Below are 57,671 nucleotides of genomic sequence, written 5' to 3'. Positions count from 1 at the left end.
ACTCTGTATTCGCTTATCGCCGTGTTGCTGGTCGCCTTCCTGGAATCGCTGGCGCTGGTGGGGTTGATTTTACCCGGCACGGTACTGATGGCGGGGCTGGGCGCGCTTATCGGCAGCGGCGAGCTCAATTTTTGGCATGCCTGGCTGGTGGGTATTATCGGCTGTCTGATGGGCGACTGGATTTCGTTCTGGCTGGGGTGGCGCTTTAAAAAGCCGCTACACCGCTGGTCTTTTATGAAAAAGAACAAGTCGCTGCTGGATAAAACCGAACATGCGCTGCATCAGCACAGTATGTTCACGATCCTGGTCGGACGTTTTGTCGGTCCGACGAGGCCGCTGGTGCCGATGGTGGCAGGGATGCTGGATCTTCCCGTGGCGAAATTTATTGGGCCGAACTTGATTGGCTGTTTGCTGTGGCCGCCGTTTTATTTCCTGCCGGGCATTCTGGCGGGAGCGGCAATCGATATTCCTTCCGATATGCAGAGCGGAGATTTCAAATGGCTGCTGCTGGCGACGGCGTTGCTGCTGTGGGTCGGAGGCTGGCTATGCTGGCGGCTGTGGCGCAGCGGCAAAGCGGCAGTCGATCGTTTAACCGCGTATCTCCCCCGCAGCCGTTTGCTGTATCTGGCGCCGTTGACGCTCGGGATCGGCGTGGTCGCGCTGGTGGTGCTGATTCGCCACCCGCTGATGCCGGTATATATCGATATTCTGCGCAAAGTTGTGGGTTACTAACGATTCCTTTGCCGGATGGCGGCTTCGCCTTATCCGGCCTACAAAATATAGGATTTGATGCCCAATAGCGCTGAGGCGCTGGCTTGACCGCTTAGTAGCTCGTCTGTTTTGCCTTGCCACGCAATGCGTCCGTCGGCCACGACGATTGACCGGGGCGCAATTCGCGCCGCATCTTCCACGCTGTGCGAGACCATCAACAGCGTGAGCTGTCGCTCGCGGCAGATATCGCTGACCAACGTCAGCATCTCCTGACGCAGTGCGGGATCGAGCGCGGAGAACGGTTCATCCAGCAGCAGTACTGGCTGTTCACGTACCAGGCAGCGCGCCAGCGCTACCCGCTGACGCTGGCCGCCGGACAGCTCGCCCGGCAAACGCGCCATCAGACTCTCAATGCCCATCTGACGTGCGATAGCGTCCCGTTTTTCCCGCTGGCTGGCGTTGAGCGTTAACCCGGGGTTTAGCCCCAGACCGATATTTTGCTGTACATTCAGGTGGCTGAATAAATTATTCTCCTGAAACAGCATTGAGACCGGACGGCGTGAGGGCGGCGTAAGCGTATGATCGTCGCCGGCAATCAGTAGCGTACCGCTGGCAGGCGCAAGAAAACCGGCAATTAAATTCAACAACGTGCTTTTCCCCGCGCCGCTGGGGCCAAGAATCGCCACCTGCTCGCCGCGTTCTACCGCCAGCGTAAAACGCATCGGCAAATGATGGTAAAGCCAGGTGATATCAATCAGTTTTAGCATGTCGGCCCGGTAGTTTCTCTATGAGGGTAAATAATGTAAAGCAGAGCAGCAGCAGTATCAGTGCGGTCACCGCGCCGTCCTGGCTGCGGTAGGAGCCGATCTGCTGATACAGATAAAACGGCAGCGTGCGGAAATTGTCATTGCCGAAAAGCGCGACGACGCCAAAATCACCGATAGAAAGTACGCAGGCAAACGCCAGCGCCTGCGCCAGCGGACGTTTCAGCGCCCGCAGTTCCACGACCTTTAACCGCGACCAGCCTTCAATTCCTAATGACTGGCACAGCATTCCATAACGGGCGGTAATATCGCGCATTGGGTTTTCCAGGACTTTTAGCGCGTAGGGGATTGCCATCAGCGCATTGGTGAAAATCACGATGCCGTCGGCGGATTCCGGTAAGCCAACGCTGCTATTGAGCAGTAAAAAGAAGCCTGTCGCCAGCACGATCCCCGGCATCGCGAGGATCAACATCCCGCTGAGTTCCAGCGTTTGTCCGGCGAATAGTTGCTGGCGTTGGCGTAGCTCGCGGCTACTCCACAGCAGCATCATGGTCAGCACCACACACAGAACGCCCGCCGCCAGCGCAATGCGTAGCGATGTCCAGACAGCCTGCCACAGAATGGGTTGCGCCAGCACCTCCGGCAGGCTGCGGTTGACGCCATCGACCACCACGGCGACCAGCGGCGGAAGCAGCAGCAGCAGCGCCAGCACGATTAATAAGGCGTCCGTCAGACGGCTGTGGAGACGATCGTCAGGATCGCGCCAACCCTGCGTCAGCGTCATCCCCGGCGCAATCGCTTTGCTCAGCCGTTGGCTTAGCAGTACCAGCGCCAGGCAGCAGACCATCTGGATTAATGCCAGCATCGCCGCGCGGGCGGGATCGTAGTCATAACTAAGCGCCTGAAAGATAGCCAGTTCGATAGTGGTGGCCTGCGGGCCGCCGCCGAGCGACAGAACCGTTGCGAAACTGGCGAAGCAGAGCATAAAAATCAGCGCCGCGACGGGCGGAATTTGGCGGCGCAGCCACGGCCATTCGACAAAACGGAAAAAATGCCAGCCGCGCATACCGAGCTGGGCGGCGAGCTGGCGCTGCTCGCCGGGAATGCTTTCCAACGATTGCAGCAACAAACGGCTCGCCATTGGCAGGTTAAAAAAGACGTGCGCCAGTAAAATGCCCTGCAAGCCGTAGGGGGAGAATGTCCACTGAAGCCCCAGCATCTGCCACAGCGAGGCCAGCCAGCCCTGACGGCCATACACGCTAAGAATGCCGAACACGGCAACCAGTACCGGCAGAATCAGCGTCATGGCGCACAGACGCAGCAGCGCCAGACGTCCAGGAAAACGGCGTCGATAAAGCGCGCGGGCGAGAAAAACCGCCGGGACCACAGACAGCACTGCGGACAGAAACGCCTGCCAGAATGAGAAGCGCACCACATGCCACAGGTAGCTATCCCGCCAGATTGTCGACCACGCGCCCGACGGCGCGTTCAGCCAAAGCGCCAGAAAGGCCGCCAGCGAGACGGTTATCATCAGCGCGGCGGCGCACAGCCCCGGAATCAGCCAGCCGGGAATTAACGGCTGACGGCGCGTTGCCATTCGCTAATCCATGCCTGGCGTTGTGATGCCACTTGTTGCGGCGTGAATTCCAGCGTTGTGGCGGGTTTGGCCAATGATTCAAACCCTGCGGGTAAGGCGACGTCCGCTACCGGGTACATCCAGTTGCCGGTGGGTATGGCGTTCTGAAACGCCGGAGAAACCATAAATTTGAGGAATTTCTCCGCCAGTTCCGGCTGCTTACTGGCGACGGTACGCGCCGCGACTTCTACCTGTAAGTAATGGCCTTCGCTGAAGTTCGCGGCGGCGTAATTGTCCTTCTTCTCTTCAATAATGTGATACGCCGGAGAGGTGGTGTAACTGAGCACCAAATCGCTTTCACCTTTCAGAAATAAACCGTAGGCCTCGCTCCAGCCTTTCGTCACCGTCACCGTTTTGGCCGTCAGTTTTTGCCAGGCCTGCGGCGCGTTATCGCCATAGACTTTGCGCATCCACAGTAACAGCCCCAGCCCTGGCGTACTGGTACGCGGGTCCTGATAAATCACCCGCCATTTTTGATCGCTCTCGACCAGTTCTTTCAGGCTTTTCGGCGGATTTTTCAGTTTGCTTTTATCGTAGACAAAGGCGAAATAGCCGTAATCGAACGGCACAAATGTGTCGTTTTTCCAGCCGCCGGGCACCTTGACCGCCTCATTCGCCACGCCGCTTTTGGCAAAAAGTTTAGTTTGCGTGGCCGCTTCCAGCAGATTATTGTCCAGCCCCAACACCACATCGGCTTTGCTGTTCTTCCCCTCCATCCGCAGGCGGTTGAGCAGCGAAACGCCATCCTCCAGCGCCACCAGTTTCAGCTCGCAGTTGCAATCGGCTTCAAACGCTTTTTTCACCGCCGGGCCTGGCCCCCAGTCGGCGGCGAACGAGTCGTAGGTATAGACGGTGAGAACGGATTTGGCGAAAGCAGGCGCCGCGCACAGGAGTAAAAGCGGAAGATATTTTTTTAACACTTTGCACCTCAGTTAAAGAGTGGCAAAGGACTTGAGAGGTAGCCTCAAATCCCTTCGCCGGCATTATCCGGATCAGGTTCGACGGGTATTTTCTCAGCGCGCGCATGAGCGCGGCACCCCGTTGAGTTCGGCGTTAGTGTAGTGATTTTGTTGCCGGGCAGCAATCAAGAGCTGGCGTTAAGGATCTGGCGGCGCAAACCACGCCGATTTAAAATCAAACCAGCCGAGGGTATTCATGCGCAGCCCGCGCATACTGCGCTGTCCCTGGATAATCAGCCAGTGGTGGATCAGCGGCACAATCGCTTTGTTGGCCAGCAGTTGCTGGCACCAGTTCGCCAGGTTCATCTCGCCAGCGCGCCACTGTGCGGCGTCGTCCTGCCAGTCGCGCGGAATGCAGTTCTGCAAGAGCGGTACTTCGCACAGGTGCGCGAACAGCGAGAAATCCAGCGGCAGCGTAAAGTTAGCGCTATTGAGCCAGATATCGCTTTCGATCTCGCCGGCGTGCCATTGATCGTAGTCGATCTCCTGAATATGCAAATGCACCTGATGTTCAGCCAGAAGCGCGCTCATGATACGGGCGATAACCCGGTGCTCAATGTGTTCGCGATAGAAGGTCAGCGTGAGGGTTTCCAGACCGGCGGGTTTTTCGCCCGGGCCTGGACGGGCGTGATGCCAGCGCGGTAAAAGCCCATAGGCCGGGAACCAGAGCTGCTGTAGCGGTTCATCGGCATGATAGAGTAAATTGGTGGGGGAGAGGACGTGGCTTACCCATTCTCTGACCTGCGGATGCGCGCCGCGCGGCGTTCTGGCGTCGAATAGCAGGTAATAGCACCCCTCTTCCAGTCGGCTTTCTATCGCTTTTTCACCGCCTTGTATCGGCCCTTCCAGCATCAAGCCGCAGGCCGGTTCTTCACTGATATCCGGCAGTACCCAGACGTTCACTTCGTCTATTAACGCTCGATAGCCGAAGTAGTCATCAAAGGCGAGTATCTTGAGTTGGTTCGGCGTATTACGCCGCACGGCATAAGGCCCGGTGCCGATAGGGTGGCTGGCGAAATTAGCCAGCGTTTCCCACTCCCGCGGCAAAATCATCGCCGGGACCTGGCCCAGCAGCCACGGCAACCAACGATCCGGCTGGGAAAGATGAATATCCAGCGTCCACGCGGTAGGGGAGTCTATCTTTGTGATGTGCGAGTAAAGTGGAAGCGTATTGATACGCGTCAGCGAGGCGATGACATCTTCCATCTCCAGCTCGCGGCCATGATGAAAATGAATGCCGGGGCGCAGGTAGAAGCGCCACAGTAAAGGGGAAATTTGCTGCCAGTGGTGCGCAATGTCCGCTTCCAGTTCCCCGTTTTCCTCATTTACCCGCGTGAGCGAACTGAAAATTTGCCGGGCAATATGGGTTTCCGAGCGACGTAATGCGGTTCCCGGCAGGAGATTGTGCATCGGACGATAGTAAAGAACCCGCAGAATATGCCGCCCCTGGCGGAAGCTGCGTCCCAGATGGGAAATCAGCATTTGCCTGACAGCGCTTTTATCGCCGACCAGTTGTACCAGTTGATCGATTCGATCTTGTTCCAGCAGGTCTTCCGCCCGCTGCTGTTGCAGCGCCAGTCCGGTATACAGGAACGTCAGACGCGAACGCTTTCCGCGTCCAACCTCGGCTTCCCATGTTAGCCAACCGCGCGCCTGCATCGTATTTAGCAGCGTACGCATATGGCGACGCGAACAGTTCAGCAGATCCGCCAGCTCATTAAGCGTGGTGTCTTGCGTTTTACCGTCACAACATTGCCAGAGACGGATAAATTGTTGTTGCAGGCGACCTGAGGGCATAAAAGGGGAACTCCGATGAAAAACTCAGCAATTTTATTATCCCTATATTAGGCCAATAATATCTTTCGATGAAGCAAGAGGAAGAGGTCACTATGCACCAGTTCTGGTTGAGATATTTTGCCGCGACGGAAAAAACGTCCTGGCTGGCTTGCCTGAGCGCGCCGCAGCGCTTAAAAATGCTCGCGGAACTGATGCAGTGGGAGGCGACCGATTGAAGCCAATTGCAGACATCATGTGTGACTGAGTATTGGTGTAGGCGATAGCCTAAAATCACCCGCCAGCAGATAATACCTGCTGGCTTTTTTTATTTCGGCGGTTTCTGTGGTCACGCAGGTGGTGACCGGGCGAGTAAAAATCGTATAAAAAATGCCGGAATATCCCCGGCATGAGCGACTGATGAGTAACCCGGAGCTTGATGGCGCTACGCTTATCAGGCCTACAGAATATAATGGCAACCGGGTGATATTGCATAACCTGTAGGCCCGGTAAGGCGTGAAGGGTTACCGCATAAATGCCGGTTGTTTATTTTCGTAGGCGGCAATCGCGTCTTCGTGCTGCAGCGTCAGCCCAATGCTGTCCAGACCGTTCAACATGCAGTGGCGGCGGAAGTCGTCGATTTTAAAGCTGTAGGTCTTATCGCCTGCTTTCACCACCTGTGCTTCCAGATCCACTTCAAATTTAATGCCCGGATTGGCTTTCACCAGGGCAAACAGCTCATCGACCTGTGCGTCGCTCAGGGTTACCGGCAGCAGTTGATTATTGAAACTGTTGCCGTAGAAAATGTCGGCGAAGCTTGGCGCGATCACCACTTTAAAGCCGTAATCGGTCAGCGCCCACGGCGCGTGTTCGCGCGACGAGCCGCAGCCAAAGTTTTCTCGCGCCAACAGAATCGACGCGCCTTGATATTCCGGAAAGTTCAACACGAATTCCGGATTTGGCTGTTGGCCCTTTTCGTCCAGGAAGCGCCAGTCGTTAAACAGATGGGCGCCAAAACCGGTGCGCGTAACCTTCTGCAAAAACTGTTTAGGGATAATTGCATCGGTATCGATGTTGGCGGCATCCAGTGGGACAACCAGGCCGGTATGCTGGGTAAATTTCTCTGCCATGGTAGTTTCCTTATTTGATGCTGCGAATGTCGGCGAAGTGGCCGGTAACGGCGGCAGCGGCGGCCATCGCCGGGCTGACTAAATGCGTGCGACCCCCGCGGCCCTGACGGCCTTCAAAGTTACGGTTGCTGGTGGATGCGCAGCGCTCGCCCGGGTTCAGGCGGTCATTATTCATGGCCAGGCACATGGAACAGCCCGGTAAGCGCCATTCAAATCCTGCTTCGATAAAGATCTTGTCCAGACCTTCCGCTTCCGCCTGCGCTTTCACCGGACCTGAACCCGGCACCACCAGCGCCTGCACGCCAGGCGCGACTTTGCGCCCTTTGGCGACTTCCGCCGCCGCGCGCAAATCTTCAATACGCGAATTGGTACAAGAGCCGATAAAGACTTTATCAATAGCAACGTCCGTTAACGGTACGCCCGGCTGTAAGCCCATATAAGCCAGCGCTTTTTCGGCGCTGGCGCGCTCAACCGGATCGCTAAAAGAGGCGGGATCGGGGATGATGTCGGTGACGGAAATCACCTGGCCCGGATTCGTGCCCCAGGTCACCTGCGGCGCGATCTCTTCTGCTCGCAGGGTGACGACAGTATCAAAGGTCGCGCCGTCATCGGTTTTCAGCGTTTTCCAGTACTCGACGGCTTCGTCAAAATCGCGGCCCTTCGGCGCGTGCAAACGCCCTTTTACGTAGTTGAAAGTGGTTTCATCCGGGGCGACCAGACCGGCTTTGGCACCCATCTCAATCGCCATATTGCACAGCGTCATGCGGCCTTCCATACTCAGCGCGCGGATCGCGTCGCCGCAAAATTCAACCACGTGTCCGGTGCCGCCGGCGCTACCGGTTTTACCGATGATCGCCAGCACGATGTCTTTGGCGGTAATGCCCGGTGCGGCGTTGCCCGTGACTTCAATCTTCATGGTTTTAGCGCGCCCCTGTTTCAGAGTTTGCGTCGCCAGTACATGTTCTACCTCAGAAGTGCCGATGCCGAAGGCCAGCGCGCCAAACGCGCCGTGGGTGGCGGTGTGGGAGTCGCCGCAGACGATGGTCATGCCCGGCAGGGTGACGCCCTGTTCCGGCCCCATCACATGGACGATGCCCTGATATGGGTGATTCAGGTCATACAGCTCGACGCCGAACTCGTTACAGTTCTTAATCAGCTCCTGCATCTGGATACGCGCCATTTCACCGGAAGCATTAATGTCTTTAGTCTGCGTCGAGACGTTGTGATCCATCGTGGCGAAGGTTTTCCCTGGCTGACGTACCGGACGATGGTGCGCGCGCAGACCGTCAAACGCCTGCGGAGAGGTGACTTCATGCACCAGGTGGCGGTCGATGTACAGCAGCGGCGTTTCGTTTGGCGCCTCAAAGACCACGTGGGCATCAAATAATTTTTCGTATAACGTTTTGGCCATGATTACACCCCTTCTGCGACATAGCGGGCGATAATATCGCCCATCTCATCGGTACTGACTGCGGCAGCGCCCCTGGCTAAATCGCCGGTGCGAACGCCCTCTTCTAATGCGCGATTGATCGCCTGTTCAATGGCCGTTGCCGCATCGTTGGCATCCAGGCTGTAGCGCAGCAGCAGCGCCAGCGACAGGATCTGCGCAATTGGATTGGCGATATTTTTCCCGGCGATATCCGGCGCGGAGCCGCCAGCCGGTTCATACAGGCCAAACCCTTGCTCGTTCAGGCTGGCGGAGGGCAACATCCCCATTGAGCCGGTGATCATGGCGCATTCGTCGGACAGAATGTCGCCGAACAGGTTAGAACACAGCAGTACGTCAAACTGCGACGGGTCTTTAATCAACTGCATGGTGGCGTTATCGATATACATGTGCGCGAGTTCCACATCGGGATACGTTTTCGCGACATCATTGACGATCTCACGCCACAGGATAGAGCTTTGCAGTACGTTGGCTTTATCAATAGAGGTGACTTTACGGCGGCGTTTACGCGCCGATTCAAAGGCGATACGGGCAATGCGCTCGATCTCAAAGCGGTGATAAACTTCGGTATCAAAGGCTTTTTCGTACTGACCGCTGCCTTCACGGCCTTTTGGCTGTCCGAAATAGATCCCGCCGGTCAGCTCGCGCACGCACAGGATATCGAAACCGTTAGCGGCGATATCGGCGCGCAACGGGCAAAATGCTTCCAGTCCCTGATACAGTTTCGCCGGACGCAGATTACTGAATAATTTGAAATGTTTGCGCAGCGGCAGCAGGGCGCCGCGCTCCGGCTGGCTTTCCGGGGGCAAATTTTCCCATTTCGGGCCGCCGACGGAGCCAAACAGAATGGCATCCGCCTGCTCGCACCCTTCAACGGTGGCTTTCGGCAGTGGATGACCATGATTGTCGATAGCAATACCGCCGACGTCATAGTGGCTGGTGGTGATACGCATATCAAAACGGCTGCGTACCGCATCCATAACTTTCAGGGCTTGCGCCATGACTTCCGGGCCGATACCGTCGCCCGGCAGTACGGCAATATGATAGTTCTTCGACATTACACGGTTTCCTTGTTGTTCTCTTTATTTTGAGCTTTGCGTTGCAATTCTTTTTCAACTTCGGCTGCGCGCCAGATATTGTTCAGTACGTGCACCATCGCTTTGGCGGAGGATTCGACGATATCCGTCGCCAGCCCGACGCCGTGGAAGCGGCGACCATGATGGTTCACGACGATATCGACCTGACCCAGCGCGTCTTTGCCCTGGCCTTTGGCGTTCAGGTCGTATTTAACCAACTCAACGTCGTAGCCAGTGATACGGTTAATCGCCTGATAGATGGCGTCGACCGGGCCGTTGCCGTTCGCCGCCTCGGCCTTGATCTCTTCACCACAGGCCAGCTTCACGGAAGCAGTGGCGATATCGCTGGAGCCGGACTGCACGCTGAAGTAATCCAGACGGAAATGCTCTGGTTCTTCTTGCTGTTTATTAATAAACGCCAGCGCTTCCAGGTCATAGTCGAACACCTGGCCTTTTTTGTCTGCCAGCTTCAGGAACGCGTCGTACAGGTGGTCCATGTTGTAGTCTGTGTCTTTGTAACCCATCTCTTCCATGCGATGTTTCACGGCGGCACGGCCAGAGCGGGAGGTCAGGTTCAGCTGTATCTGGTTCAGACCGATGGACTCAGGCGTCATGATTTCATAGTTTTCGCGGTTCTTGAGGACGCCATCCTGGTGGATGCCGGAAGAGTGGGCGAAAGCGCCGCTGCCGACAATTGCTTTGTTGGCCGGGATCGGCATGTTACAGATCTGGCTGACGGTCTGGCTGGTGCGCCAGATTTCGTGGTGATTGATATTGGTGTGTACGTTCATGATGTCTTTGCGCACTTTAATCGCCATGATTACTTCTTCCAGCGCGCAGTTACCGGCACGTTCTCCGATACCGTTCATCGCGCCTTCAACCTGACGCGCGCCCGCATGTACTGCCGCCAGCGAGTTGCCTACTGCTATCCCTAAATCGTCGTGGGTATGAACGGAGATGATAGCTTTGTCAATATTGGGGACACGTTCATACAGGCCGGAAATGATTCCCGCGAACTCAAACGGCATGGTATAGCCCACGGTATCGGGAATATTAATGGTTCTCGCGCCGGCGTTTATAGCGGCTTCCACCACGCGCGCCAGATCGTCAACAGGCGTCCGGCCAGCATCTTCGCAGGAGAACTCCACGTCATCAGTGTAATTACGCGCCCGCTTAACCATGTATACCGCGCGTTCGATGACCTCATCCAGCGTGCTGCGCAGCTTGGTGGCGATGTGCATTGGCGAGGTGGCGATAAAAGTATGAATACGAAACGCGTCGGCGACCTTCAGCGCCTGTGCCGCGACGTCGATGTCTTTTTCTACACAACGCGCCAGGGCGCAAACGCGGCTGTTTTTGATGGTGCGGGCGATGGTTTGGACAGATTCAAAATCACCCGGAGAAGAGACCGGGAAGCCTACTTCCATGACATCAACCCCCATGCGCTCAAGGGCCAGGGCAATCTGCAGCTTCTCTTTCGCGCTCAGGCTGGCCTGTAACGCTTGTTCGCCGTCGCGTAAGGTCGTATCAAAAATAATGACTTGCTGGCTCATGATGTGGTCCTTGTCTCCAGGGGCGCCTTGCGTCAGGCATAAAAAAACCCGCGCAACGGCGCGGGTTTTTGTTTGACTTCGAGCTGACTTAATGTTGAATGCCGCCCACCGGTCTACCGCGCACAATAAATGCGTTGAGTAGTAGTAGCCCAGTGAAACGAACGATATGTGACATTAATTCAGCTCCAGCGAATGCGTTATGCTTTTAGTGGTACTGGATATGCCGTTTAATGTCAACTCTGATTTCTGTCGCCAGTGCATTTTGTTGACCATATCCGGATACGTACTTTAGCTAATTGTGCTGGGCTGCGCGTCCAATAAAGGATAAAAGAACGAGTGGACATTCATACTTTTCATTGTTTGAAATATTTAGGCATTTTTGTTTGCAAATTGGTTAGGGGAATGGCCTGTTAAAGGTATGCTAAAGGTTTGGTTTATCTTTTTGATTTGTTTTGTATTTTAACAAATAACCTTGTTTACTTAATGGATAAGGATAAAGTTATTGATAAATTAATGTTAACTTTTTAGCTATTAATAATATAAACATTTAATTGAAACTTAAATGATCATTCACTTGGTGTATGATTGTATATTCGCCATGGTTATGGTTATATTGCTTGCGTAATTTAAACATTATGAATCGCAATGGTGTGACTCAGGACACATTACGCTTGCACTGGCATTCTATTTGTCTCTGTCAGCGTCTTTATGTTTTCCGAATTTTAACGCTTTCCCTTTTTCTTATTTTATATGCATGGTAAATCATATTTTCAGGAATTATTTCTGCCTTCAGCCAGAAAAAGGGAGTTAAGCGTGACAGTGGAGTTAAATATGCCAGAGGTCAAAACCGAAAAGCCGCATCTTTTAGATATGGGCAAACCACAGCTTCGCATGGTTGATTTGAACCTATTGACCGTGTTCGATGCGGTAATGCAAGAGCAGAATATTACGCGCGCCGCCCACACGCTGGGAATGTCGCAGCCTGCGGTTAGTAACGCCGTAGCGCGTCTGAAGGTTATGTTTAATGACGAACTTTTTGTTCGATATGGACGAGGAATTCAGCCGACTGCCCGTGCATTTCAGTTATTTGGTTCAGTCCGTCAGGCGTTGCAATTGGTGCAAAATGAATTGCCGGGATCGGGGTTTGAGCCGACCAGCAGCGAACGTGTATTCAATCTTTGCGTGTGCAGTCCGCTGGATAATATCCTGACGTCACAGATTTATAATCGTGTAGAAAAAATTGCGCCAAATATTCATGTCGTTTTTAAAGCGTCGTTGAATCAGAATACTGAGCATCAGTTACGCTATCAGGAAACCGAGTTCGTTATTAGTTATGAAGAATTCCGTCGCCCTGAGTTTACCAGCGTACCGCTATTTAAAGATGAAATGGTTTTAGTCGCCAGCCGTAAACACCCGCGTATTAGCGGCCCGCTACTGGAAGGCGATGTTTATAATGAACAACATGCGGTTGTTTCTCTCGATCGTTATGCGTCATTTAGTCAGCCGTGGTATGACACGCCGGATAAACAGTCGAGCGTGGCTTATCAGGGCATGGCGCTTATCAGCGTTCTGAACGTGGTTTCGCAGACGCATTTGGTCGCTATTGCCCCGCGCTGGCTGGCGGAAGAGTTTGCGGAGTCGCTGGAGCTGCAAATATTGCCGTTACCTTTAAAACTGAATAGCCGGACATGCTACCTTTCCTGGCATGAAGCGGCTGGGCGTGATAAAGGGCACCAATGGATGGAAGATTTATTAGTTTCTGTTTGTAAGCGATAAAACCGGGCAGAATAAATCAGAAACAAATTCTGGTTTATTCTGCTTTTTATCGTATATCAAAAATTTTATGCTGAATTAACGGTGAGCGATTCTTTTCGTCGCTGTGAAAAATAGATGAATTGCTGTAAGTCTGCATTTATAAGCGATTATTTATTACCTGGTGTGATTCAGACGGAGTATTTCTCCATTTCTTCTCTTCTTGCCTCCTGATTATTCTAACCTTCCCCATCTTTACGTCATTCCACCCAATTGCCAGGCGTGATAGCGAGCGGTTAAGGTGTCCGTCAAACCGTGATGACAGGTATAAAGTGGAGGCAAGCCGTGGAGATGTTGTCTGGAGCCGAGATGATCGTCCGATCGCTTATCGATCAAGGCGTAAAGCAGGTGTTCGGCTATCCTGGAGGCGCAGTGCTTGATATTTATGATGCGCTACATACCGTTGGAGGGATCGATCATGTGCTGGTGCGTCATGAGCAGGCCGCGGTGCATATGGCGGATGGCCTGGCGCGAGCTACTGGCGAGGTTGGCGTGGTGCTGGTGACTTCCGGACCGGGAGCGACCAATGCGATTACCGGGATTGCTACGGCCTATATGGATTCTATTCCGCTGGTGATTCTTTCCGGCCAGGTCGCCACCTCATTGATTGGCTATGATGCCTTTCAGGAGTGCGACATGGTGGGGATTTCCCGACCGGTGGTCAAACATAGCTTCCTGGTCAAACAGACGGAAGATATTCCCCAGGTGCTTAAAAAGGCCTTCTGGCTGGCGGCAAGCGGACGTCCTGGGCCGGTGGTCGTGGATTTGCCAAAAGATATTTTGAATCCGGCGAAAAAAATGCCGTATGCCTGGCCGGAAACGGTCAGTATGCGCTCTTACAATCCCACAACATCAGGTCATAAAGGACAAATTAAGCGTGCCTTGCAAACGCTGGCGTCGGCAAAAAAGCCGGTGGTCTATGTTGGGGGAGGGGCGATAAGCGCGGCCTGCTATACGCCGCTGCGCCACATCATTGAAACCTTTAACCTGCCGGTGGTCTCTTCATTAATGGGACTGGGCGCGTTTCCTGCTACTCATCGCCAGTCGTTAGGAATGCTGGGAATGCATGGCACTTATGAAGCCAATATGACCATGCATAACGCCGACGTGATTTTCGCTGTTGGCGTACGATTTGACGACCGCACGACGAATAATCTCGCTAAATATTGTCCGAACGCGACGGTATTACACATCGACATTGACCCGACGTCCATATCCAAAACGGTTAACGCTGATATCCCGGTGGTGGGCGATGCCCGCCTGGTACTGGAACAAATGCTGGAGCTACTGGCGCAGGATGCGCCGTCTCAGCCGCAGGATGATATTCGTGACTGGTGGCAGCAGATAGAGATCTGGCGCGCCCGTCAGTGCCTGAAATATGACGCGGAAAGCGAAAGCATTAAACCCCAGGCGGTGATTGAAACCCTCTGGCGTCTGACGAAGGGCGACGCTTACGTGACGTCCGATGTAGGACAACACCAGATGTTTGCCGCCCTCTACTACCCGTTCGATAAGCCACGTCGCTGGATTAATTCCGGCGGGCTCGGCACGATGGGTTTTGGCCTACCGGCTGCGCTGGGCGTTAAAATGGCCCTGCCGAAAGAAATGGTGGTCTGCGTGACCGGCGATGGCAGCATACAGATGAACATTCAGGAGCTGTCGACAGCCTTACAGTATGAACTGCCGGTACTGGTTCTGAACCTGAACAACCGTTATCTGGGGATGGTGAAACAGTGGCAGGATATGATCTATTCTGGTCGCCATTCTCAGTCTTATATGCAGTCGTTACCGGATTTTGTGCGCCTGGCGGAAGCATATGGCCATGTCGGGCTGCAGATTAACCGTCCGGATGAGCTGGAAAGTAAACTCAGCGAAGCCCTTGAGCATGTGCGTAATAACCGACTGGTGTTCGTCGATGTCACCGTTGATGGCAGCGAGCATGTCTATCCAATGCAGATTCGCGGGGGCGGGATGGACGAAATGTGGTTAAGCAAAACGGAGAGGACCTGATGATGCGCCGGATTTTATCGGTATTACTGGAAAACGAATCTGGGGCGTTATCGCGGGTTATCGGCCTCTTTTCGCAACGCGGATATAATATTGAAAGCCTGACCGTCGCGCCGACGGACGATCCGACGTTGTCGCGCATGACTATCCAGACGGTAGGCGATGAAAAAGTGCTTGAGCAAATTGAAAAGCAACTGCACAAGCTGGTTGATGTGCTGCGCGTCAGCGAGCTGGGACAGGGAGCGCACGTTGAGCGGGAAATCATGCTGGTGAAAATCCAGGCCAGCGGCTACGGACGGGAAGAGGTGAAGCGTAATACGGAAATTTTCCGTGGTCAGATTATTGACGTTACGCCAACGCTGTATACCGTTCAACTGGCGGGCACCAGCGATAAACTGGATGCTTTTCTGGCCTCGCTGCGCGACGTGGCGAAAATTGTTGAAGTGGCGCGTTCAGGCGTCGTCGGGCTTTCGCGCGGCGATAAGATTATGCTGAGCAGATTCGCCGGATGACGACGTGGTTGCGTTTTATCCGGCCTGCAGGTTGATATCTGGCCCAGGTCTGATAAGCATAGCGCCATCAGGCAGGTTTGCCGGATATCAGCCAACAGGAATTATCGCCCAACCCAATATCACCGGTTGGGCTTTTTTTTGCGAAATCCGTGGTAACCCGGAATAAAAGCGGTTGCCGGAGTGATCAAACTGCGCTTAGATGTTAACGATTTTAACCCATGCCGACATAAAGGTTATGGTTTGTACAATTTACACAAGGGGCAATTGTGAAACTGGATGAAATCGCTCGGCTGGCCGGTGTCTCGCGCACAACTGCAAGCTACGTTATAAACGGTAAAGCAAAGCAATACCGCGTGAGCGACAAAACCGTAGAAAAAGTCATGGCGGTAGTGCGTGAGCACAATTACCATCCTAACGCTGTGGCTGCCGGGCTGCGTGCTGGACGCACACGTTCCATTGGTCTGGTGATCCCGGACCTTGAAAACACGAGCTACACCCGTATCGCAAACTATCTTGAGCGCCAGGCACGCCAGCGTGGCTACCAACTGCTGATCGCCTGTTCTGAAGATCAGCCGGATAACGAAATGCGCTGCATTGAGCACCTTTTGCAACGCCAGGTGGATGCAATCATTGTTTCAACTTCGTTACCGCCGGAGCATCCCTTCTATCAGCGCTGGGCCAACGATCCGTTCCCCATCGTCGCGCTCGACCGCGCGCTGGATCGCGAACATTTCACCAGCGTGGTCGGCGCCGATCAGGATGATGCCGAGATGTTGGCGGAAGAGCTGCGTAAATTCCCGGCGGAAACGGTGCTTTATTTGGGCGCGCTGCCGGAGTTGTCCGTCAGTTTCCTGCGCGAGCAGGGGTTCCGCACCGCATGGAAAGACGATCCGCGGGAGGTGAATTTCTTATATGCCAACAGCTATGAGCGCGAAGCCGCCGCGCAGTTGTTTGAGAAATGGCTAGAAACGCATCCTATGCCGCAGGCGCTCTTTACGACATCGTTCGCGCTATTACAGGGCGTGATGGACGTTACGCTGCGGCGCGATGGAAAACTGCCCTCGGATTTAGCGATTGCGACCTTCGGCGATCATGAGCTGCTGGATTTTCTGCAATGCCCGGTACTGGCGGTGGCGCAGCGTCATCGTGATGTCGCGGAACGCGTGCTGGAGATTGTGCTGGCAAGTCTTGATGAACCGCGTAAACCGAAACCCGGCTTAACGCGTATTCGGCGAAACCTGTATCGTCGCGGCATTCTGAGCCGTAGCTAAAGGACCGGCGGTAAAAAGACTCTCTCTTCTGCCGCCGTCAAACAAATGCGTATCAGTAAAAATATCCCTCAAATAATTAAGATTATTCCTTAAAATTATCCGAAAATTCTTTTTTATTACCTTTCTTTTGTCCGAAATCGTCCATATTCCACTAATTAAGACGTAACGAGTCTTTTCCTTTGTCTTGTTTTGTTACAAGCAGGCAAGAAATCGTCGAATTAACAGCCACTTTTTGTCTTTGGCGCGACAGTCGCTCGTAGGCGCTGGTATAGCAGGCGTTGCACACGTTAAACAGGCACTGTTAACACGGTGCAATATGTCCTAAAATGCCGCTCGCGTCGCAAACTGACACTTTATATTTTTCTCGGATTATATTGAGTCCGTTTTAAACGGCGGTGGGTCTTTGGTTTTTTTCTTACAAATATTCATAACGTTAATTTGGCTTGCGCGCTGGACGGAAATTAATCAACGCAGATATTCGCCGTAAACATTGGCTTTTTTACTTCGGTAAGCGTTGTGACTTGCTTGACAAGCTTTTCCTCCGCTCCGTAAACTCCTTCGAGTGGGAATTTGTGGGATAAAGTGGTAAGAAGGGGTGAGACTGGCATGTTCCGGGGGGCAACGTTAGTCAATCTCGACAGTAAAGGGCGCCTGACCGTGCCGACCCGTTATCGGGAGCAACTGATCGAGAGCGCTACCGGTCAAATGGTATGTACCATTGACATCCATCACCCATGCCTGCTGCTTTACCCCCTGCCTGAATGGGAAATTATTGAGCAAAAGTTATCTCGTCTGTCGAGCATGAACCCGGTAGAACGTCGCGTACAGCGTTTACTGTTGGGCCATGCCAGCGAATGTCAGATGGATGGTGCAGGTCGATTACTGATCGCGCCAGTTCTGCGGCAACATGCCGGACTGACGAAAGAAGTGATGCTGGTTGGACAGTTCAACAAATTTGAGCTGTGGGATGAAACGACCTGGTATCAACAGGTCAAGGAAGATATCGACGCTGAACAGTCAGCTACCGAAACGTTATCGGAGCGGCTGCAGGACTTGTCTCTATAAGATGATGGAAAATTTTAAACACACTACGGTACTGTTGGATGAAGCCGTTAATGGGCTGAATATTCGTCCGGATGGTATCTATATTGATGGCACATTTGGTCGCGGCGGCCACTCGCGCCTGATCCTCTCGCAACTGGGCGAAGAGGGGCGCTTGCTGGCGATCGATCGCGATCCGCAGGCGATCGCTGTTGCGCAGACCATTAATGATCCTCGCTTCTCCATCATTCATGGACCTTTTTCCGCGTTGGCTGATTATGTAGCCGAGCGCGAGCTTACCGGCAAGATTGACGGGATCCTTCTCGATCTTGGCGTCTCTTCTCCGCAGCTTGACGATGCGGAGCGCGGTTTTTCATTCATGCGCGACGGTCCGCTGGATATGCGAATGGACCCCACGCGCGGCCAGTCTGCCGCCGAGTGGTTACAAACGGCGGAGGAGGCGGATATCGCCTGGGTGCTGAAAACATTCGGCGAGGAGCGTTTTGCCAAACGTATTGCTCGCGCCATTGTTGAGCGCAATCGCGAACAGCCGATGACCCGCACCAAAGAGCTGGCGGAAGTGGTTGCGGCGGCGACCCCGGTAAAAGACAAATTCAAACATCCCGCGACCCGTACCTTCCAGGCGGTGCGCATCTGGGTAAACAGTGAACTGGAGGAGATAGAGCAGGCGCTAAAAAGCTCGCTCAGCGTACTGGCCCCAGGCGGGCGGCTTTCAATCATCAGTTTCCACTCGCTGGAAGACCGTATTGTGAAACGCTTTATGCGTGAGCAAAGCCGCGGTCCGCAGGTACCGGCGGGATTACCGATGACGGAAGCGCAGCTCAAAAAACTGGGCGGTCGTGAGTTACGAGCGTTAGGCAAGTTGATGCCGGGTGAAAAAGAGGTAGCTGAAAATCCTCGGGCCCGTAGTTCAGTTCTGCGTATCGCAGAGAGGACGAACGCATGATCAGCAGAGTGACAGAAGCCCTAAGCAAAGTTAAGGGATCGATAGGAAGCAACGAGCGCCATGCCTTGCCTGGCGTGATCGGTGACGATCTTTTGCGGTTCGGGAAGCTGCCACTCTGCTTGTTCATTTGCATCATTTTAACGGCGGTGACGGTGGTCACGACGGCGCACCATACTCGTTTACTCACCGCGCAGCGTGAACAACTGGTTCTGGAGCGCGATGCATTGGACATTGAATGGCGCAACCTGATCCTTGAAGAAAATGCGCTCGGCGATCACAGCCGGGTAGAGCGGATCGCAACGGAAAAGCTGCAAATGCAGCATGTTGATCCGTCCCAAGAAAATATCGTAGTGCAAAAATAAGGATAAACGCGACGCATGAAAGCAGCGGCAAAAACGCAAAAATCGAAACGCCAAGAAGAACAGACCAACTTCATCAGTTGGCGTTTTGCGTTGCTGTGCGGCTGTATTTTACTGGCGCTGGTTTTTTTACTTGGACGCGCGGCGTGGCTACAGATTATCGCCCCGGATATGCTGGTGCGTCAGGGCGATATGCGTTCGCTGCGTGTTCAGGAAGTCTCCACCTCACGCGGTATGATTACCGACCGTTCCGGGCGTCCACTGGCGGTCAGCGTACCGGTTAAGGCGATTTGGGCCGACCCGAAAGAAGTTCATGACGCTGGCGGCATCAGCGTCGGCGATCGCTGGAAAGCGCTTTCTACTGCGCTAAATATCCCGCTCGATCAGCTCTCCGCCCGTATCAACGCCAACCCGAAAGGGCGTTTTATTTATCTGGCGCGCCAGGTAAATCCTGACATGGCGGACTACATCAAAAAACTCAAACTGCCGGGGATTCATTTGCGTGAAGAGTCCCGCCGCTACTACCCGTCAGGAGAAGTAACCGCTCACCTCATCGGTTTTACCAACGTCGACAGCCAGGGGATTGAAGGCGTTGAAAAGAGTTTTGATAAGTGGCTTACCGGTCAGCCTGGCGAGCGAATCGTGCGTAAAGACCGCTATGGTCGCGTGATTGAGGATATCTCCTCCACTGACAGTCAGGCAGCGCACAACCTGGCGTTAAGCATTGATGAACGCTTACAGGCGCTGGTTTACCGCGAACTGAACAACGCGGTGGCGTTTAACAAGGCGGAATCCGGTAGCGCGGTGCTGGTCGATGTCAATACCGGTGAAGTACTGGCGATGGCGAATAGCCCTTCCTATAACCCCAACAACCTTGCCGGTACGCCGAAAGACGCGATGCGTAACCGTACCATCACCGACGTGTTTGAACCGGGTTCTACGGTTAAGCCGATGGTGGTGATGACTGCGCTTCAGCGCGGTATCGTCAACGAAAATACGGTGTTGAATACCGTTCCATACCGAATTAACGGCCACGAAATTAAAGACGTGGCGCGCTACAGCGAATTAACCCTGACCGGGGTTCTGCAGAAGTCGAGTAACGTCGGTGTATCCAAACTGGCGTTAGCGATGCCGTCCTCAGCGTTAGTAGATACTTACTCACGTTTTGGGCTAGGAAAGGCGACCAATTTGGGGTTGGTCGGAGAACGCAGTGGCTTATATCCTCAAAAACAACGGTGGTCCGACATAGAGAGGGCCACCTTCTCTTTCGGCTACGGGCTAATGGTAACGCCGTTACAGTTAGCGCGAGTCTATGCAACGATCGGCAGCTATGGCATTTATCGCCCGCTGTCGATTACCAAAGTTGATCCGCCTGTACCCGGCGAACGCATCTTCCCTGAATCCACCGTACGCACCGTGGTGCATATGATGGAAAGCGTGGCGCTGCCGGGCGGCGGCGGCGTGAAGGCGGCAATTAAAGGCTACCGTATCGCGATTAAAACCGGTACGGCGAAAAAAGTGGGGCCGGACGGTCGCTACATCAACAAATACATTGCTTACACCGCAGGCGTCGCGCCTGCGAGTCAGCCGCGCTTCGCGCTGGTGGTTGTCATCAACGATCCGCAGGCGGGTAAATACTACGGCGGCGCCGTTTCCGCGCCGGTATTTGGTGCCATCATGGGCGGCGTTCTGCGCACCATGAACATCGAACCGGACGCGCTGGCAACGGGCGAAAAAAATGAATTCGTAATTAATCAAGGCGAGGGAACAGGTGGCAGATCGTAATTTGCGCGACCTTCTTGCTCCGTGGGTGGCTGGACTACCCGCGCGAGAACTGCGAGAGATGACGCTCGACAGCCGTGTGGCTGCGGCGGGCGATCTCTTTGTGGCAGTGGTGGGTCATCAGGCGGACGGGCGTCGATATATCCCGCAGGCGATAGCGCAAGGCGTAGCTGCCATTATTGCAGAGGCGAAAGACGAGGCGAGCGACGGTGAGATTCGCGAAATGCACGGCGTACCGGTCGTCTATCTCAGCCAGCTCAATGAGCGTTTATCTGCGCTGGCGGGCCGCTTTTACCATGAGCCATCTGAAAACATGCGTCTGGTGGCGGTGACCGGCACCAATGGCAAGACCACCACCACCCAACTACTGGCGCAGTGGAGCCAGTTGCTCGGCGAAACCAGCGCAGTGATGGGGACGGTAGGTAACGGACTGTTGGGTAAAGTGATCCCGACGGAGAACACAACCGGTTCCGCAGTGGATGTTCAGCATGTGCTGGCCAGTCTGGTTGCGCAGGGCGCGACCTTCGGCGCGATGGAAGTCTCTTCTCACGGCCTGGTGCAGCATCGCGTGGCAGCGCTGAAATTTGCCGCCTCCGTGTTTACTAATTTGAGCCGCGACCATCTCGACTATCATGGCGATATGGCGCATTACGAGGCGGCAAAATGGATGCTTTATTCCACCCACCATCACGGTCAGGCAATCGTCAACGCCGATGATGAAGTTGGACGCCGCTGGCTGGCGTCGCTACCCGATGCGGTCGCGGTATCAATGGAAGGGCATATCAACCCTAACTGTCACGGTCGTTGGCTGAAAGCGGAGGCGGTGGAGTACCACGACCGCGGAGCGACGATTCGTTTTGCTTCAAGCTGGGGTGAAGGCGAAATCGAAAGCCGCCTGATGGGCGCGTTTAACGTCAGCAACTTACTGCTGGCATTGGCGACGCTGCTGGCGCTGGGCTATCCGTTAACGGATTTGCTGAAAACCGCCGCGCGTTTGCAGCCGGTTTGCGGGCGTATGGAAGTGTTCACTGCGCCTGGTAAACCGACGGTGGTGGTGGATTACGCGCACACGCCGGATGCGCTGGAAAAAGCGTTGCAGGCGGCGCGCCTGCACTGCGCCGGAAAATTGTGGTGCGTCTTTGGCTGTGGCGGGGATCGTGACAAAGGTAAGCGCCCACTCATGGGGGCCATTGCCGAAGAATTCGCGGATATCGTCGTGGTGACTGACGATAACCCGCGTACCGAGGAGCCGCGCGCCATTATCAACGATATTCTGGCCGGAATGCTGGACGCCGGGCAGGTCAGGGTAATGGAAGGCCGCGCTGAGGCGGTAACCAATGCCATTATGCAGGCAAAAGACAATGACGTCGTGCTGATTGCAGGTAAAGGGCACGAGGATTACCAGATTGTCGGCACGCAGCGTCTTGATTATTCAGACCGCGTGACCGCAGCGCGTTTGCTGGGGGTGATCGCATGATTAGCGTAACGCTCAGCAAAATTGCCGATGTCCTTGGCGCCGAACACCGCGGGGCGGATCTCACGCTCGATACGGTCATTACCGACACACGGAAAGTGACGCCGGGATGCCTGTTCGTGGCGCTGAAAGGGGAACGCTTTGATGCGCATGATTTTGCTGATAAAGCAAAAGCGAACGGCGCTGGCGCCCTGCTGGTCAGTCGTCCTCTGGATATCGATCTCCCGCAGGTGATTGTAAAAGACACGCGTCAGGCATTTGGCCAACTGGCCGCCTGGGTACGTATGCAGGTACCGGCGCGGGTGGTGGCGTTAACCGGTTCGTCCGGCAAAACCTCGGTCAAAGAGATGACCGCCGCGATTCTTAGCCAGTGCGGAAATACTCTGTATACCGCAGGCAATTTTAACAACGACATCGGCGTTCCGATAACGCTGCTGCGCTTAAACCATGATTATGACTATGCGGTAATCGAGTTAGGCGCTAACCACCAGGGAGAAATCGCCTGGACCGTTAGCCTGACGCGCCCGGAAGCGGCGCTGGTCAATAACCTGGCGGCGGCGCATCTGGAAGGTTTCGGCTCGTTGGCCGGCGTGGCGAAAGCGAAAGGCGAAATCTATACCGGTTTGCCTGAGAACGGTATCGCGATTATGAATGCCGATAATAATGACTGGCTGAACTGGCAAAGCATTATTGGCGATCGTCAGGTGTGGCGCTTTTCGCCGAATGCGGCAAACAGCGACTTTACCGCTGCGAATATCCACGTGACGTCACACGGTACCGAATTTACCCTGCAAACGCCGATGGGCAGCATTGATGTGCTGCTGCCGTTGCCGGGGCGGCACAATATTGCCAACGCGCTGGCGGCCGCTGCTTTATCAATGGCGGTGGGGGCGACGCTGACGGCGGTTAAAGCAGGGCTGGCGGCGTTAAAAGCTGTACCCGGGCGTCTGTTCCCGATTCAGCTAAGTGAAAACCAACTGGTACTGGATGACGCTTATAACGCCAACGTCGGTTCGATGACCGCCGCAGTGCAGGTCCTTTCTGAAATGCCCGGCTACCGCGTGCTGGTGGTAGGCGATATGGCCGAGCTGGGCGCAGAAAGCGAAGCGTGCCACATCCAGGTTGGCGAGGCCGCAAAAGCGGCGGGTATTGATCGCGTGTTAAGCACCGGAAAACTCAGTCAGGCTATCAGCCACGCCAGCGGCGTCGGCGAACATTTTGCCGATAAAGCCGCGCTCATTGCGCGTTTACACGCTCTGCTTCAGGAGCAACCAATGATGACTATTTTAGTGAAAGGATCACGCAGCGCCGCGATGGAAGATGTGGTTCATGCGTTACAGGAGAAAGGTTCATGTTAGTTTGGCTGGCCGAGCATTTGGTCAAATATTATTCCGGCTTTAACGTCTTTTCTTATCTGACGTTTCGCGCCATCGTCAGCCTGTTGACCGCGCTGTTCATCTCTTTATGGATGGGCCCGCGTATGATCGCTCGTCTGCAAAAACTCTCTTTTGGCCAGGTGGTACGTAACGATGGCCCGGAATCGCACTTCAGTAAACGCGGTACGCCGACGATGGGCGGCATCATGATCCTGACGGCGATTGTGATTTCCGTTCTGTTATGGGCTTACCCGTCTAACCCGTACGTCTGGTGCGTGCTGGTGGTATTGATCGGCTACGGCATTATCGGTTTTGTCGATGACTATCGCAAAGTGGTGCGGAAAGATACCAAAGGGCTGATTGCGCGCTGGAAATATTTCTGGATGTCGGTTATCGCGCTCGGCGTGGCCTTTGCGCTTTATCTCGTCGGGAAAGACACGCCCGCGACCCAACTGGTGGTGCCGTTCTTTAAAGATGTTATGCCGCAATTGGGGCTGTTTTACATTTTGCTGTCCTACTTTGTCATCGTCGGTACGGGTAACGCCGTAAACCTGACCGACGGGCTTGATGGTCTGGCGATTATGCCGACTGTTTTCGTTGCCGCCGGCTTTGCGCTGGTGGCCTGGGCTACCGGGAACATGAACTTCGCCAATTACCTGCATATTCCGTATTTACGCCATGCGGGCGAGCTGGTGATTGTCTGTACGGCGATTGTCGGCGCGGGATTAGGATTCTTGTGGTTTAACACCTATCCGGCGCAGGTTTTTATGGGCGATGTCGGATCGCTGGCGTTGGGCGGCGCGTTGGGCATTATCGCCGTGCTGCTGCGTCAGGAGTTCCTGCTGGTGATTATGGGCGGCGTCTTTGTGGTGGAAACTCTGTCGGTCATTCTGCAGGTGGGTTCCTTTAAACTACGCGGACAGCGTATTTTCCGTATGGCGCCTATCCATCACCACTATGAACTGAAAGGCTGGCCGGAACCGCGCGTGATTGTGCGCTTCTGGATTATTTCGCTGATGCTGGTGCTGATTGGCCTGGCAACGCTGAAGGTACGTTAATCATGGCTGATTACCAGGACAAAAACGTCGTCATTATCGGTCTGGGCTTAACCGGACTCTCTTGCGTGGACTTTTTTCTCGCCCGCGGCGTGACGCCGCGGGTGATGGATACTCGCGTGACGCCGCCGGGTCTGGATAAGCTGCCGCAAGAGGTTGAGCGTCACGTTGGCGGCCTGAACGACGAGTGGCTCTTAGCGGCGGATTTAATCGTCGCCAGCCCTGGCATCGCCCTGGCGCATCCCTCTCTTAGCGCTGCCGCCAGCGCTGGAGTGGAAATTGTCGGCGATATCGAACTGTTTTGCCGCGAAGCGCAAGCGCCGATTGTGGCCATCACCGGCTCGAACGGCAAAAGCACCGTGACCACCTTAGTGGGCGAGATGGCGAAAGCGGCGGGCGTCAATGTCGGCGTTGGCGGCAATATCGGTCTTCCGGCGCTGATGCTGCTGGATGCCGATCGCGAATTGTACGTGCTGGAATTATCCAGTTTCCAACTGGAAACCACCTCAAGTTTGCAAGCGGCGGCGGCAACGGTGCTCAACGTCACTGAAGATCATATGGACCGGTATCCGTTTGGTTTGCAACAGTACCGGGCGGCGAAACTGCGCGTCTACGAGAAGGCGAAAGTGTGCGTAGTGAATGCCGATGACGCGTTGACGATGCCGGTTCGCGGGGCCGATGAGCGCTGCGTCAGCTTTGGCGTCAATATGGGTGATTATCACCTTAATCGTCAGCAGGGCGAAACCTGGCTACGAGTCAAAGGCGAGAAGGTGCTGAACGTGAAAGAGATGAAGCTTTCCGGTCAGCATAACTATACCAATGCGTTAGCGGCGCTGGCGCTGGCGGATGCCGTAGGTCTGCCGCGCGCCAGCAGTTTGAAGGCGTTGACGACATTTACCGGTCTGGCGCATCGCTTCCAGCTGGCGTTGGAGCATAACGGCGTACGTTGGATCAATGACTCGAAAGCGACCAACGTCGGCAGTACCGAAGCGGCGCTAAACGGTTTGCATGTGGACGGTACGCTACATCTGCTGCTGGGCGGCGACGGTAAGTCGGCAGACTTTTCTCCGCTGGCGCGCTATCTGACCGGCGATCGTATCCGCCTGTATTGCTTTGGGCGCGATGGCGCGCAGCTTGCCGCACTGCGTCCGGAAATCGCCCAACAGACTGAGACGATGGAAGAGGCGATGCGTTTGCTGGCGCCGCGCGTTCAGCCGGGTGATATGGTGCTGTTGTCGCCCGCCTGCGCCAGCCTCGATCAGTTTAAAAATTTTGAGCAACGGGGCGATGTCTTTACCCGTCTGGCGAAGGAGTTAGGTTGATGCGTTTATCTCTCCCCCGTCTGAGAATGCCGCGCGTACCAGGCTTTGGCCTCCTGGCCTGGCTGTTTGCGGCGCTTAAAGGCTGGGTGATGGCTTCGCGCGATAAAGACGCCGACAGTCTGATCATGTATGACCGCACGCTGCTATGGCTGACCTTCGGGCTGGCGGCGATTGGTTTTGTCATGGTGACGTCGGCCTCCATGCCAGTCGGGCAGCGCCTGGCGAACGATCCGTTTTTGTTTGCCAAACGTGATGCGCTCTATATCTTCCTGGCATTTTGTCTGGCGATGGTCACGCTACGTTTGCCCATGACCTTCTGGCAAAAATACAGCACGACGATGCTGATAGCGTCGATCATTATGCTGCTTATCGTGCTGGTCGTCGGGAGCTCGGTCAACGGGGCGTCGCGCTGGATTGCGCTGGGGCCGCTGCGTATTCAGCCTGCGGAGTTTACCAAGCTGTCGCTGTTCTGCTACCTCGCGAACTATCTGGTGCGTAAGGTTGATGAGGTGCGAAATAACCTGCGCGGCTTTTTAAAACCAATGGGCGTGATTCTGGTGCTGGCGGTGTTACTGCTGGCGCAACCTGACCTCGGGACGGTGGTCGTACTGTTTGTCACCACGCTGGCGATGCTGTTTCTCGCCGGGGCGAAATTATGGCAGTTCATCGCCATTATCGGGATGGGCATCTCGGCGGTGATTCTGTTAATCCTCGCCGAACCGTATCGTATTCGCCGCGTTACCTCGTTCTGGAATCCCTGGGAAGATCCGTTCGGCAGCGGTTATCAGCTGACGCAGTCGCTGATGGCTTTTGGTCGCGGTGAGATATGGGGGCAAGGGCTGGGGAATTCGGTGCAGAAACTGGAGTATTTGCCGGAGGCGCACACCGATTTCATCTTCGCCATTATTGGGGAAGAACTGGGTTATATCGGTGTGGTATTGGCGCTTTTAATGGTATTCTTCGTCGCTTTTCGCGCGATGTCGATTGGCCGTAAGGCATTGGAGATTGACCACCGTTTTTCCGGATTTTTAGCGTGTTCTATCGGTATTTGGTTTAGTTTCCAGGCGCTGGTAAACGTTGGCGCGGCCGCGGGGATGCTGCCGACCAAAGGTCTTACGCTGCCGCTGATCAGTTATGGCGGGTCGAGTCTGTTGATTATGTCGACGGCCATTATGTTTTTATTACGTATTGATTATGAAACGCGTCTGGAAAAAGCGCAGGCGTTTACACGAGGTTCTCGATGAGTGGTCAACCGAAGCGGTTAATGGTGATGGCGGGCGGTACCGGCGGGCACGTGTTCCCGGGACTGGCCGTTGCGCATCATTTAATGGCCCAGGGCTGGCAGGTTCGCTGGCTGGGTACCGCCGATCGTATGGAAGCGGATTTAGTGCCGAAGCATGGCATCGACATTGACTTTATTCGGATCTCCGGTCTGCGCGGTAAAGGCGTAAAAGCGCTTCTGGCGGCGCCGCTGCGGATTTTTAACGCCTGGCGGCAGGCGAGGGCGATCATGAAGCGGTTTAAGCCGGATGTCGTACTGGGAATGGGCGGTTATGTTTCCGGCCCCGGCGGTCTTGCTGCTTGGTCATTGGGTATTCCGGTCGTTTTGCATGAGCAAAACGGTATCGCCGGACTAACCAATCAGTGGCTGGCCAAAATCGCGACCACGGTGATGCAGGCGTTTCCCGGTGCGTTCCCGAACGCGGAAGTGGTGGGTAACCCGGTGCGTACCGACGTACTGGCGTTGCCGTTGCCGCAGGTGCGTCTGGCCGGTCGTGACGGCCCGATTCGCGTGTTGGTGGTCGGCGGTTCTCAGGGGGCGCGAGTCCTGAACCAGACGATGCCGCAGGTTGCCGCCAGACTGGGCGATACGGTTACAATCTGGCATCAAAGCGGAAAAGGCGCGCAGCTCACGGTAGAGCAGGCATATGCCGGGGCGGGACAACCGCAGCATAAGGTAACGGAATTTATCGATGACATGGCCGCCGCCTATGCGTGGGCGGATGTGGTGGTATGTCGTTCCGGCGCTTTAACGGTGAGCGAGATCGCCGCCGCCGGATTACCGGCGATATTTGTGCCGTTTCAGCATAAAGACAGGCAGCAGTACTGGAATGCGCTGCCGTTAGAAAACGCCGGCGCAGCTAAGATTTTTGAGCAGCCGCAGTTTACTGTAGAGGCTGTCGCCGACACCCTGGCGGGGTGGTCGCGCGAGGCGTTGTTAACCATGGCGGAGCGTGCCCGCGCGGTATCCATTCCGGATGCTACCGAACGCGTCGCCAGTGAAGTCAGCCGGGTTGCCCGGACATAATTTGTGGCGGTGCCTTTTGCATCGCAGGGTTTTTCTACCCTCAATAATTTGGGTTGCAGGCAAGCCAACGCATCTGCAATTTGAAGTATGGCGGGTATTGGAGTTAATGGCGTAAAGAATGAATACACAACAACTGGCAAAACTGCGTTCCATCGTGCCCGAAATGCGTCGCGTTCGGCACATTCACTTTGTCGGCATCGGTGGTGCTGGTATGGGCGGTATTGCCGAAGTTCTGGCCAATGAAGGGTATCAGATCAGTGGTTCCGATTTAGCGCCGAATCCGGTGACCCAGCAGTTGACGAGCCTGGGGGCGACGATTTTCTTTAATCATCGTCCGGAAAATGTGCGTGATGCCAGCGTGGTCGTCGTTTCCAGCGCAATTTCCGCGGATAACCCGGAAATTGTCGCGGCGCATGAAGCGCGTATTCCGGTTATTCGCCGTGCGGAAATGCTGGCGGAACTGATGCGTTTTCGCCACGGCATCGCCATTGCCGGGACGCACGGAAAAACCACAACGACCGCGATGGTGTCCAGTATTTATGCCGAAGCGGGGCTGGACCCGACTTTCGTGAATGGCGGACTGGTGAAAGCCGCAGGCGTTCATGCGCGTCTGGGCCATAGTCGTTACCTGATTGCCGAGGCAGATGAGAGCGACGCATCCTTCCTGCATTTGCAGCCGATGGTCGCGATCGTCACCAACATCGAAGCCGACCATATGGATACCTATCATGGCGACTTTGAAAATTTAAAGCAGACGTTTATTAACTTCCTGCATAACCTGCCGTTCTACGGTCGCGCGGTAATGTGCGTCGACGATCCGGTCATCCGCGAGTTGCTGCCGCGGGTGGGGCGTCAGACCACGACGTATGGCTTTAGCGAGGATGCTGACGTCCGCGTAGAAGATTATCAGCAGATAGGGCCGCAGGGGCACTTTACGCTGTTGCGCCAGGGAATGCCGGATCTGCATGTCACGTTGAATGCGCCGGGTCGCCACAATGCCCTGAATGCCGCTGCGGCAGTGGCGGTAGCGACCGAAGAAGGCATCGCCGATGACGCTATCCTGCGCGCGCTGGAAAGCTTCCAGGGGACCGGGCGTCGTTTTGACTTCCTCGGCGAGTTCCCGCTTGAGCCGGTGAATGGTAAAGCCGGGACGGCGATGCTGGTGGATGACTATGGCCATCATCCGACTGAAGTAGACGCCACCATTAAAGCTGCGCGAGCAGGGTGGCCGGATAAAAACCTGGTGATGCTGTTTCAGCCGCACCGTTACACGCGCACGCGCGATCTGTATGACGATTTCGCCAATGTGCTGACCCAGGTTGATGCGCTGCTGATGCTGGACGTTTACCCGGCGGGCGAAGCGCCGATTCCGGGCGCGGATAGCCGCTCTTTATGTCGCACGATTCGTAATCGGGGAAAAATTGACCCAATTCTGGTTTCCGATCCGGCTCAGGTTGCGACAATGTTAGCGCCGGTGCTGACGGGTAACGACTTGATATTAGTGCAAGGCGCAGGAAATGTTGGCAAAATTGCGCGTTACTTATCTGAAATCAAGCTGAAGCCGCAAATCCAGGAGGAAGAGCAACATGGCTGATAAAATCGCGGTCCTGTTGGGCGGAACCTCTGCGGAGCGGGACGTTTCGTTAAATTCCGGCGCGGCAGTGTTGGCCGGGTTACGTGAAGGCGGCATTGATGCGCATCCCGTCGATCCGCAAGAGGTCGATGTCGCGCAGCTTAAAGCAATGGGCTTTCAGAAGGCCTTTATTGCGTTGCATGGCCGCGGCGGTGAAGATGGCACCTTACAGGGAATGCTTGAACTGCTCGGCCTGCCTTATACCGGCAGCGGTGTGATGGCCTCGGCGCTTTCCATGGATAAACTGCGCAGTAAATTGCTGTGGCAGGGCGCAGGCTTACCGGTTGCGCCGTGGGTCGCGCTGACGCGCGCTGAGTTTGAAAAAGGCCTTAGCGAAGAACAAAAAGCGCGAATTTCGGCGCTGGGTTTACCGCTAATTGTCAAACCCAGCCGTGAAGGCTCCAGCGTCGGTATGACGAAAGTAGTAGAAGAAAATGCTTTACAGGGTGCGTTATCATTGGCTTTTCAGCATGATGACGAAATACTGATTGAGAAATGGCTGTGCGGTCCGGAATTTACGGTGGCGATAGTTGGCGAAGAAATTTTACCGTCAATTCGTATCCAACCGGCAGGAACCTTCTATGATTATGAGGCGAAGTATCTCTCTGATGAGACTCAGTATTTCTGCCCTGCCGGTTTAGAAGCGTCCCAGGAAGCCGCGCTACAGTCTCTCGTCCTGCAGGCATGGAAAGCTTTAGGCTGCACGGGATGGGGGCGTATTGACGTCATGCTGGACAGCGATGGTCAGTTTTATCTGCTGGAAGCCAATACATCTCCAGGGATGACCAGCCATAGTCTGGTGCCGATGGCGGCGCGTCAGGCGGGAATGAGCTTCTCGCAGTTAGTGGTACGAATTCTGGAGTTGGCGGACTGATATGTCGCAGGCTGCGCTGAACACGCGAAACAGTGATGAAGAGACACCTTCTTCACGCCGCAATAATGGAACGCGTCTTGCAGGTATTTTATTTCTGCTGACGGTACTGTGCACCGTGTTTGTTAGCGGGTGGGTCGTGTTAGGGTGGATGGAAGATGCGCAGCGTTTACCGTTATCAAAGCTGGTATTAACCGGCGAGCGTCACTACACGCGTAACGATGATATCCGTCAGGCGATACTGGCTCTGGGCGCGCCGGGAACCTTCATGACGCAGGATGTGAACATTATCCAGAGCCAGATTGAGCGTTTGCCGTGGATTAAACAGGCCAGCGTCAGAAAACAGTGGCCTGATGAATTGAAGATTCATCTGGTTGAATATGTGCCGATTGCGCGTTGGAATGATCAACATATGGTCGATGCTGAAGGGAACACCTTCAGCGTGCCGTCAGACCGCATCGGCAAACAGGTTTTACCCATGTTGTACGGCCCGGAAGGCAGCGCGAGTGAAGTGTTGCAGGGATACCGCGAGATGGGGCAGGTGCTGGCTAAGGATAAATTCACTCTAAAGGAAGCGGCGATGACCGCACGTCGCTCCTGGCAATTGACGCTTAATAACGGCATTAAGCTCAATCTCGGCAGGGGCGATACGATGAAAAGGTTGGCTCGCTTTGTAGAACTCTATCCGGTTTTACAGCAGCAGGCGCAAACCGATGGCAAACGGATTAGCTACGTTGATTTGCGTTATGACTCAGGTGCGGCAGTTGGCTGGGCGCCGCTCCCCCCTGAGGAATCTAATCAGCAACAGAATCAGGCACAGGCAGAACAACAATGATCAAGGCGACGGACAGAAAACTGGTAGTAGGACTGGAGATTGGCACCGCGAAGGTTGCCGCTTTAGTAGGGGAAGTTCTGCCCGACGGTATGGTCAATATCATTGGCGTGGGCAGTTGCCCATCGCGGGGTATGGATAAAGGCGGGGTGAATGACCTTGAGTCAGTGGTGAAATGCGTTCAGCGCGCCATTGACCAGGCGGAATTGATGGCCGATTGCCAGATCTCCTCGGTATATCTGGCGCTTTCCGGCAAACATATTAGCTGTCAGAATGAAATTGGTATGGTGCCCATTTCCGAAGAGGAAGTGACGCAGGAAGATGTGGAAAACGTCGTGCATACTGCGAAGTCAGTGCGCGTGCGCGATGAACATCGCGTGCTGCATGTGATTCCTCAGGAGTACGCCATTGACTACCAGGAAGGCATTAAAAATCCGGTCGGTCTTTCCGGCGTGCGTATGCAGGCGAAAGTACATTTGATTACCTGCCACAACGATATGGCAAAAAACATTGTCAAAGCTGTTGAACGTTGTGGTCTGAAAGTTGACCAACTGATATTTGCCGGACTGGCGGCCAGTTATTCCGTGTTAACGGAAGATGAACGTGAACTGGGCGTCTGTGTCGTGGATATCGGCGGTGGTACAATGGATATCGCCGTTTATACTGGCGGCGCGCTGCGTCATACCAAAGTGATCCCTTACGCGGGGAACGTGGTGACCAGCGATATCGCTTATGCCTTTGGTACGCCGCCGAGCGATGCTGAAGCCATTAAAGTCCGCCACGGTTGCGCGTTGGGTTCCATCGTCGGTAAAGACGAGAGCGTTGAAGTACCGAGCGTAGGCGGGCGTCCGCCGCGCAGCCTGCAACGTCAGACGCTGGCGGAAGTGATTGAGCCGCGTTACACCGAGCTGCTCAATCTGGTCAACGAAGAGATATTGCAATTACAGGAACAGCTTCGCCAACAAGGGGTAAAACATCACCTGGCGGCGGGGATTGTGTTAACCGGCGGAGCGGCGCAAATCGAAGGGCTTGCTGCTTGCGCTCAGCGCGTGTTTCATACGCAGGTGCGTATCGGCGCGCCGCTGAATATCACCGGTCTGACGGATTATGCCCAGGAGCCGTATTACTCAACGGCGGTGGGATTGCTTCACTACGGGAAAGAGTCCCACTTAAACGGTGAAGCAGAAGTGGAAAAACGTGTTACGGCATCAGTTGGCTCGTGGATCAAGCGACTTAATAGCTGGCTGCGAAAAGAGTTTTAATTTTTTATGAGGCCGCCAGATATTACGGCCTCAGGCGACAGGCACATGACGGAGAGAGATTATGTTTGAACCTATGGAACTAACCAACGACGCGGTGATTAAAGTCATCGGCGTCGGTGGTGGCGGCGGTAACGCTGTTGAACACATGGTGCGCGAGCGCATCGAAGGTGTTGAATTCTTCGCGGTGAATACCGACGCTCAGGCGTTGCGTAAAACGGCGGTTGGCCAGACCATTCAAATTGGTAGCGGCATTACCAAAGGTCTGGGCGCCGGCGCTAACCCGGAAGTCGGTCGTAACGCGGCGGACGAAGACCGTGAAGCGCTGCGTGCGGCGCTTGAAGGCGCAGACATGGTATTTATCGCGGCAGGCATGGGCGGCGGTACCGGAACCGGCGCGGCGCCAGTGGTTGCTGAAGTGGCAAAAGATTTAGGTATTCTGACCGTTGCCGTGGTGACTAAGCCTTTCAATTTTGAAGGCAAAAAGCGCATGGCATTTGCGGAGCAGGGTATCACCGAGCTGTCCAAGCATGTGGACTCGTTGATCACCATCCCGAACGACAAGCTGCTGAAAGTGCTGGGCCGTGGTATCTCCCTACTCGACGCGTTCGGCGCGGCTAACGACGTGCTGAAAGGCGCGGTTCAGGGTATCGCAGAGCTGATCACCCGCCCGGGCCTGATGAACGTCGATTTTGCTGACGTGCGTACCGTGATGTCTGAAATGGGCTACGCAATGATGGGCTCCGGCGTGGCGAGCGGTGAAGACCGTGCGGAAGAAGCGGCTGAAATGGCTATTTCCTCTCCGCTGCTGGAAGATATCGACTTGTCCGGCGCGCGCGGCGTGTTGGTCAACATTACGGCGGGCTTCGACCTGCGTCTGGACGAGTTTGAAACCGTCGGTAACACCATTCGCGCGTTTGCGTCGGATAACGCCACCGTGGTTATCGGTACTTCTCTGGACCCGGATATGAATGATGAACTGCGCGTGACGGTAGTGGCGACCGGTATTGGTATGGACAAACGTCCGGAAATCACTCTGGTCACCAATAAACAGGTGCAGCAGCCGGTGTTGGATCGTTATCAGCAGCACGGTATGGCGCCGCTGACGCAGGAGCAAAAAACGGTCGCGAAAGTGGTTAACGACAATACGCCACAGGCGGCGAAAGAGCCGGATTATCTGGATATCCCCGCATTCCTGCGTAAGCAAGCTGATTAAGAATTAGCTGGAATTTGGGATTCTGGGCTCTTTGTGCTAAACTGGCCCGCCGAATGTATAGTACACTTCGGTTGGATAGGTAATTTGGCGAGATTATACGATGATCAAACAAAGGACACTTAAACGTATCGTTCAGGCGACTGGCGTCGGTTTACACACCGGCAAAAAAGTCACCCTGACATTACGCCCTGCGCCGGCCAATACCGGGGTCATCTATCGTCGCACCGACTTGAATCCACCGGTAGATTTCCCGGCCGATGCCAAATCTGTGCGTGATACCATGCTCTGTACGTGTCTGGTGAATGAGCATGATGTACGGATTTCAACCGTTGAGCACCTGAACGCTGCTCTGGCGGGCTTAGGTATCGATAACATCGTTATTGAGGTTAATGCCCCGGAAATCCCGATCATGGATGGCAGTGCCGCTCCGTTTGTCTACCTGCTGCTTGATGCCGGTATTGATGAACTGAACTGCGCCAAAAAATTCGTACGCATCAAAGAGACTGTTCGGGTTGAAGATGGCGATAAATGGGCTGAATTCAGACCGTACAATGGTTTTACGTTGGATTTCACCATCGACTTTAACCATCCGGCGATCGATTCCAGCAGCCAGCGCTACGCGATGAACTTCTCTGCGGATGCGTTCATGCGCCAGATCAGCCGTGCGCGTACCTTCGGTTTTATGCGCGATATCGAATATCTGCAGTCCCGCGGCCTGTGCCTGGGCGGCAGCTTCGATTGTGCCATCGTTGTTGACGATTATCGCGTATTGAACGAAGACGGCCTGCGTTTTGAAGATGAATTCGTTCGTCACAAAATGCTTGACGCGATCGGTGACTTGTTCATGTGTGGTCACAATATTATTGGTGCGTTTACCGCGTATAAATCCGGTCACGCATTGAATAACAAATTGTTACAGGCAGTCCTGGCAAAACAGGAAGCTTGGGAATTTGTGACCTTCCAGGACGACGCAGAACTGCCGTTGGCTTTCAAAGCGCCTTCGACGGTACTGGCATAACGACATACGCTGTCGTATAAAATTCGACTGGTTAACCTGGCACTCTCTCCGGCCAGGCGAGCCAGTCGTTTTTTTTACTATTCTTTATCTGCGCTTTCCTTAATACAGCCATTTTGACAGGGTTAAATGGAAACACGGCGCGTTCGCTGTTTTCTTAGCCGATTTTCACCTTAGCTTCTCGTCATTACTGCTGTAGCGCGTACGCTTTAATGATAAGATTTGTGCGCAAATTGTTTTGATTCCGTAAGCCCATGAGGGGCATATCAGGTGGCAATGACGTGAGTGGAATACTGACGCGCTGGCGACAGTTAGGCAGACGATACTTCTGGCCGCATCTCTTATTAGGGATGGTCGCGGCGAGTTTTGGTTTGCCCGCGCTCAGTAACGCCGCCGAAACCAATACACCTGCAAGGACGACCGCCAGCACCGCGTCTAAAGTTAACTTTAGCCATCTTGCGCTGTTAGAAGCCTCTAACCGTCGTCCCAATTTCACCGTAGATTACTGGCATCAGCACGCTATTCGCACGGTGATTCGCCACCTTTCTTTTGCAATGGCGCCGCAAACGCTGCCCGTTGCCGACGCGCCGTCGCCATTACAGGCGCATCATATCGCCTTACTGAATACGCTCAGCGCGATGCTCACGCAGGAGGGCACGCCGCCGGCGATTGTTCGCCGCCTCTCCCTGGCGTATTTTGCGCCACAAACCGCATTTAGCATCCCGGCCTGGATAAGTCAGGCGCAGGGTATCCGCGCCGGTCCGCAACGTCTCAGCTAACGAAAAAAGACCCTTTTACTTTATTTGTAGCTCCGCGGCGCGGGGCATTTGAGACTTTATTATGCTAATCAAATTATTAACCAAAGTATTCGGTAGCCGTAACGATCGTACGCTGCGTCGTATGCGTAAGGCCGTCAGCCTTATTAATGCGATGGAACCGGAGATGGAAAAACTCTCCGATGACGAACTGAAAGCGAAAACCAACGAATTTCGCGCCCGTATTGAAAAAGGCGAAAGCGTAGAGAGCCTGATTCCGGAAGCGTTCGCGGTGGTGCGTGAAGCCAGTAAACGCGTCTTTGGGATGCGTCACTTCGACGTTCAGCTATTGGGTGGTATGGTGCTCAACGATCGCTGTATCGCCGAAATGCGTACTGGTGAAGGTAAAACGCTGACCGCAACGCTGCCAGCCTACCTGAACGCGCTGTCCGGCAAAGGCGTTCATGTGGTAACCGTGAACGACTATCTGGCGCAGCGTGACGCCGAAAACAACCGTCCGCTATTCGAATTCCTCGGCATGTCCGTTGGTATCAACCTGCCAGGTATGCCTGCGCCAGCCAAACGTGAAGCTTACGCTGCCGACATCACTTACGGCACTAACAACGAATACGGTTTTGACTACCTGCGCGACAACATGGCGTTCAGCCCGGAAGAGCGCGTGCAGCGTAAACTGCATTATGCGCTGGTGGATGAGGTCGACTCCATCCTGATCGATGAAGCGCGTACGCCGCTGATTATTTCCGGCCCGGCGGAAGATAGCTCGGAAATGTACAAAAAAGTGAACAAAATCATTCCGCACCTGATTCGTCAGGAGAAAGAAGATTCTGACACTTTCCAGGGCGAAGGCCACTTCTCCGTTGATGAGAAAGCGCGCCAGGTTAACCTGACCGAACGCGGTCTGGTGTTGATCGAAGAGCTACTGGTGCAAGAAGGCATTATGGATGAAGGCGAGTCGCTCTACTCGCCTGGCAATATTATGCTGATGCATCACGTCACCGCCGCGCTGCGCGCGCACGCGCTGTTTACCCGTGACGTGGATTACATTGTGAAAGACGGTGAAGTCATCATTGTTGATGAACATACCGGTCGTACCATGCAGGGGCGTCGCTGGTCTGACGGTCTGCACCAGGCGGTAGAAGCGAAAGAAGGCGTTGAAATTCAGAATGAAAACCAGACGCTGGCGTCTATCACCTTCCAGAACTACTTCCGTCTGTATGAAAAGCTGGCCGGTATGACCGGTACGGCGGATACTGAAGCCTTCGAATTTAGCTCTATCTATAAGCTGGACACCGTCGTTGTTCCGACCAACCGTCCGATGATCCGTAAAGATTTGCCGGATCTGGTCTACATGACCGAAGCGGAAAAAATCCAGGCCATTATCGAAGATATTAAAGAGCGTACCGCGAACGGTCAGCCAGTGCTGGTCGGGACGATTTCTATCGAGAAATCTGAAGTGGTCTCCAGAGAGCTGACCAAAGCGGGCATCAAACATAACGTACTGAACGCAAAATTCCACGCCAACGAAGCAGGCATCGTTGCGCAGGCTGGTTATCCAGCGGCGGTCACTATCGCTACCAACATGGCGGGTCGTGGTACCGATATTATGCTGGGCGGTAGCTGGCAGGCGGAAGTCGCCGCGCTGGAAGCGCCGACGGAAGAACAGATTGCGCAGATTAAAGCGGACTGGCAGGTACGCCATGACGCGGTTCTGGCTGCCGGCGGTCTGCATATCATTGGCACCGAGCGCCATGAATCCCGCCGTATCGACAACCAGCTGCGTGGCCGTTCCGGTCGCCAGGGCGATCCGGGTTCTTCCCGTTTCTACCTGTCGATGGAAGATGCGCTGATGCGTATTTTCGCCTCCGATCGTGTCTCCGGTATGATGCGTAAACTGGGGATGAAGCCGGGCGAAGCGATTGAGCACCCGTGGGTGACGAAAGCTATCGCTAACGCGCAGCGTAAAGTAGAAAGCCGTAACTTCGATATTCGTAAGCAACTGCTGGAATATGATGATGTGGCGAACGATCAGCGCCGTGCAATTTATACCCAGCGTAACGAACTGCTGGATGTGTCTGACGTGAGCGACACCATTAACAGCATTCGCGAAGATGTCTTTAAGGCGACTATCGACGCCTATATTCCGCCGCAGTCGCTGGAAGAGATGTGGGACATCCCGGGTTTGCAGGAACGCCTGAAAAACGACTTCGACCTGGAGCTGCCGATTGCCGAATGGCTGGATAAAGAGCCGGAGCTGCATGAGGAGACGCTGCGTGAGCGCATCCTGGCGCAGTCTATCGAAGTGTATCAGCGTAAAGAAGAGGTGGTTGGCGCTGAAATGATGCGTCATTTCGAAAAAGGCGTGATGCTGCAAACGCTCGATTCCCTGTGGAAAGAGCACCTGGCGGCGATGGATTACCTGCGTCAGGGTATTCATCTGCGCGGCTATGCGCAAAAAGATCCGAAGCAGGAATACAAGCGCGAATCCTTCGCTATGTTCGCCGCGATGCTGGAATCGCTGAAATATGAAGTGATCAGCACCCTGAGCAAAGTCCAGGTACGTATGCCGGAAGAGGTCGAAGCGATGGAAATGCAGCGTCGCGAAGAGGCGGAGCGCCTGGCGCAGATGCAGCAGCTAAGCCATCAGGATGACGATACCGCTGTGGCTGCCGATCTGGCCGCCCAAACAGGCGAACGTAAGATTGGACGTAACGATCCTTGCCCTTGCGGTTCCGGTAAGAAATACAAACAGTGTCACGGTCGCCTGAGCTAATGCGATAAACTTACCGGCCTGATAAGACATAATGTGTTGCCATCAGGTCGGTGCTGGCATTATTGCCGAAGGGCGCTACGCTTATTCGGCCTGGCATTGAACACAGATAAAAAGGCGCAGGCGACTGCGCCTTTTTTATGGATGCAACAAGATGAAAAGACTGCAAATCGCGGTTGGGATTATCCGCAACCCGAACGATGAAATTTTTATTACCCGACGCGCCGCGGATGCGCATATGGCGAACAAGCTGGAATTTCCCGGCGGAAAAATTGAAGCCGACGAAACACCAGAGCAGGCGTTGATCCGGGAGCTACAGGAAGAGGTGGGGATTACGCCAACACAGGTGACATTATTCGACACTCTGGAATATCAATTCCCGGACCGACACATTACGCTGTGGTTTTGGCTGGTTGAACGCTGGGAGGGCGAACCGTGGGGGAAAGAAGGACAGCCGGGACGGTGGATCGCGCAAAACGCGTTGAATACGGACGATTTTCCACCGGCCAATGAACCGATTATTCGTAAATTACGCCAATTTGCGCCTTAGTGGGGGATCGCAACACGATCCCCATCGATCTTATTAGCGATTTAATGTCGACATAATTTCCGGCCAGTAGCGGGGGCCGGCCGCGGCGTCGTGAGGAAAAACCGCCTCAATTGCCGCCAGCTCCTGCGGGCTTAGGGTCAGTGATAACGCGCCGAGGTTTTCTGGCGCAGTGGCGGCTACGTTTCTGTTATAGCCTAATCTCGCCGATTTTATTGGTATTATCCCAGCCGCGCGCATATGGCGCCAAAACTACGCGTATTTATTGATTATTTTTGTCATAAGGCGATATTGCCGTCTCAACAGAGCTATCACCGTTAGCGCTCTTCGCTCCAGTCGTCGCTATCAGACTGGTCGCCGCTGCTGGCGATTCGTTTCTCTTCGGCGGCCCATTCGCCCAAATCAATTAACTGACAGCGTTTAGAACAAAATGGGCGGAAGGGGCTAATTTCCCCCCAGACGACCGGTTTACCGCAGGTCGGACAGTTTACGACGGTCACGTCAGACATTTTTACTCCTTAGCAACAGGCCAGTTCAAAATCAAGACGCTCCGGCACCAGACCATTTTCACTATCCAGCGGCATAAAGCGAATGGCAAAACGGCTCTTATGGCCGGAAATTTGCGGATAAAGTTGTGAATCGAGCGTCAGCATAAGACGCAGCAAATCGGCGTCGTCCCCGTTATCCTGATAAAAACCGTTCAGGCTGGTTTGCTTACGGAAAGGCGCTGAATTACGGATCAGATCAAGTACCAAAGTCAGCGCCTGGGTGAGGGGATTCAGGCTGGCAAGCCAGCTTTCAATCTGGGCGTCGCGCTGCGCCTGTTGTAGGTGCAACCAGATATGCAGAGTGGGTAAATCGAAACTGCAACAGCCGCCAGGAATACTTAGGCGTTGACGCACAAGGGCAATCAAGCGATCTTCGCGTAGCTGCTGGCCAATCCTCGGGGCGGAGATCAGCACGCTGCCCGCGGATTTTAACTGCTGGCGCAGGGCTTCAATACGGTCTTGATCGACGCCGGGAACCTCAACCCAGGCCTGTAATTTACGCTGCTGGCGCTCCAGTTCTTTCAGCAGTTCGGTACGGACTTCGCCCCGTTCGAACACATCCAGTAGATCGCTGATGTTACGGAAAAAATGCAGTGCGCCAGCATGGTCTGCAATTGGCAGGTTGATGGAGAGCTGTTGGATCAAAAACTCTATGCGCAGCCACGTACGCATCTTCTCATTGAGAGGGTGTTCAAATAGGACCTGGGTGTGCATTACGGTTTTTCCTGTGAGACAAACTGCGACGCGAGCTTAAGATAACTGGCGTGCAGGCGGGCCACATCTGATGCGATAGCATCCGGTGCGCCGTTATTATCAATAACATCGTCCGCCACGGCAAGGCGCGCTTCACGCGTCGCCTGCGCAGCGAGAATGTGTTCAACATGCTCGCGCGTAACATCATCACGCTGCATTGTGCGCATAAGCTGCGTTTCGGGCGTAACGTCAACCACCAGTACGCGGTTGGCTTTTTGATACAGCCTGTTTTCAACCAGCAGAGGCACAACCCATAACACATAGGGCGACGTAGCCTGTTGAAACTGTCGTTGGGTTTCCTGCTGAATTAAGGGATGAAGCAGAGCGTTAAGCCAGGCTTTTTCTTCCGGATGCGAAAAAATACGCTCACGCAGCGCCCGGCGACGTAACGTGCCGTCGGCGGCGATAAGTTCAGAACCAAAATGTTCCGCTATTGCGTTCAGGGCGGGCTGCCCTGGCTCAACCATCTGGCGCGCGATAATATCCGCGTCGATGACGGTTATTCCGAGGTCAGCGAAGGTATCAGCGACGGTACTTTTACCGCTGCCAATACCGCCGGTTAAGGCTACGGTATACCTCATATCTCCAGCTTCCGGAATTTTAGTTTGATAATCAAAAGGTTAAATTTTAAACATACAAAGACGATGCGCTCTGAGCATTAACCTACTATTCGCCAGGTAAATTTATGGGATTGTAACGTAAAAAAAGAGAATTTCGCAGTCTTGTACGGCCATGATTAGTGCGTATGATAGCGTCACTGGAGTTGTGAGTTTCGATTTTTCGCCATTAACCCCAGGAATCCGCACATGCGTATTGAAGAAGATCTGAAGTTAGGTTTCAAAGACGTTCTTATCCGTCCTAAACGTTCTACCCTCAAAAGCCGTTCCGATGTCGAACTGGAACGTCAATTCACCTTTAAACACTCAGGTCAGACCTGGTCTGGCGTACCGATTATCGCGGCCAATATGGATACCGTCGGGACGTTTGAAATGGCGCAAGCATTGGCCGGGTTTGATATTCTGACTGCTGTACATAAACATTATACCGTTGAAGAATGGGCAGCTTTTATCAACACGGCTTCGGCTGATGTTCTGAAGCATGTGATGGTTTCCACCGGGACCTCTGATGCTGATTTCGAAAAGACCGTGCAGATTCTGGCGCTGGATCCTGCGCTGAACTTTGTCTGTATTGATGTGGCCAATGGCTATTCAGAACATTTTGTGCAGTTCGTCGCGAAAGCACGTGAAGCATGGCCGACAAAAACAATCTGCGCAGGCAATGTGGTAACGGGCGAGATGTGCGAAGAGCTTATCCTCTCCGGCGCCGATATCGTGAAAGTGGGAATTGGTCCCGGCTCCGTATGCACGACGCGTGTAAAAACCGGCGTTGGTTATCCGCAACTGTCGGCGGTTATCGAATGTGCTGACGCGGCGCATGGCCTGGGCGGCATGATCGTCAGCGATGGCGGCTGCACCATGCCAGGCGACGTAGCAAAAGCCTTCGGCGGCGGCGCGGATTTCGTTATGTTGGGCGGCATGCTGGCGGGTCACGAAGAGAGCGGCGGCAGCGTGGTAGAAGAGAACGGCGAGAAATTTATGCTGTTCTACGGCATGAGTTCGGAATCTGCGATGAACCGTCATGTCGGCGGCGTTGCGAAATACCGCGCGGCAGAAGGTAAAACGGTTAAATTGCCGCTGCGTGGGCCGGTGGGCAATACCGCCCGCGATATCCTGGGCGGTCTACGCTCAGCCTGCACTTATGTCGGCGCGTCTCGCCTGAAAGAGTTGACCAAACGCACCACCTTTATTCGGGTGCAGGAACAAGAAAACCGCATTTTCAATAGCCTCTAATATTCTGGCTGGCGTAAATGTGCGCCAGCCTTATCCCATCCCGCTCATCGCGTCTCCCAGATGAAAAATCGGCAAATACATCGCCACCACCAGCGTACCGATAATTAAGCCGGTGATGATCAATAACGCCGGTTCCAACAGCGACGCCAGATTATCGGCCAGCGCCAGCGTAGTTTCACTGTGGTGACGGGCAAGGTTATGCAGCATGATATCGAGTGAACCGGACGCTTCGCCCGTTCTGACCAGTTGCAGGCATAGCGGACTAAATTCCTGGGTATTTTTTAGCGCCAACCAGACCGGATTGCCCGCGGCGATCTCCTGATGTACCTGCGTTAAACGCTGTGACCAGTAAGGGCAGCCGAGGCTATCGATAGCGCTTTCCAGTCCCTGAAGAAAAGGAATGCCTGCGCTTTGGGTCAATGCCAGTACGGTGAATATTTGCGCTAGTTTCTGGCCTCTTATCAGGCGACCCATAACGGGAAGCCGTAGCAGAAGACGCTGCCGCTGCGCTTGCCAGGACGGCTTTTGTTTTACCCTGCGGTGAGCGATAGCAACGAGCATCGCCAGGAACAAGATGAGCCAACCCCATGCCGACCCCCATTGCGCTATCGCGATAATACCGCGCGTCAGAAGAGGGAGCGGGGTATTAAAGCTACGGTAAATGGCGGCAAATTCCGGCAGAACAAAGTGCAGCATGGCGAAAACGACCAGAGCGGCCATTGTCAGAATAATGGCGGGATAGCGCAGCGCCTTTTTCACGCTAACCGTAATCTGCCGCTGCGCTTTTTGCTGACGGGCCAGTTCAAAGCAGCATTCGGCCAGTTTGCCGGTCAGTTCTCCGGTGCGGATCATCGTCTGGTAGAGCGGCGGAAATACCTGCGGCCAGGAGACTAATGCGCTGGAAAAAGGGACGCCCTGTTCAAGCTCGTGAGCCAGCGTGCGCAACAGCGCTTGCCATTGTCGGTGGGGATGCTGTTGCGCAAGGAGTTCCAGCCCTTCAGAAAGCGTCAGTCCGGCATGAATGAGCGTGGCCAACTGATGAATAATTTCAGCGCTTTGCTCTTCTTTCCACAGTGCGGCGTTAACGCCCATGCGCTTGATGCGAAGCGGCATAATGCGCTGATGTTGCAGGGTGATGATCAGCGCCAGACGATTGTCCACCCATACAACGCCTTGTTCCAGTTGACCTTTATCGTTAACGCCTTGCCAGCGCCAGAGCTGTTTAACGCTCATGGGGCATTCCCAGAACGCGCAGTATCTCTTCAAAGGACGTCATGCCTTGCTCAACGGCGCGACAGCCATTTTCAAAAAGCGTCCCTGTACCGGTCTGTTGGAGGTGGGCTTCCAGTGCTTGTGCCGATGCGCCGCTCGCAATTAACTGACGTAATGTCGGGGTAACGGTTAACACTTCGAATAACGCGGTTCGGCCATAAAAGCCGTGGTAGCAATGCTGACAGCCGCTTGCCTGCCAGCGCGGTAGCGCGCTGGGCCAAAGATTGGGCGATAGCACCACGGGATCGCTCAGGCGCTGTTTGCAGTGCGGGCAAAGCTTCCTTACCAGGCGTTGCGCTACCACCAGCGTAAGCGCCGATGAGATCATCCAGCGTGCTACGCCCATTTGTTGTAAACGTATCAGGGTTTCGCTGGTGGAGTTCGTATGGAGCGTGGAAAGTACCAGATGGCCCGTTTGTGCCGCCTTAATGGCGATTTCTGCGGTGTCGCCGTCACGAATTTCACCTACCATGATGATGTCAGGATCCTGGCGTAAAAGCGCGCGCAGCACATTTTGAAAGGTGAGCCCGGCGCGGGGATGGATCTGCGTTTGGTTAATCCCATCCAGTGGAATTTCTATCGGATCCTCAACGCTACAGAGGTTGATACCCGGCATATTCCGGGTTTGTAGCGCGCTGTATAGCGTGACTGTTTTTCCGCTACCGGTGGGGCCAGTCACCAGTACCAGCCCCTGAGGTTGCTGTAGGGCTTGTCTAAAAGCGGTAAGTTGTGCCCCGTACATGCCCAGCGTGTCCAGATCCAGCGTTTGTTCAACCTGATGCAACAACCGTAAGACGACTTTTTCGCCTTCTTTACAGGGAAGCGTGGCGATACGAAAAGAGATGCTGTCGCCCGCCAGGTCAACGGTAAATTGCCCGTCCTGCGGCAGCCGATGTTCAGCGATGTCCAAATTTCCCAGGACTTTCAATCTGGCCGTCAGCGCAAGCCCCGTCTCTTTGGCGATGTCCTGCAGAATATGAAGAACGCCGTCGATGCGGAGTCTTATTCGGTAGCGGCTGGCGCCTGGTTCGAGATGGATATCAGAGGCGCGTTTCTCCATCGCCGAGCGTAATGTCTGATTGAGAAGCTGGGCCGCGGTTTCTCCGCCTTTCGCGGCGTTTGCCGAGGGAGCCTGATCCGGCTTATGCCGATGATTTTCCATTTGCTGGCGAGTCCAGCACACAATATCAATCTGTTTTTGCGTGGCGAAATGCAGAGCGTCCAGTAACGCATGAGAGGGCGCGTCGACCACCGCAACAGTGATACTGTTGCTGGCGCTATTGATCAGTACAGCCTGATGACGTTGACACAATGTGTTGAGCTGAGCGTCTTTCATCTTGTCTCCTTAGTTGGCGTCAAAACGGAAGACATCTTCACAAGCCTGTTGTAACGCGCTGTCGCTTTGAATATTGCAGTTACGCGTCCAGCCGGTAATGCCGTTAGCATTGTCCCAGGCGGGCGTCATGATGACGTTAAGCCCGCTCAGACTCTCCTGGCCGGTAAGCGTGATGACGCCTTTTTCCACGCTCATGCCCGAAACATAACGGGTGATGACGGGCGAGGGGATACCGTTGACGCCCGCATCGCATGTGCTCGTCCCACCATGTTCCAGAGCGCAGAGTTCGACGGCGGTACGGTAGGGGACAAACGTTTGCAACATATCCGTCAGCGCCGCTTTACGCAGATAGTTCTGGTAAGCCGGAATGCCGATGGCGCTTAAAATGGCGATGATGCCAATAACGACCATCAGTTCGATAAGCGTGAAACCGCGTTGTTTTTCCATTGTTCGCTCCTTGAGTTAGCTGGCGCTACTGTGGCAAACGCGGGAAGAGCGGGCGAGCGGCAAAAGGTAAAACGGGAAGGCGGATTCTGAAGATTTTCGCTGCGTTACATGACACGGCAACGTTATTGCGAGGCGCTACGAATATTTTACCGAATCACGACGCGGATAGCCGGACAGGTGATTTATAGACCCGACAGCGCAGCGCCATCGGGCGGAGAGGATCAGCAAAAACGCATGGAGAGATCGAGCGCGCGTACGTGCTTGGTCAGCGCGCCAACGGAGATGAAATCCACCCCGGTTTCAGCAAATTCGCGTAAGGTTTCCGCGGTGACGTTGCCGGATACTTCCAGCCGCGCCTGGCCGTTGACGCGTTTCACCGCCTCGCGCATCTGGTCGGTGTTGAAATTATCCAGCATGATAATATCCGCGCCTGCTTTCAGCGCATCGTCCAGTTCATTCAGATTTTCGACCTCGACTTCTACCGGCACGTCCGGATGTAGCCAGAACGCTTTTTCCACCGCCTGACGAACAGAACCGGAGGCGATGATATGGTTTTCTTTAATCAGGAACGCGTCAGTGAGGCCCAGACGATGATTGGCGCCGCCGCCGCATAAAACTGCATATTTGAGCGCGGTGCGCAGACCCGGCAGCGTTTTACGCGTGTCGAGCAACTGGGTTTGGGTGCCAGCCAGCAGTCCAACGTAGCGGCGTACTTCACTGGCGACGCCAGAAAGAGTCTGGACAAAGTTTAGCGCCGTGCGCTCGCCGGTCAGCAATACGCGAGCGGGGCCGTTCAGTTCAAACACTGTTTGGTTGGCGTGAATGGCGTCGCCGTCATCGACATGCCAGGTGAGGCGCACATCATCGCCCGCCAGTTGGATGAAGACCTCTTCAACCCAGCGCTTGCCGCAGAAAACGCCGTCTTCACGAGTGATCACCGTGGCATGGGCTTGCGTATCTGCCGGCAAAAGTTGCGCGGTGATATCGTTGCCAGCATCGACTTCTCCACCTAAATCTTCACGCAGCGCCTGAGCAACGGCGGCAGGGATATCGAGATTAATGCGTTCCAGTAGCGCGTCACGTCGGTCGTCTGGGTTATAACGGCGAGGCGGCATGATAAAACTCCAAATTGCTAACGAATCATAAGGTAGAAACATGCTACTCTGAAGCAGCTATAAGCACCACTCAAAAGGAGACTCTGCATGTTGCCAGATAAGGGTTGGTTGGTAGAGGCGCGACGCGTCCCTTCTCCGCATTATGATTGCCGTCCGGATGACGAAAAACCGTCCTTGCTGGTGGTGCATAATATTAGCCTGCCCCCCGGCGAGTTTGGCGGTCCGTGGATCGATGCATTATTCACCGGAACGATAGATCCAGACGCCCATCCTTTTTTTGCAGAAATCGCTCATCTTCGTGTTTCGGCCCATTGTCTGATTCGTCGCGACGGTGAAATCGTCCAGTATGTGCCTTTTGATAAGCGTGCGTGGCATGCGGGCGTATCAAACTATCAGGGGCGGGAACGTTGTAATGATTTCTCCATTGGTATTGAGCTGGAGGGGACGGATACGCTGGCTTATACCGATGCGCAGTATCAGCAGCTAGCCGCCGTGACGCGCACGCTTATCGCTTGCTATCCGGCGATCGCCGACAATATGACCGGACACTGTAACATTGCGCCTGACCGCAAAACGGACCCTGGCCCTGCCTTTGACTGGCCGCGCTTTCGCGCTTTGGTAGCCCTTTCGTCGCACAAGGAGATGACATGACGCTGTTTACGACATTACTGGTGCTGATTGTCGAGCGCCTGTTTAAGCTGGGCGAGCACTGGCAGCTCGATCATCGGCTGGAGGCGCTATTCCGTCGGATTACGCATTTTTCGATGTTGCGCACGATGGGAATGACGGCGATCGCGATGGTGGTGACTTTTCTACTGCTCCAGGCGTTAAAAGGGCTGCTATTTAACGTGCCGACGCTGGTGGTGTGGATTCTCCTGGGCGTGCTGTGTATCGGCGCGGGCAAAGTGCGAGTACATTATCACGCCTGGCTGAAAGCGGCGTCCCGTAACGATCCGCATCCTTGCGAGGCGATGGCCAGCGAGCTTACGCTGATTCACGGCGTGCCGCCGGATTGTAATGAGCGTGAATTTTTGCGTGAGTTGCAAAATGCGTTGTTATGGATAAATTTCCGTTTTTACCTCGCACCGCTATTTTGGTTTATCGTTGGCGGTCCATGGGGGCCGGTAACGCTGGTGGGCTATGCGTTTTTACGGGCCTGGCAGACGTGGCTGGCGCGCTATCAGACGCCGCACCAACGTTTGCAATCCGGCATTGACGCTATTCTTCATGTGCTGGACTGGATTCCGGTACGTCTGGCGGGCGTAGTGTATGCATTACTGGGGCATGGCGAGAAAGCGTTGCCGGCCTGGTTTGCCTCGCTGGCGGATCTGCATACTTCGCAGTATCAGGTGCTCACACGTCTGGCGCAGTTCTCACTGGCGCGCGAACCGCATACTGACAAGGTAGAAACCCCCAAAGCGGCGGTGTCGATGGCGAAGAAGGCCTCGTTTGTGGTGGTGGTGATTATTGCGTTGCTCACCATTTATGGGGCATTAGTATAGCGTTGTGCCGATGGCGCTAACGCTTATGCTGCCTACAATGGAAAAATCTGTAGGCCCGGTAAGCGTTAGCGCCACCGGGCAGTGCAACGGCTTAGATCGTATCGGCTGGCGGTACGCCAAAATCAGGCATCCCGTTTTCGTCCCAGCGCACCCGTTTCAGACGCGTATGGCGGTTGGGATCGTACAACGGATCGCCTTCAATTTCGGTGTAATTTCTCGCGTGGTACACCAGTACATCTTCACCTTCCGGCGTTTGCGTAAAGCTGTTGTGTCCCGGCCCATACTGGCGATTTTCATAGCTGGTGGTAAAGACCGGGCGCGGTGATTTATGCCAGTTGGCCGGATCGCGCGGATCGTCGTTTACGTTAATCCACAGTAACCCCATACAGTAGTTTTCATCGGTGGCGCTGGCCGAATAGCTGATAAACAGCTTGTCGCCATGCACCACGACGGCCGGACCTTCGTTAACCCAAAAACCCCGACACTCCCAGTCGTACTCTGGCTTACTGAGTCTTACCGGCTCGCCTTTAATCGTCCACGGATTTTCCAGTTCAGCCAGATAAATATTTGAGTTACCGGCAATATCCGGCGCTTTTTGCGCCCACAGATACCACTGCTTTCCCTGATGATAAAAAGTGGTGGCATCGAGGGCGAAGGTATCAAACGGCGTCTTAATTTGACCTTTCTCCGTCCACTTGCCGGTGAGTGGGTCGGCATCGGCGCACTCCAGGGCAAACATGCGGTGCTGGAACATTCCCAGTTTATCAAGCGCTTGAGTATGGGTAGCGGCAAAATAGATGTACCACTTACCGTTGATGCGGTGCATTTCCGGTGCCCAGATGAGTTGGCTCATCGGGCCTGTTTTCGGTTTGCGCCAGACGACAACGGGGTCGGCGGCGCGCAACCCTTCCAGCGAATTAGCCCGGCGGATTTCCAGCCTGTCATATTCCGGTACGGAGGCAATAAAGTAGTAATCGCTGCCGTCGCGTAAAATAAACGGATCGGCACGTTGTTCAATAAACGGGTTTGGCCAGTTTGCCATCAGGCTTTCCTTACGCTTTCAGCGGCTTTGAGCTCCTGCAACTCACTCAATTCGCGGTAATTAGTGCGACGTTTTTCCAAATCGTCCTGGATTTTTTTCATCAGTTCACGGTCAACTTTCAGCAGACGTACCATGCCTGCGGTAATCAGATAGCCAACGCCGGGGATAACGGTAAACAACAGCATAATACCGTTCATCGCCGAGGCGCTTTGCGCTTTGGCGCTGGCGTCATAACCGTACCAGGAGAGCAAAAAGCCGACCATCGCCCCGGCAATCGCCAGGCCCAGTTTCAGGAAGAACAGATTACCGGAGAAGCTAATACCGGTAATGCGTTTGCCGGTTTTCCATTCGCCGTAATCATCGACGTCCGCCATCAGCGACCAGTGCAACGGGGAAGGGATCTGATGCAGAATATTGAGCAGGAAGTAGAGCGCCACTATCATCACGGTAGCTTTCGGATCAAAGAAATAGAACGCGCAGGAGAAAATCGCCAGCGCGATATTGGTCCAGAAAAATACCTTCAATTTACACCAGCGATCGGTTAAGACTTTTGCCAGCATACTGCCGATCATCATACCGACCACGCCAAGGCTAATAAAAAGCGTAGCGAAATGGGTGCTTTGTCCCATCACCCAGGTGACGTAATACATGGTCGCCGCCATACGGATAAACCCTGGGCAGACGTTACATAAGGTCAATAGCAGAATGCGTACCCACTGATCGTTTTTCCACACGTCTTTGAAATCATTCTTCATATCATCGTGCGTCGGAACGGCAGGGCGAACGCGTTCGCGGACGCTGGCAAAGCAGAACAGAAACATACCCATGCCGATAATCGCCAGCACGGTCATCGCCAACTGATAGCCTTTGGCTTTGTCGCCGCCGCCAAACCAGTCCACCATCGGCAATAGCGTTAACGATAACAACAGCGTCGCGATGCCGACTAACACGAAGCGATAAGCCTGACAGGCCACGCGCTCTTTTGGATCGTTGGTGATCACGCCGCCCAGTGAGCAATAGGGAATATTGATGGCGGTGTAGGTCACGGAAAGCAGAAAATAGGTGACGAAAGCATAGACAACTTTGCTGTTATAGCCCCAGTCCGGCGTCGTGAACATCAGCACGCTGAACAGCGCGTAGGGAAATGCAATCCACAGTAGCCGGGGGCGGAAACGACCATATTTACTTTGGGTACGATCGGCAAGCGCGCCCATCACCGGATCGGTAACGGCATCGATAACGCGTACTGAAAGGAGTAAAACACCGACTAACGCCGGGGCAAGACCAAAAATATCCGTATAAAAATAATTAACAAACAGCATGATAGCGCCAAAAATAATGTTACATCCGGCGTCACCCATGCCATACCCGATTTTCTCTCTTACCGAAAGTCTGCCCTTATCCATTGAGACTTCTCCCCATCAGATGATGGCGGTAATTATTCGCCTGCGAGCTTTTATTTGCGTAGCAGGATCACGCCGCTGATATGGATAAAATGGTTATACGTGGGAAACTGTGAGACAGATAACACCCTCCCCGGACGGGGAGGGCGGAAAAGTAACGCCACGATCAGTGGGCTTTCACCGTTTTTGCCGTTTTTTCTTTACACAGGTAGCCGACGCCCAGGATGAGCAGCCATACCGGAATCAGCCACACGGAGATCGCCATACCTGGCGTCATCAGCATAATGATCAATACCGCCGCCATAAACAGCAGGCAGAGAACGTTGCCGAACGGATAAAACAGGGCCGGGAAGCGGGTTTTCACGCCCTGCTGCTGTTTCGCGCGACGGAACATCATATGGGCAAGGCTAATCATCGCCCAGTTAATGACCAGCGCGGAGACCACCAGCGCCATCAGCAGTCCGAATGCGGACTCTGGAGCCAGGTAGTTGAGCAGCACGCACAACGCCGTCACGACGGCGGAAACCAAAATGGAGCTCACCGGCACGCCGCGTTTGTCGACGTTCAGCAGCGCTTTCGGCGCATTTCCCTGCTGGGCCAGACCGAACAGCATACGGCTGTTGCAGTAAACGCAGCTGTTATAAACCGATAGCGCGGCGGTGAGAACCACGATATTCAGCGCATTGGCGACAAACGTATCGCCCAGCTCATGGAAGATAAGAACAAACGGGCTGGTATCGGCGGTGACGCGAGTCCATGGCAGCAGCGAAAGCAGAACCGCCAGCGAGCCGATATAAAAAATCAGGATGCGATAGATAACCTGATTGGTGGCTTTGGGAATGCTCTGTTCCGGGTTATCGGCTTCAGCGGCGGTGATCCCTACCAGCTCCAGTCCGCCGAACGAAAACATAATAATGGCCATCATCATCACCAGCCCGGTCCAGCCATGCGGCAGAAAGCCGCCCTGTTCCCACAGGTTGCGCACGGTGGCCTGCGGACCAGCGGTATCGCTGAAGAGTAACCACGCGCCGAACAGAATCATAGCGATGACTGCGATCACTTTAATAATGGCGAACCAAAACTCCATCTCACCGAACACTTTAACGTTGGTCAGGTTGATGGCGTTGATAATCACAAAGAAGGCTGCCGCAGAAGCCCAGGTGGGGATCTCCGGATACCAGAACTGGATATATTTACCCACTGCGGTCAGTTCCGCCATGGCAACTAATACGTACAGCACCCAGTAGTTCCAGCCGGAAGCGAATCCGGCAAAGCCGCCCCAGTATTTATAGGCGAAGTGGCTAAAAGAGCCGGCGACCGGTTCTTCAACCACCATCTCTCCCAGCTGGCGCATAATCAGAAAGGCAATAAAGCCTGCAATCGCATAGCCCAGGATAATTCCTGGCCCCGCAGACTGAATAACGGAGGCGCTTCCCAGGAACAAGCCTGTCCCTATCGCGCCGCCCAATGCGATAAGCTGAATATGGCGGTTTTTCAGGCCGCGCTTGAGCTGCTCGCCGTGCTGCTGACTGTCCATCATAAAACCTCGTGTATCGGGCGCGGTTTATTCATAACGCGCTTATTTTGAACGATGCAGTAGTGCGTGTGTAAGTTTGCAATTCCGCTTTTTGTATTGATTTATTTACAGATTCGTTTTTTTAAATGTCACTTCAACTCTTTCGTCTTGATCAGAATAATGGTATGTGACCGCGAATGCACCTGCTTTGTGCAGGGGTGATGACGAGTTGCGTAAAAAGAAAGCACTTGTAAATACCTCCTTTTATTTTCCCTTACAAAGGTTGATTTGTTTTTATTCATTATTTATGCATAAAAACGCATTTAATCTGCTGTTGAATCGGTTCAGATGAGATTTTTTATCGTTTCAAATACGTTAAATCTACCTCCTGGTGGGTAAATTTAACATTTGTGCACAGTTACAGTTTTGAAACATGATTTCTGTAAAATTGTTAAAATGTGCCTCCTTTACTGATTTCAATCAAAACCTGTATGGACAGAAGGTGAATACTTTGTTACTTTAGCGTCACAGACATGAAATTGGTAAGACCAATTGACTCCGGGCAAATGGCTTAAGACAGGAAATCATGGCCTACAGCAAAATCCGCCAACCAAAACTCTCCGATGTGATCGAGCAGCAGCTGGAGTTTTTAATCCTTGAGGGAACATTGCGTCCCGGAGAAAAACTCCCACCGGAACGTGAACTGGCAAAACAGTTCGACGTCTCCCGTCCCTCCTTGCGCGAGGCGATTCAACGTCTCGAAGCGAAGGGATTGTTGCTTCGTCGTCAGGGCGGCGGAACCTTCGTGCAGAGCAGCCTGTGGCAGAGCTTTAGCGACCCGCTGGTGGAACTGCTCTCCGATCACCCTGAATCCCAGTTTGACCTGCTCGAAACGCGCCATGCGCTGGAAGGCATTGCGGCTTATTACGCGGCGCTGCGCAGCACCGATGAAGATAAAGACCGTATTCGCGAGCTGCACCACGCTATTGAGCTGGCGCAAGAGTCCGGCGATCTGGATGCCGAGTCCGAAGCCGTGCTCCAGTATCAAATCGCCGTCACCGAAGCGGCGCACAACGTGGTATTGCTTCATCTGCTAAGGTGTATGGAGCCGATGCTGGCGCAAAACGTGCGGCAGAACTTCGAATTGCTGTATGCGCGTCGGGAGATGCTGCCGCTGGTGAGCACGCATCGCACCCGTATATTTGAAGCCATTATGGCCGGAAAACCAGAAGAAGCGCGTGAAGCGTCACACCGCCATCTGGCGTTTATCGAAGAGATTATGCTGGACAGAAGCCGTGAGGAGAGCCGTCGTGAACGCGCTTTACGCCGCCTGGAACAGCGCAAGAATTAGTTTTTTCTGGCAGAACGTTAACCAGAAGATGTTGTGAATAACGCGCAAAAATGTGCGCGGCAACTAAACGCAGAACCTGTCTTATTAAGCTTTCTGACGAAAGTTTAATGGGACAGGTTCCAGATAACTCAACGTATTAGATAGATAAGGAATACCCCCATGTCAGAACGTTTCCCAAATGACGTGGATCCGATCGAAACTCGCGACTGGCTACAGGCGATCGAATCGGTCATCCGTGAAGAAGGTGTTGAGCGCGCTCAGTATCTGATTGACCAACTGCTTTCTGAAGCTCGCAAAGGCGGCGTGAAAGTCGCGGCAGGCGCAGGGGCCAGTAATTACATCAACACTATTGCCGTTGAAGACGAACCGGAATACCCGGGCAATCTGGAGCTGGAACGTCGCATTCGTTCTGCGATCCGCTGGAACGCCATCATGACCGTGCTGCGTGCGTCTAAAAAAGACCTTGAGTTGGGCGGCCACATGGCGTCCTTCCAGTCTTCCGCCACGATCTATGATGTCTGTTTCAACCATTTCTTCCGTGCGCGCAACGAACAGGATGGCGGCGACCTGGTTTACTTCCAGGGCCACATCTCTCCGGGCATCTACGCTCGCGCGTTCCTGGAAGGTCGTCTGACCCAGGAACAGATGGATAACTTCCGTCAGGAAGTTCACGGCAATGGCCTCTCTTCCTATCCGCACCCGAAACTGATGCCGGAATTCTGGCAGTTCCCGACCGTCTCTATGGGGCTGGGCCCAATCGGTGCTATCTACCAGGCGAAATTCCTGAAATATCTGGAACACCGTGGCCTGAAAGATACCTCTAAACAGACCGTTTACGCCTTCCTCGGCGACGGCGAGATGGATGAGCCGGAATCCAAAGGCGCGATCACCATCGCCACCCGTGAAAAACTGGACAACCTGGTCTTTGTTATCAACTGTAACCTGCAGCGTCTTGACGGCCCGGTCACCGGTAACGGCAAGATTGTTAACGAACTGGAAGGCATCTTTGCAGGTGCTGGCTGGAACGTTATTAAAGTCATGTGGGGCGGTCGTTGGGATGAGCTGCTGCGTAAAGACACCAGCGGTAAACTGATCCAGCTGATGAACGAAACCGTTGACGGCGACTACCAGACCTTCAAATCCAAAGACGGCGCTTACGTGCGTGAGCACTTCTTCGGTAAATACCCGGAAACCGCAGCGCTGGTGGCCGACTGGACCGATGAGCAGATTTGGGCGCTGAACCGTGGTGGTCACGATCCGAAGAAAGTTTACGCGGCACTGAAAAAAGCGCAGGAAACCAAAGGCAAAGCGACCGTAATCCTGGCCCATACCATTAAAGGTTACGGCATGGGTGACACCGCGGAAGGTAAAAACATCGCTCACCAGGTTAAGAAAATGAACATGGACGGCGTGCGTTACGTCCGCGATCGTTTCAACGTGCCGGTTGCCGATGCTGATCTCGAAAAACTGCCGTACATTACCTTCCCGGAAGGTTCTGAAGAACACAAATACCTGCATGAACGTCGTCAGGCGCTGCATGGCTACCTGCCAAGCCGTCAGCCGAACTTCACCGAGAAGTTAGAGCTGCCTCAACTTTCAGATTTCGGCGCGCTGCTGGAAGAGCAAAGCAAAGAGATTTCCACTACGATCGCTTTCGTGCGTGCCCTGAACGTGATGCTGAAGAACAAGTCGATCAAAGATCGCCTGGTTCCGATCATCGCCGACGAAGCGCGTACTTTCGGTATGGAAGGTCTGTTCCGTCAGATTGGTATCTACAGCCCGAACGGCCAGCAGTACACCCCGCAGGACCGTGAGCAGGTTGCTTACTACAAAGAAGACGAGAAAGGCCAGATTCTGCAGGAAGGTATCAACGAGCTGGGCGCAGGCGCATCCTGGCTGGCTGCGGCGACCTCTTACAGCACCAACGATCTGCCGATGATCCCGTTCTACATCTACTACTCCATGTTCGGGTTCCAGCGTATCGGCGACCTGTGCTGGCAGGCTGGCGACCAGCAGGCTCGCGGCTTCCTGATCGGCGGGACTTCCGGTCGTACAACGCTGAACGGCGAAGGTCTGCAGCACGAAGATGGTCACAGCCATATTCAGTCGCTGACTATCCCGAACTGTATCTCTTACGACCCGGCTTACGCTTACGAAGTGGCTGTCATCATGCATGATGGTCTGGAGCGTATGTACGGTGAGAAACAAGAGAACGTTTACTACTACATCACCACCCTGAACGAAAACTACCACATGCCGGCCATGCCAGCAGGTGCCGAGGAAGGTATCCGTAAAGGTATCTACAAACTCGAAACCCTTGAAGGTAGCAAAGGTAAAGTTCAGCTGCTGGGCTCCGGTTCTATCCTGCGTCATGTGCGTGAAGCAGCACAGATCCTGGCGAAAGACTACGGCGTAGGTTCTGACGTGTACAGCGTAACCTCCTTCACCGAACTGGCGCGTGATGGTCAGGATTGTGAGCGCTGGAACATGCTGCACCCGCTGGAAACCCCGCGCGTTCCGTACATCGCTCAGGTGATGAACGACGCTCCGGCAGTGGCATCTACTGACTATATGAAACTGTTCGCCGAGCAGGTTCGTACTTACGTACCGGCTGACGACTATCGCGTACTGGGTACGGATGGCTTCGGTCGTTCCGACAGCCGTGAGAACCTGCGTCACCACTTCGAAGTTGATGCTTCTTATGTGGTTGTTGCAGCGCTGGGCGAACTGGCTAAACGTGGCGAAATCGACAAGAAAGTGGTAGCGGATGCGATTACCAAATTCAACATCGATGCAGATAAAGTTAACCCGCGTCTGGCGTAAGAGGTAAAAGAATAATGGCTATCGAAATCAAAGTACCGGACATCGGGACAGATGAAGTTGAAATCACCGAGATTCTGGTCAAAGTGGGCGACAAAGTGGAAGCTGAACAGTCGCTGATCACCGTAGAAGGCGACAAAGCCTCTATGGAAGTCCCGTCTCCGCAGGCTGGCGTCGTGAAAGAGATCAAAGTCTCTGTCGGCGACAAAACCGAGACCGGTGCACTTATCATGATTTTCGATTCCGCCGACGGTGCAGCTGACGCTGCACCTGCTAAGGCAGAAGAGAAGAAAGAAGCGGCTCCGGCAGCAGCACCTGCTGCGGCAGCGGCGAAAGACGTTCACGTTCCGGATATCGGCAGTGACGAAGTTGAAGTGACTGAAGTGATGGTGAAAGTGGGCGACACCGTTGAAGCTGAACAGTCGCTGATCACCGTCGAAGGTGACAAGGCCTCTATGGAAGTGCCGGCGCCGTTCGCGGGCACCGTGAAAGAGATCAAAGTGAACACCGGTGATAAAGTGTCTACCGGCTCACTGATTATGGTCTTCGAAGTGGCGGGCGCAGCGCCTGCCGCAGCACCAGCGAAAGCGGAGGCCGCTCCGGCAGCGGCTGCTCCAGCAGCGACGGGCGTGAAAGACGTTAACGTACCGGACATCGGCGGCGACGAAGTTGAAGTCACCGAAGTGATGGTCAAAGTCGGCGATAAAGTTGCCGCTGAACAGTCGCTGATCACCGTGGAAGGCGACAAAGCCTCCATGGAAGTGCCTGCGCCGTTCGCGGGCACCGTGAAAGAAATCAAAATCAGCACCGGCGACAAAGTGAAAACCGGTTCTCTGATTATGGTCTTCGAAGTAGAAGGCGCAGCGCCTGCGGCCGCTCCGGCTAAACAGGAAGCGGCGGCACCGGCTCCGGCGGCGAAAGCTGAGAAGCCTGCTGCCCCGGCTGCCAAAGCGGAAGGCAAGTCTGAGTTCGCTGAAAACGACGCTTACGTTCACGCTACTCCGCTGATTCGCCGCCTGGCGCGTGAGTTTGGCGTCAACCTGGCGAAAGTGAAAGGGACTGGTCGTAAAGGCCGTATTCTGCGCGAAGACGTTCAGGCTTACGTGAAAGATGCTATCAAACGCGCGGAAGCTGCGCCGGCTGCTGCGGGCGGCGGTATCCCGGGTATGCTGCCGTGGCCGAAAGTGGACTTCAGCAAGTTTGGTGAAGTTGAAGAAGTGGAACTGGGCCGTATCCAGAAAATCTCTGGCGCGAACCTGAGCCGTAACTGGGTGATGATCCCGCACGTTACGCACTTCGACAAAACCGATATCACCGATCTGGAAGCGTTCCGTAAACAGCAGAACGCCGAAGCTGAGAAGCGCAAACTGGATGTGAAATACACGCCAGTGGTCTTCATCATGAAAGCGGTTGCCGCTGCTCTGGAACAGATGCCGCGCTTCAACAGCTCTCTGTCCGAAGACGG

The 57,671-nt window shown here is 54.3% G+C and carries 50 protein-coding genes, 2 pseudogenes and 1 riboswitch (2 of these 53 only partly in view); of the genes and pseudogenes, 32 read left to right on the top strand and 20 right to left on the bottom strand.

All coding sequences use genetic code 11. From position 1 onward, the window contains the following. Positions 1–732 carry the 3' portion of a DedA family protein gene (locus tag LDB27_RS18230; RefSeq protein WP_001148370.1) on the top strand. Its footprint begins 36 nt before the window's first position, so only the last 732 of its 768 coding nucleotides appear in the window; its start codon lies off the left edge, out of view; the stop codon is at positions 730–732. Positions 733–770: 38 nt separating this feature from the next. Here LDB27_RS18230 and thiQ read toward each other — a convergent pair whose 3' ends face one another. From thiQ to sgrR, 4 genes are all read right to left on the bottom strand, one after another. Beyond that, entirely contained in the window at positions 771–1,478 is a 708-nt protein-coding gene (thiQ, locus tag LDB27_RS18225; protein ID WP_000915967.1) for a thiamine ABC transporter ATP-binding protein ThiQ, read from the bottom strand. Continuing rightward, positions 1,462–3,072 (bottom strand): thiamine/thiamine pyrophosphate ABC transporter permease ThiP, encoded by a 1,611-nt coding sequence (gene thiP / locus LDB27_RS18220; RefSeq protein ID WP_000235636.1) that lies wholly within the window; start codon positions 3,070–3,072, stop codon positions 1,462–1,464. Before thiP ends, thiQ begins: the two co-directional genes overlap by 17 nt. Continuing rightward, positions 3,048–4,031 (bottom strand): thiamine ABC transporter substrate binding subunit, encoded by a 984-nt coding sequence (gene thiB, locus LDB27_RS18215; protein ID WP_000915336.1) that lies wholly within the window; start codon positions 4,029–4,031, stop codon positions 3,048–3,050. Before thiB ends, thiP begins: the two co-directional genes overlap by 25 nt. A gap of 31 nt (positions 4,032–4,062) precedes the next feature. Continuing rightward, positions 4,063–4,162, bottom strand: a riboswitch (TPP riboswitch). Between the two features lie 46 nt (positions 4,163–4,208). After that, positions 4,209–5,867 carry an HTH-type transcriptional regulator SgrR gene (gene sgrR, locus LDB27_RS18210; protein ID WP_001139028.1) on the bottom strand — a complete coding sequence of 553 codons (1,659 nt, stop codon included), beginning with the start codon at positions 5,865–5,867 and terminating at the stop codon, positions 4,209–4,211. A gap of 92 nt (positions 5,868–5,959) precedes the next feature. Here sgrR and sgrT point away from each other — a divergent pair, with 92 nt between their 5' ends. Next, positions 5,960–6,082 carry a glucose uptake inhibitor SgrT gene (sgrT, locus tag LDB27_RS18205; protein WP_000553886.1) on the top strand — a complete coding sequence of 41 codons (123 nt, stop codon included), beginning with the start codon at positions 5,960–5,962 and terminating at the stop codon, positions 6,080–6,082. Positions 6,083–6,367: 285 nt separating this feature from the next. Here the strand turns inward: sgrT and leuD are convergent, their stop codons facing one another. From leuD to leuL, 5 genes are all read right to left on the bottom strand, one after another. Beyond that, entirely contained in the window at positions 6,368–6,973 is a 606-nt protein-coding gene (leuD, locus tag LDB27_RS18200) for a 3-isopropylmalate dehydratase small subunit (protein ID WP_000818258.1), read from the bottom strand. A gap of 10 nt (positions 6,974–6,983) precedes the next feature. Next, positions 6,984–8,384 (bottom strand): 3-isopropylmalate dehydratase large subunit, encoded by a 1,401-nt coding sequence (gene leuC, locus LDB27_RS18195; protein ID WP_001140632.1) that lies wholly within the window; start codon positions 8,382–8,384, stop codon positions 6,984–6,986. A gap of 2 nt (positions 8,385–8,386) precedes the next feature. After that, positions 8,387–9,478 carry a 3-isopropylmalate dehydrogenase gene (gene leuB, locus LDB27_RS18190; protein WP_000042325.1) on the bottom strand — a complete coding sequence of 364 codons (1,092 nt, stop codon included), beginning with the start codon at positions 9,476–9,478 and terminating at the stop codon, positions 8,387–8,389. Continuing rightward, on the bottom strand, positions 9,478–11,049 hold the full coding sequence (gene leuA, locus LDB27_RS18185; RefSeq protein WP_000082819.1) for a 2-isopropylmalate synthase: 1,572 nt from the start codon (positions 11,047–11,049) through the stop codon (positions 9,478–9,480). The genes leuB and leuA overlap by 1 nt, the downstream gene beginning before the upstream one ends. A gap of 88 nt (positions 11,050–11,137) precedes the next feature. After that, positions 11,138–11,224 carry a leu operon leader peptide gene (gene leuL, locus LDB27_RS18180; RefSeq protein ID WP_001575587.1) on the bottom strand — a complete coding sequence of 29 codons (87 nt, stop codon included), beginning with the start codon at positions 11,222–11,224 and terminating at the stop codon, positions 11,138–11,140. Between the two features lie 656 nt (positions 11,225–11,880). Here leuL and leuO point away from each other — a divergent pair. The 23 genes from leuO (at position 11,881) to mutT (ending at position 39,254) form a co-directional block, all read left to right on the top strand. After that, positions 11,881–12,825 carry a transcriptional regulator LeuO gene (gene leuO / locus LDB27_RS18175; protein WP_001115421.1) on the top strand — a complete coding sequence of 315 codons (945 nt, stop codon included), beginning with the start codon at positions 11,881–11,883 and terminating at the stop codon, positions 12,823–12,825. A 321-nt stretch (positions 12,826–13,146) separates the two neighbouring features. Continuing rightward, positions 13,147–14,871 (top strand): acetolactate synthase 3 large subunit, encoded by a 1,725-nt coding sequence (ilvI, locus tag LDB27_RS18170; RefSeq protein ID WP_000425597.1) that lies wholly within the window; start codon positions 13,147–13,149, stop codon positions 14,869–14,871. A gap of 2 nt (positions 14,872–14,873) precedes the next feature. Next, positions 14,874–15,380, top strand: coding sequence for an acetolactate synthase small subunit (ilvN, locus tag LDB27_RS18165; protein WP_024132263.1), 507 nt, complete (start codon positions 14,874–14,876; stop codon positions 15,378–15,380). A gap of 266 nt (positions 15,381–15,646) precedes the next feature. Next, positions 15,647–16,651 carry a catabolite repressor/activator gene (cra, locus tag LDB27_RS18160; protein WP_000762406.1) on the top strand — a complete coding sequence of 335 codons (1,005 nt, stop codon included), beginning with the start codon at positions 15,647–15,649 and terminating at the stop codon, positions 16,649–16,651. Between the two features lie 606 nt (positions 16,652–17,257). Beyond that, complete coding sequence (mraZ, locus tag LDB27_RS18155; protein WP_000488294.1) at positions 17,258–17,716, top strand: division/cell wall cluster transcriptional repressor MraZ; 459 nt, start codon at positions 17,258–17,260, stop codon at positions 17,714–17,716. 1 nt (position 17,717) lies between these two features. Next, on the top strand, positions 17,718–18,659 hold the full coding sequence (gene rsmH, locus LDB27_RS18150; protein ID WP_000970444.1) for a 16S rRNA (cytosine(1402)-N(4))-methyltransferase RsmH: 942 nt from the start codon (positions 17,718–17,720) through the stop codon (positions 18,657–18,659). After that, positions 18,656–19,021, top strand: a complete 366-nt coding sequence (gene ftsL, locus LDB27_RS18145; RefSeq protein ID WP_000625651.1) for a cell division protein FtsL — start codon at positions 18,656–18,658, stop codon at positions 19,019–19,021. The genes rsmH and ftsL overlap by 4 nt, the downstream gene beginning before the upstream one ends. 15 nt (positions 19,022–19,036) lie before the next feature. Further along, on the top strand, positions 19,037–20,803 hold the full coding sequence (gene ftsI / locus LDB27_RS18140) for a peptidoglycan glycosyltransferase FtsI (RefSeq protein ID WP_000642235.1): 1,767 nt from the start codon (positions 19,037–19,039) through the stop codon (positions 20,801–20,803). Beyond that, positions 20,790–22,277: a UDP-N-acetylmuramoyl-L-alanyl-D-glutamate--2,6-diaminopimelate ligase gene (gene murE, locus LDB27_RS18135; protein ID WP_000775073.1), complete on the top strand. Its 1,488-nt coding sequence runs from the start codon at positions 20,790–20,792 to the stop codon at positions 22,275–22,277. The genes ftsI and murE overlap by 14 nt, the downstream gene beginning before the upstream one ends. Further along, entirely contained in the window at positions 22,274–23,632 is a 1,359-nt protein-coding gene (murF, locus tag LDB27_RS18130; protein WP_000626639.1) for a UDP-N-acetylmuramoyl-tripeptide--D-alanyl-D-alanine ligase, read from the top strand. The genes murE and murF overlap by 4 nt, the downstream gene beginning before the upstream one ends. After that, complete coding sequence (gene mraY, locus LDB27_RS18125) at positions 23,626–24,708, top strand: phospho-N-acetylmuramoyl-pentapeptide-transferase (RefSeq protein WP_000964138.1); 1,083 nt, start codon at positions 23,626–23,628, stop codon at positions 24,706–24,708. Before murF ends, mraY begins: the two co-directional genes overlap by 7 nt. A 2-nt stretch (positions 24,709–24,710) precedes the next feature. Next, complete coding sequence (gene murD, locus LDB27_RS18120) at positions 24,711–26,027, top strand: UDP-N-acetylmuramoyl-L-alanine--D-glutamate ligase (RefSeq protein WP_000796443.1); 1,317 nt, start codon at positions 24,711–24,713, stop codon at positions 26,025–26,027. Beyond that, on the top strand, positions 26,027–27,271 hold the full coding sequence (gene ftsW / locus LDB27_RS18115; RefSeq protein ID WP_001239803.1) for a cell division protein FtsW: 1,245 nt from the start codon (positions 26,027–26,029) through the stop codon (positions 27,269–27,271). The genes murD and ftsW overlap by 1 nt, the downstream gene beginning before the upstream one ends. Next, positions 27,268–28,335, top strand: a complete 1,068-nt coding sequence (gene murG, locus LDB27_RS18110; protein WP_000016613.1) for an undecaprenyldiphospho-muramoylpentapeptide beta-N-acetylglucosaminyltransferase — start codon at positions 27,268–27,270, stop codon at positions 28,333–28,335. Before ftsW ends, murG begins: the two co-directional genes overlap by 4 nt. A gap of 118 nt (positions 28,336–28,453) precedes the next feature. Further along, positions 28,454–29,929 carry a UDP-N-acetylmuramate--L-alanine ligase gene (murC, locus tag LDB27_RS18105; RefSeq protein WP_001096070.1) on the top strand — a complete coding sequence of 492 codons (1,476 nt, stop codon included), beginning with the start codon at positions 28,454–28,456 and terminating at the stop codon, positions 29,927–29,929. Then, entirely contained in the window at positions 29,922–30,842 is a 921-nt protein-coding gene (locus tag LDB27_RS18100) for a D-alanine--D-alanine ligase (RefSeq protein ID WP_000763892.1), read from the top strand. The genes murC and LDB27_RS18100 overlap by 8 nt, the downstream gene beginning before the upstream one ends. A gap of 1 nt (position 30,843) precedes the next feature. Further along, entirely contained in the window at positions 30,844–31,674 is an 831-nt protein-coding gene (gene ftsQ / locus LDB27_RS18095) for a cell division protein FtsQ (protein ID WP_000075728.1), read from the top strand. Continuing rightward, complete coding sequence (ftsA, locus tag LDB27_RS18090) at positions 31,671–32,933, top strand: cell division protein FtsA (RefSeq protein WP_000588463.1); 1,263 nt, start codon at positions 31,671–31,673, stop codon at positions 32,931–32,933. The genes ftsQ and ftsA overlap by 4 nt, the downstream gene beginning before the upstream one ends. A 61-nt stretch (positions 32,934–32,994) precedes the next feature. Further along, entirely contained in the window at positions 32,995–34,146 is a 1,152-nt protein-coding gene (ftsZ, locus tag LDB27_RS18085; RefSeq protein WP_000462785.1) for a cell division protein FtsZ, read from the top strand. 100 nt (positions 34,147–34,246) lie between these two features. Beyond that, the gene (gene lpxC / locus LDB27_RS18080; RefSeq protein ID WP_000595487.1) at positions 34,247–35,164 is read left to right on the top strand and encodes a UDP-3-O-acyl-N-acetylglucosamine deacetylase; all 918 of its coding nucleotides are present in this window, start codon (positions 34,247–34,249) and stop codon (positions 35,162–35,164) included. Between the two features lie 278 nt (positions 35,165–35,442). Continuing rightward, positions 35,443–35,940 carry a secA translation cis-regulator SecM gene (gene secM / locus LDB27_RS18075; RefSeq protein WP_000014336.1) on the top strand — a complete coding sequence of 166 codons (498 nt, stop codon included), beginning with the start codon at positions 35,443–35,445 and terminating at the stop codon, positions 35,938–35,940. Positions 35,941–36,001: 61 nt separating this feature from the next. Beyond that, positions 36,002–38,707: a preprotein translocase subunit SecA gene (secA, locus tag LDB27_RS18070; protein WP_000905755.1), complete on the top strand. Its 2,706-nt coding sequence runs from the start codon at positions 36,002–36,004 to the stop codon at positions 38,705–38,707. A 151-nt stretch (positions 38,708–38,858) separates the two neighbouring features. After that, complete coding sequence (gene mutT, locus LDB27_RS18065) at positions 38,859–39,254, top strand: 8-oxo-dGTP diphosphatase MutT (protein WP_000826474.1); 396 nt, start codon at positions 38,859–38,861, stop codon at positions 39,252–39,254. Positions 39,255–39,287: 33 nt separating this feature from the next. Here the strand turns inward: mutT and LDB27_RS23975 are convergent. Continuing rightward, positions 39,288–39,500 (bottom strand): annotated as a pseudogene (locus LDB27_RS23975) (aldo/keto reductase); the annotation flags it as partial. Here LDB27_RS23975 and LDB27_RS18055 point away from each other — a divergent pair. Then, positions 39,459–39,572: pseudogene (locus LDB27_RS18055) on the top strand (LysR family transcriptional regulator); the annotation flags it as partial. The pseudogenes LDB27_RS23975 and LDB27_RS18055 sit on opposite strands and share 42 nt — an antisense overlap. On the opposite strand, the gene yacG reads toward LDB27_RS18055, so the two are convergent. Genes yacG through coaE form a run of 3 tightly spaced genes read right to left on the bottom strand, consistent with a single transcriptional unit; the run spans position 39,569 to position 41,133 of the window. Next, entirely contained in the window at positions 39,569–39,760 is a 192-nt protein-coding gene (gene yacG, locus LDB27_RS18050; protein WP_001286419.1) for a DNA gyrase inhibitor YacG, read from the bottom strand. The pseudogene LDB27_RS18055 and the gene yacG overlap by 4 nt on opposite strands. Before the next feature lie 9 nt (positions 39,761–39,769). Next, the gene (zapD, locus tag LDB27_RS18045) at positions 39,770–40,513 is read right to left on the bottom strand and encodes a cell division protein ZapD (RefSeq protein WP_000557441.1); all 744 of its coding nucleotides are present in this window, start codon (positions 40,511–40,513) and stop codon (positions 39,770–39,772) included. Next, on the bottom strand, positions 40,513–41,133 hold the full coding sequence (gene coaE, locus LDB27_RS18040; protein ID WP_001270920.1) for a dephospho-CoA kinase: 621 nt from the start codon (positions 41,131–41,133) through the stop codon (positions 40,513–40,515). Before coaE ends, zapD begins: the two co-directional genes overlap by 1 nt. 225 nt (positions 41,134–41,358) lie before the next feature. Between coaE and LDB27_RS18035 the strand changes: the two genes are divergently transcribed. Continuing rightward, entirely contained in the window at positions 41,359–42,402 is a 1,044-nt protein-coding gene (locus LDB27_RS18035; RefSeq protein ID WP_001217363.1) for a GMP reductase, read from the top strand. A 30-nt stretch (positions 42,403–42,432) separates the two neighbouring features. Here LDB27_RS18035 and hofC read toward each other — a convergent pair whose 3' ends face one another. From hofC to nadC, 4 genes are all read right to left on the bottom strand, one after another. Then, positions 42,433–43,635 (bottom strand): protein transport protein HofC, encoded by a 1,203-nt coding sequence (gene hofC / locus LDB27_RS18030; protein ID WP_000114112.1) that lies wholly within the window; start codon positions 43,633–43,635, stop codon positions 42,433–42,435. Further along, positions 43,625–45,010: a type II secretion system protein GspE gene (gene gspE / locus LDB27_RS18025; RefSeq protein WP_000650608.1), complete on the bottom strand. Its 1,386-nt coding sequence runs from the start codon at positions 45,008–45,010 to the stop codon at positions 43,625–43,627. Before gspE ends, hofC begins: the two co-directional genes overlap by 11 nt. Before the next feature lie 9 nt (positions 45,011–45,019). Further along, positions 45,020–45,457 carry a prepilin peptidase-dependent pilin gene (ppdD, locus tag LDB27_RS18020; protein WP_000414988.1) on the bottom strand — a complete coding sequence of 146 codons (438 nt, stop codon included), beginning with the start codon at positions 45,455–45,457 and terminating at the stop codon, positions 45,020–45,022. Between the two features lie 221 nt (positions 45,458–45,678). After that, positions 45,679–46,572 carry a carboxylating nicotinate-nucleotide diphosphorylase gene (gene nadC / locus LDB27_RS18015; protein WP_001135137.1) on the bottom strand — a complete coding sequence of 298 codons (894 nt, stop codon included), beginning with the start codon at positions 46,570–46,572 and terminating at the stop codon, positions 45,679–45,681. Positions 46,573–46,659: 87 nt separating this feature from the next. On the opposite strand from nadC, the gene ampD reads away from it, so the two are divergent. Both ampD and ampE read left to right on the top strand, forming a co-directional pair. Beyond that, entirely contained in the window at positions 46,660–47,223 is a 564-nt protein-coding gene (ampD, locus tag LDB27_RS18010) for a 1,6-anhydro-N-acetylmuramyl-L-alanine amidase AmpD (RefSeq protein WP_000936326.1), read from the top strand. Beyond that, a complete protein-coding gene (gene ampE / locus LDB27_RS18005; protein WP_000172039.1) occupies positions 47,220–48,074 on the top strand; it encodes a beta-lactamase regulator AmpE in 855 nt (284 codons plus the stop codon). Before ampD ends, ampE begins: the two co-directional genes overlap by 4 nt. A gap of 91 nt (positions 48,075–48,165) precedes the next feature. Here ampE and LDB27_RS18000 read toward each other — a convergent pair whose 3' ends face one another. From LDB27_RS18000 to aroP, 3 genes are all read right to left on the bottom strand, one after another. Next, on the bottom strand, positions 48,166–49,116 hold the full coding sequence (locus LDB27_RS18000; protein WP_000024788.1) for a family 43 glycosylhydrolase: 951 nt from the start codon (positions 49,114–49,116) through the stop codon (positions 48,166–48,168). Further along, positions 49,116–50,522, bottom strand: a complete 1,407-nt coding sequence (locus tag LDB27_RS17995) for a glycoside-pentoside-hexuronide (GPH):cation symporter (protein WP_225519885.1) — start codon at positions 50,520–50,522, stop codon at positions 49,116–49,118. The genes LDB27_RS18000 and LDB27_RS17995 overlap by 1 nt, the downstream gene beginning before the upstream one ends. A 163-nt stretch (positions 50,523–50,685) precedes the next feature. Next, complete coding sequence (gene aroP, locus LDB27_RS17990) at positions 50,686–52,059, bottom strand: aromatic amino acid transporter AroP (protein ID WP_000969487.1); 1,374 nt, start codon at positions 52,057–52,059, stop codon at positions 50,686–50,688. Positions 52,060–52,621: 562 nt separating this feature from the next. Between aroP and pdhR the strand changes: the two genes are divergently transcribed. The 3 genes from pdhR to aceF form a co-directional block, all read left to right on the top strand. Next, positions 52,622–53,386, top strand: a complete 765-nt coding sequence (pdhR, locus tag LDB27_RS17985) for a pyruvate dehydrogenase complex transcriptional repressor PdhR (protein ID WP_000331771.1) — start codon at positions 52,622–52,624, stop codon at positions 53,384–53,386. A gap of 159 nt (positions 53,387–53,545) precedes the next feature. Then, the gene (aceE, locus tag LDB27_RS17980; RefSeq protein ID WP_000003840.1) at positions 53,546–56,209 is read left to right on the top strand and encodes a pyruvate dehydrogenase (acetyl-transferring), homodimeric type; all 2,664 of its coding nucleotides are present in this window, start codon (positions 53,546–53,548) and stop codon (positions 56,207–56,209) included. 14 nt (positions 56,210–56,223) lie between these two features. After that, a protein-coding gene (gene aceF / locus LDB27_RS17975; RefSeq protein ID WP_000963593.1) for a pyruvate dehydrogenase complex dihydrolipoyllysine-residue acetyltransferase crosses the window boundary here: on the top strand, positions 56,224–57,671 show its 5' portion. The gene runs 439 nt beyond the window's last position; only the first 1,448 of its 1,887 coding nucleotides appear in the window; the start codon lies at positions 56,224–56,226; the stop codon falls past the right edge of the window.

The sequence above is a fragment of the Salmonella sp. JXY0409-18 genome, assembly GCF_020268625.1.
GTDB classification, from domain to species: Bacteria; Pseudomonadota; Gammaproteobacteria; order Enterobacterales; family Enterobacteriaceae; genus Salmonella; species Salmonella enterica.
This window is presented reverse-complemented; position numbering and strand designations above follow the sequence as displayed.

Bases quoted from the DNA above. Each gene is read 5' to 3' on its own strand.
- rsmH (WP_000970444.1), top strand. From the start codon at position 17,718: ATGATGGAAAATTTTAAACACACTACGGTACTGTTGGATGAAGCCGTT.
- zapD (WP_000557441.1), bottom strand. From the start codon at position 40,513: ATGCACACCCAGGTCCTATTTGAACACCCTCTCAATGAGAAGATGCGT.
- LDB27_RS17995 (WP_225519885.1), bottom strand. From the start codon at position 50,522: ATGGATAAGGGCAGACTTTCGGTAAGAGAGAAAATCGGGTATGGCATG.
- hofC (WP_000114112.1), bottom strand. From the start codon at position 43,635: ATGAGCGTTAAACAGCTCTGGCGCTGGCAAGGCGTTAACGATAAAGGT.
- lpxC (WP_000595487.1), top strand. From the start codon at position 34,247: ATGATCAAACAAAGGACACTTAAACGTATCGTTCAGGCGACTGGCGTC.
- ftsI (WP_000642235.1), top strand. From the start codon at position 19,037: ATGAAAGCAGCGGCAAAAACGCAAAAATCGAAACGCCAAGAAGAACAG.
- secA (WP_000905755.1), top strand. From the start codon at position 36,002: ATGCTAATCAAATTATTAACCAAAGTATTCGGTAGCCGTAACGATCGT.
- murG (WP_000016613.1), top strand. From the start codon at position 27,268: ATGAGTGGTCAACCGAAGCGGTTAATGGTGATGGCGGGCGGTACCGGC.
- murD (WP_000796443.1), top strand. From the start codon at position 24,711: ATGGCTGATTACCAGGACAAAAACGTCGTCATTATCGGTCTGGGCTTA.
- leuD (WP_000818258.1), bottom strand. From the start codon at position 6,973: ATGGCAGAGAAATTTACCCAGCATACCGGCCTGGTTGTCCCACTGGAT.
- yacG (WP_001286419.1), bottom strand. From the start codon at position 39,760: ATGTCTGACGTGACCGTCGTAAACTGTCCGACCTGCGGTAAACCGGTC.
- leuA (WP_000082819.1), bottom strand. From the start codon at position 11,049: ATGAGCCAGCAAGTCATTATTTTTGATACGACCTTACGCGACGGCGAA.
- gspE (WP_000650608.1), bottom strand. From the start codon at position 45,010: ATGAAAGACGCTCAGCTCAACACATTGTGTCAACGTCATCAGGCTGTA.
- nadC (WP_001135137.1), bottom strand. From the start codon at position 46,572: ATGCCGCCTCGCCGTTATAACCCAGACGACCGACGTGACGCGCTACTG.
- mutT (WP_000826474.1), top strand. From the start codon at position 38,859: ATGAAAAGACTGCAAATCGCGGTTGGGATTATCCGCAACCCGAACGAT.
- ampD (WP_000936326.1), top strand. From the start codon at position 46,660: ATGTTGCCAGATAAGGGTTGGTTGGTAGAGGCGCGACGCGTCCCTTCT.
- murC (WP_001096070.1), top strand. From the start codon at position 28,454: ATGAATACACAACAACTGGCAAAACTGCGTTCCATCGTGCCCGAAATG.
- leuC (WP_001140632.1), bottom strand. From the start codon at position 8,384: ATGGCCAAAACGTTATACGAAAAATTATTTGATGCCCACGTGGTCTTT.
- thiQ (WP_000915967.1), bottom strand. From the start codon at position 1,478: ATGCTAAAACTGATTGATATCACCTGGCTTTACCATCATTTGCCGATG.
- ppdD (WP_000414988.1), bottom strand. From the start codon at position 45,457: ATGGAAAAACAACGCGGTTTCACGCTTATCGAACTGATGGTCGTTATT.
- LDB27_RS18035 (WP_001217363.1), top strand. From the start codon at position 41,359: ATGCGTATTGAAGAAGATCTGAAGTTAGGTTTCAAAGACGTTCTTATC.
- ftsW (WP_001239803.1), top strand. From the start codon at position 26,027: ATGCGTTTATCTCTCCCCCGTCTGAGAATGCCGCGCGTACCAGGCTTT.
- ftsA (WP_000588463.1), top strand. From the start codon at position 31,671: ATGATCAAGGCGACGGACAGAAAACTGGTAGTAGGACTGGAGATTGGC.
- LDB27_RS18100 (WP_000763892.1), top strand. From the start codon at position 29,922: ATGGCTGATAAAATCGCGGTCCTGTTGGGCGGAACCTCTGCGGAGCGG.
- leuO (WP_001115421.1), top strand. From the start codon at position 11,881: ATGCCAGAGGTCAAAACCGAAAAGCCGCATCTTTTAGATATGGGCAAA.
- ftsZ (WP_000462785.1), top strand. From the start codon at position 32,995: ATGTTTGAACCTATGGAACTAACCAACGACGCGGTGATTAAAGTCATC.
- ftsQ (WP_000075728.1), top strand. From the start codon at position 30,844: ATGTCGCAGGCTGCGCTGAACACGCGAAACAGTGATGAAGAGACACCT.
- pdhR (WP_000331771.1), top strand. From the start codon at position 52,622: ATGGCCTACAGCAAAATCCGCCAACCAAAACTCTCCGATGTGATCGAG.
- ftsL (WP_000625651.1), top strand. From the start codon at position 18,656: ATGATCAGCAGAGTGACAGAAGCCCTAAGCAAAGTTAAGGGATCGATA.
- aroP (WP_000969487.1), bottom strand. From the start codon at position 52,059: ATGATGGACAGTCAGCAGCACGGCGAGCAGCTCAAGCGCGGCCTGAAA.
- sgrR (WP_001139028.1), bottom strand. From the start codon at position 5,867: ATGCCCTCAGGTCGCCTGCAACAACAATTTATCCGTCTCTGGCAATGT.
- aceE (WP_000003840.1), top strand. From the start codon at position 53,546: ATGTCAGAACGTTTCCCAAATGACGTGGATCCGATCGAAACTCGCGAC.
- ilvN (WP_024132263.1), top strand. From the start codon at position 14,874: ATGCGCCGGATTTTATCGGTATTACTGGAAAACGAATCTGGGGCGTTA.
- sgrT (WP_000553886.1), top strand. From the start codon at position 5,960: ATGCACCAGTTCTGGTTGAGATATTTTGCCGCGACGGAAAAAACGTCC.
- leuB (WP_000042325.1), bottom strand. From the start codon at position 9,478: ATGTCGAAGAACTATCATATTGCCGTACTGCCGGGCGACGGTATCGGC.
- LDB27_RS18000 (WP_000024788.1), bottom strand. From the start codon at position 49,116: ATGGCAAACTGGCCAAACCCGTTTATTGAACAACGTGCCGATCCGTTT.
- murF (WP_000626639.1), top strand. From the start codon at position 22,274: ATGATTAGCGTAACGCTCAGCAAAATTGCCGATGTCCTTGGCGCCGAA.
- mraY (WP_000964138.1), top strand. From the start codon at position 23,626: ATGTTAGTTTGGCTGGCCGAGCATTTGGTCAAATATTATTCCGGCTTT.
- mraZ (WP_000488294.1), top strand. From the start codon at position 17,258: ATGTTCCGGGGGGCAACGTTAGTCAATCTCGACAGTAAAGGGCGCCTG.
- leuL (WP_001575587.1), bottom strand. From the start codon at position 11,224: ATGTCACATATCGTTCGTTTCACTGGGCTACTACTACTCAACGCATTT.
- coaE (WP_001270920.1), bottom strand. From the start codon at position 41,133: ATGAGGTATACCGTAGCCTTAACCGGCGGTATTGGCAGCGGTAAAAGT.
- thiP (WP_000235636.1), bottom strand. From the start codon at position 3,072: ATGGCAACGCGCCGTCAGCCGTTAATTCCCGGCTGGCTGATTCCGGGG.
- ampE (WP_000172039.1), top strand. From the start codon at position 47,220: ATGACGCTGTTTACGACATTACTGGTGCTGATTGTCGAGCGCCTGTTT.